The following is a 57,671-nucleotide window of genomic DNA, read 5'->3' on the forward strand; positions in this document are numbered from 1 at the left end:
TGCAGGTCGGCAGCGATGGCCTCAGCTTGCAGGCCACCGCTGCCGATGCCCCGGGCGCGGTGCGGGTGGACTTTGTCGAGGGCGCTCTGGCCCATCGTCGGCTATTTGGTGGCGGGGCAGGGCAGATGGTCGCCAAGGCGGTGGGGCTGCGTGGCGCGGTGCGGCCGACAGTGCTGGATGCCACCGCTGGCCTGGGGCGTGATGCCTTTGTGCTGGCCGCGTTGGGGTGTGAAGTGACGCTGATTGAACGCCAGCCGATCATTGCCGCGCTGCTCGAGGACGGCCTGCAGCGTGCCCGTCAGGCGGGAGGTGAGGTGGCTGAGATCGCCGCGCGCATGCAATTGCTGCAGGCTGACGCCATCGAGGCCATGGCTAACTGGTCAGCAGCAGTGCCCCAGGTCATTCACTTGGACCCGATGTTTCCGCACCGGGACAAGTCGGCATTGGTGAAAAAGGAGATGCGCCTGTTCCGCCCGCTGGCTGGCGACGACCTCGATGCCCCGGCACTACTGGCCGCTGCGCTGCAACTGGCCAGCCACCGCGTCGCCGTCAAACGCCCGCGCAAGGCACCGGCCATCGATGGCCCGCCCCCCAGTGCCCAATTGAGCGGCCAATCGAGCCGCTATGATATCTACGGCAAGAAGAAACTGGAGTAAGCGGTTTCTGTAGATGACGGTATGGGGCAGCGCACACGGGGGGCTACCCTGCGCTGCGGGCCACTTGGCGGATGGACAGGCGGATTTCGGCACTGAGGACGCGTTTGGCGGTGCTCTCGGCGATATCTTCCAGCTCCGGTTGGTAATGCAACCGACCTTCGTTGTCGGTGCTCAGTACCTCGAAGGTCTGCAACCGTTGGATGAATTGGCGGAACAGGGTCTTGTCGAAGAACTCCGGGGCGTTGAGTCCATGCAGGATCGACAGGCGCTGGGCCATGACGGTGCACAGCCCCTCCAGCTGCTCGGCGGTGAGGCTGCCGTTGGGGTTGTTCAGCAGCAGCGCCGCAGCCATGTAGAAGCGTTCCAGCATCTGGATGATGCTGCGAGCCAGCAGGGTGAGCAGCACGAACTCGCCGGAGGCGGTATCCGGACGGTGGATCTGCTCGTTCTCCTCGCGCAGCAGGCCACGCCCGACCAGGCCGTCCACGTAGCGGCTGATGATCTCCGGCAACTCCTCTTCACGCCAGTGCAGAAACAGCTCGCCTTGCAGATAGGGATAGAGCGCGCTGACCAGCCGCTCGATCTGCTCACGACTCATGCGTGCGTTGTTGAGGAACAGGCAGGCGATCAGCGCTGGTAACGCCACCAGGTGCAGAATGTTATTGCGATACCAGGTCATCAGCACCGCTTGGGGTTCGTCGAGAAACAGGATCTCACCCAGCGCATCGGACTGGCGACCTATCATGCCCATGGCTTCCACATGGCTGATCTGCTCGGCGCCAGCGAGCGTCGGCAAGGTGACATTGGCGCTGTAGGGCACATCACCCAGCAGGCCGGTGAAGGTGTCCAGAGTGCGGGACAGCGTCGCCTCATCCAATGCCAGACGCCGGGTCGAGAGCATGGCCAGCGCCACCAGGTTGACCGGGTTGGCATCCGCCGCCGCGTTGATCGCCCCGCCGAGGGTCCGTGCCAACTGGTTGGTCACATCCGGTAGCCAGTCTGGTTTGTATTCGGGGGCGTTGTGCTGATCACGCCAATCGGGCTGGCGCTGATCGAGAAAATCATTCAGCGCCACTGGGCTGCCGAAGTTGAGTGCCACTTCGCCGAAGCGCAGCTTGAGAGCGGACAGTACCCGGAACAGATCGAAGAAGGACTCCTTCTTCTTTTCCTTGCCGCGCAGCTCGCCCAGGTAGGTACGACCTTCCAGCACTCGCTCGTAACCGATGTACACCGGCATGAACACGATGGGCCGGCGGGATGAACGCAGGTAGCTGCGCAAGGTGATCGCCAGCATGCCGGTCTTGGGGTCGAGCAGGCGGCCGGTGCGCGAGCGCCCGCCCTCGATGAAGTACTCGACCGGGAACCCACGGCTGAACAGGGTATGCAGGTACTCATTGAATACCGCGGTGTACAGCTGGTTGCCGCGAAAGCTGCGACGCATGAAGAAGGCACCGCCACGGCGCAGAATGCTGCCGATCACCGGCATGTTGAGATTGATGCCGGCAGCGATGTGCGGCGGGGTCAGACTGCTGCGGACCAGCAGGTAGGACAGCAGCAGATAGTCGATATGGCTGCGATGACAGGGCACATAGATGATTTCATTGCCGCGGGCGATGTCCTGCACGTTTTCCAGATTGTTGACCTTGATGCCGTCATACAGCTTGTTCCAGAACCAGGACAGGACGATTTCCAGAAAGCGGATGATGCTGTAGGTGAAGTCCGAGGCGATCTCGTCGGCATAGCGGGCGGCACGCTGGCGGGCGCGCTCTTCGCTGATGTTCTGCTCGACCGCCTCGCGGGCGATGGCCGCGCGTACCAGTGGCCCGTGCATCAGTCCTTTCAGTAGCGTGCGACGGTGGGACAGGTCGGGGCCGACCACAGCGCCGCGCTGGTGCTTGAAGTGCACGCGCAACAGGCGGCTGACCTTGCGCAGGTTGCGGTTGTGGCCAAGGTTTTCATCGGCCAGTTCCCGCAGCGACAGCGGCTCGCCGAAGCTGACGCGGATCTTGCGGCCATGTACCAGGATCGCCAGTAATTTGCGCAGTTTGCCGCCCACCCCCCAGTTATGTGCGAACAGCAGCTTCAACGGCGATGATTCAGCATCCGGCGACAGGCCCCAGAATACGCTGACCGGGACTATCTTCACCTCGGGAGTGACCCGCAATTCCACCGCGGTGAGGGCGCGCAGCAACCGCGGCGAACGCTTGCGCGGGTCGGGGCGCCCGCTCCAGGCCAGTTCGCTGGTGAGATGGAAGTAGGCGGACTCTTCCTCCAGCGCACCGCTCGGCGGCATGACCGGCCGCGGCAGGCCGGCCCGTCGGCATTCCTGATCCAATACCAGCAGATCGGAATAGGATCGCCCGGGCAGCACATAGAGAATCGGCTCGCCACTGGCCGGAGCGATCTTCGCCAGCGGATTGCCGATGCTCTCCGAGCGGGCCCACAGGTACAACAGGCGGCGCATCAGGCCGAAACGCAGGCGGCTGAACAGGGAGGGTTGGGCTGATGGCATGGGCAATCTCTGAAATGACAGGCAACGAGCGGCGATTCTACCGTTTTTCAATACTTTGTTACATTCGCCGCTGTATAGCCGGGTCTTGAAACGCCGCAGGGATATGCCCATATCAGTAAACGGCAGGATAATTTGCTCGCCACAGGAACACCTATTGGCTCTGGTGATGGACCGGTATCTGCGGAACCAGTGCAGGCCTGAAATGTCCTTTTCCCGTGCGCTGGTAATCAATGTATCCTTGCGCTTTGCGGCACGCGCCTGATTGCGACGCGCCAGTATTCCGGGGGGAAATGGAAGAGGCCATGATAAAGATAAACAGCCTGACCAAACGCTTTGGCGACCACGTCGCCGTGGACAATCTGTCCTTTGAGGTAAAACCGGGGGAAGTCCTGGGCTTTCTCGGCCCGAACGGTGCCGGCAAGTCCACCACCATGAAGATGCTCACCGGCTTTCTCACGCCGGACGGTGGCAGTGCCTCCATCTGCGGGTTCGATATCCGTACCCAGATTCTTCAGGCCCAGCAGCAGATGGGCTATCTGCCCGAAGGCGCACCCTGTTATGGCGACATGCGGGTGAAAGGCTTTCTCGAATTCATTGCCGAGGTTCGCGGATTGCGCGGCGCTGACAAGCAGCGCCATGTCGCGCGCGCGGTCGAGCAGGTGGAATTGCAGGGGGTACTCGGGCAGAGCATCGATACTCTGTCCAAGGGTTTCAAGCGCCGGGTCGGTCTGGCCCAGGCGATTCTGCATGACCCAAAGGTGCTGATTCTCGATGAGCCCACCGACGGGCTCGACCCCAACCAGAAACACCAGGTGCGGCAACTGATCCAGCAACTGGCCAGCGACAGCAACAAGATCGTGGTGATCTCCACGCACATCCTCGAAGAAGTCAGTGCCGTATGCAGCCGCGCGGTGGTGATTGCCCGTGGCCGGTTGCTGGCCGACGGGACGCCCGACGAGCTGGAAGCCCGCTCGAATTACCATCAGGCGGTGACCGTGCTGTTGCAGCAGCCAGTGGACAGCCAGCCATTGCTGGCGCTGCCGGGGGTGAAAGAGGTCGAAGTCGAACATGGTGGGCACCAGCTGACAGTGATTGCCGAGCCGGATGCGGTGATTTTCCCGGCGGTGGGCGAATATGCGCGTCAGCAACAGTGGCAGGTCAAGGAACTGTCGGTGGAGCGGGGACGTCTGGACGATGTCTTCCGCCGCCTGACCGCGGAGGAGGCCGCATGAGTAGTCTTGGTGTGATTTTCAAGCGTGAGCTGGGTAGCTATTTCGCCACCCCGCTGGCCTATATCTTCATCGTCATCTTTCTGATGCTGTCGGCGGTCTTCACCTTCTATCTGGGTGGCTTCTACGAAGGCGGCCAGGCGGATCTGATCCCCTTCTTCAATTTCCATCCCTGGTTGTACCTGTTTCTGGTGCCGGCGGTGGCCATGCGGCTGTGGGCCGAGGAGCGCAAGTCCGGCACCATCGAATTGCTGATGACCTTGCCGGTATCGCGTACCGACATGGTGCTGGGCAAGTTCCTGGCCGCCTGGGTGTTCGTCGGTATCGCCCTGGTACTGACATTTCCGATCATCATCACGGTCAACTATCTGGGCTCGCCGGATAACGGCGCCATCTTCACCGGCTACCTGGGCAGCTGGCTGCTGGCTGGCGGCTACCTGGCCATCGGATCGTGCATGTCGGCATTGACCAAGAACCAGGTGATTGCCTTCATTCTCAGCGTGGTGGCCTGTTTCGTGTTCATCGTCAGCGGCTTTCCGCTGGTGCTGGATTTGTTCAGCGGCTGGGCTCCCCAGTGGCTGCTGGATGCCATTGCCTCACTCAGTTTCCTGATTCGCTTCGATGCCATCAGCAAGGGCGTGCTGGATCTGCGTGACCTGCTGTATTTCATATCGCTGATGGCGGCCTGGCTGCTGGCCACCGCGATCGTCATCGACCTGAAAAAGGCCGATTGAGGCAAGGGAGAATAACAATGAAACGACTGATGTATTCAGGTACCGGGCTGCTGGTACTGCTGCTGGCCTTCATCGCCTTCAACATGGCTACCGGGGTATTGCTGCCCGGGGCCCGACTCGATCTGACCGAACAGAAACTATTCACCATCTCCGATGGTACGCGGGAGATTCTGGAAGAGCTGGATGAGCCGATCACGCTGTACTTCTTCTTCTCCGACCGTGCCAGCAAGGACATGGTGGTGCTGCGCAACTATGCCCGCCGGGTCGAGGAAATGCTCCGCGAATACGAGCGTGTGGCTGGCGGTAAACTGAAACTGCAGATCATCGATCCGCAGCCCTTCTCCGAGGCCGAGGACCGTGCCGCCGAATTTGGCCTGCAGGCCGTGCCGCTGACCCAGAGTGGCGATCAGCTGTACTTTGGTCTGGCCGGCACCAACGAACTGGCCCAGCGGGAAATCATCCCGTTCTTCGCCCTGGAGCAGGAAGGACTGTTGGAATATGAACTGAGCCGGCTGATCAACAGCCTGGCGCAACCGGAAAAGCCGCAGATCGGGCTGATTTCCGGTTTGCCCATGGCCGGCGGCATGAATCCGATGAGCGGCCAGCCCGGCGCGCCCTGGGTCGCTTTCGAGCAGATGCAGCAGATGTTCAGCTTGCAGGAGCTGGAGGCCGACATCGATACCGTGCCGGAGGAGATCGAGGTCCTGTTGCTGGTGCATCCCAAGACCCTGAGCGAGGCGGCATTGTTGGCCGTCGATCAGTTCGTGCTGCGCGGCGGCAAACTGCTGGCCTTCATCGATCCGCTGGCCGAAGCGGACCAGAGCATGGAAGCCATGATGGATGGCATGGCCGACGGTAAATCATCTGATCTTGGCCCGCTGCTGAAGGCCTGGGGCGTGGGTTACAACCCGGAACAGGTGGTGCTCGATGCCCGCCTGGGCATGTCGGTCAGTCGCGGTCAGGGACAATTGCCGGCGCGGCATATTGGTTGGCTGGAGGTTGAGCCGCAGTTCATGAGCCGCGACGACACCGTCACCGCGCCGTTGCAACTGCTGACTATTGCTACCGCCGGCGCGCTGCAGCCGCTGGAAGGGGCGAGCACGCAGTTCCTGCCGCTGCTGTCGAGCAGTGCCAACAGTGCGCTGATACCCAGCAGCCGCTTCAGCCGCATGCAGGACCCGGAAGTGCTGCTTAACGGCTTCCAGGCGGATGATCAGGTCTATCATTTCGCGGCTCGGTTGCAGGGCCCGGCCAGCACGGCCTTTCCGGATGGCCTGGAAGGTCGTGACGTGGAACTGACCGAAGCGGACAACATCAACGTGCTGCTGATTGCCGACACCGACCTGCTCACCGACCGCATGTGGGTGCAGGTGCAGGACTTCTTCGGCCAGCGTGTTCCTCAGCCCTGGGCTGACAATGGCGGCCTGCTGATCAACGCGCTGGATAACCTGTCCGGTTCCGAGGCGCTGATCAGCGTGCGCTCGCGGGGCGATTTCAGCCGGCCGTTCACCGTGGTGGAGGATCTGCAGCGCAAGGCCGAGCGCCGCTACCGCGCCAGCGAGCAGCGCCTGCAACAGCAGCTGGAACAGACCGAGCAGCGCCTGCGTGAGCTGCAGCAGGGTCAAGACCCATCGCAGTTGACCGAGCTGAGTGCTGAACAGGAGCAGGCGATCCAGGGTTTTCTCGATGAGAAGCTGGCGATCCGCAAGCAGCTGCGCGACGTGCGCTATGAGTTGAACGCAGATATCGAACGCCTGGGCAATCAGCTCAAGATGATCAATGTCGCCTTGGTACCGGCTCTGCTGACTCTTGGTGTGCTGCTGTGGTGGCTGGTTGGCCGCGCGCGCCGTCGCGCGGTCTGAGGAGGATAGTCATGCGTAACAAACCTTTGATCTTCACGGTGGTACTCACAGCGATACTGGTGGCGCTGGCGTTGAATATGCGTGGTCAGGACCGGGTCGCCGACCTGTCCAGCCGCGATCTGCTATCGCCGATGCAGGAGAAGCAGTTGCCGGCGCTGGAGCGCATCAGCCTGACGCGGGGCGAAGGGCGGGTCGAGCTGGCACGGCATGATGGCACCTGGGGCGTCGTCAGCCACGCCGGCTTCCCGGTCCAGCAAGAACGCCTGGCGGCGTTGCTGCACGCCCTGCGTGGTGCCCGGGTAGTCGAGGAAAAGACCAGCAATCCCGAGCATCACGCGCGTCTGGGGCTGGAGGTGGCTGCGGACAGCGAAGCGCTGAAGGTCGACCTGCACACCCCGGAGCTGGATTTCGGGGTGATCTATGGCGACCGGGTGGGCAACGGGCAACTGGTGCGTTTCATTGACAATGATCAGGTGCTGCTGCTCAACCGGCCGCTGAGCATCTCGGTCAGCCCGCTCGATTGGCTGGCGCTGAAGGCCGTCGATATTCCCATGCAGCAGGTCGCGACGGCCCGCTGGACTCATGCCGACGGCGAAACCCTGGAGCTCGACAAGCGCGCTGAGGGGGATTACAACCTGCGCATGGTCGGCCTGGAAGCTGATCAGCAGAGCGGCAACGAGCGCTGGATCAACAGTATGGTATTGGCGCTGATCAACCTGACGGCGCAAAACGTGGCGCTGCGTGAAGATCTTGCCTTGGCCGAGCCCATGCTGCGGATGCAGGTAACCACCTGGGCCGGCGCCGAGCTGGCGGCTTCGCTGCATGACGTCGAGGGTCGCTACTGGCTGGTGATCGACAACTACGCTGCAGCCGAGGCCGAGGAAGACCCGTTGCAGGTTAATGCCGATTCGCGCTGGGCCTATCAGATCGGTATCGGTCAGGTGGAGAACCTCAACAAGCGGCAGGCCGATATCGTACGTTCCCCGTAGCACAATCTCCCTTGCAGGTCGGTCATGTTTGGCTAGAATCGAGTCACGGCCTCTATAAACAGTATTCCAAACTGGGGCGCGTCCGGTTGTACGGCGAGTCCCTTCATGGGAGCGACGCCGCGTCAGGTTCGCACCAGCTACCGAATCAAGGTTGAACGGAGTGTCGTTATCGCCACTCCGGACTTCCCGGGTGGTGGGTCATTGGTGATGTGGAGATTGTGGGAATGTCTGATCGGCAAACCGGTACGGTTAAATGGTTCAACGATGCCAAGGGTTTTGGCTTCATTCAGCGTGACTCGGGGCCGGATGTGTTTGTGCACTTCCGTGCCATTCGCGGCGAAGGGCACCGCACTCTGGTCGAAGGCCAGAAGGTGGAGTTCGATGTCACTCAGGGGCAGAAGGGCTTGCAGGCAGAGGATGTAGCCGCCCTTTGAACGTCGCCGAGGCGAGATCGTCCTGGTATTGCCTGGCGCTGGGCGACGGCCTGTTGGCTACTGTCCCGCTGAGCGATATCGAAGACGCCTTCCGGCAGCTGCATCCGGCCGAAGCTCCACCGGGTGCAGCTGTTTTCAGCCGTCACCGTCTCGATGGCCTGCAGTGTCAGGTCACAGTCTATTTTTCCCCGGCGCTGGCTGGGCTGGCGCGCAGCTTCAATGCCCATCCCTGTTGCGTGCCCGAAGGCCATGACCTGGAATTACTGGTGGGCTCAGCCCAGGCTCTCACTCGCTGATTCCGCGTAATCAGGCGCTTGGCAGATTGCCATCCAGCCAGCGCTGAAAATCCGACGGCGGCAGCGCGCCATTGAGGCGGGCCACTTCCTTGCCACGGTGCATGATCAGCAATGTCGGGATGCTGCGAATAGCGAAGCGTGCCGCCAGCTCCTGGGCAGCTTCGGTGTCGACCTTGGCCAGGCGGGCGCGGGGTTCGATATTGCCTGCGGCCTGGGCGAACACCGGTGCGAATTGCTGGCAGGGCCCACACCAACTGGCCCAGAAGTCCACTACCAGGGGCAGATCGGCATTGGCATGGGCATTGAAATTGGCGCCACCCAGATCTACCGGGGCGCCGCTGAACAGCGCTTCCTTGCAGGCTCCGCAGCGGGGCGCCTGATCAAGCCGTTCGGCAGGCAGACGGTTGCGGCGATGGCAATGTGGGCAGGCCAGGGTCATGGGTTCGCTCATGGGCGGGCTCCTCTGCAATTGATCTGGGCAGACGCTGCGCTCAGGGCTTGAGCGCCCAGGTGAATTCCTCTTCACCAGCGACGGTTACCTTGTACCAGCGGTCGGCATCCGCTTCGCCATGTTGCTCTTCCCAGCCGCCGATGGAGCAACGTACTTCCCGGTTGAGCCCGTGAGCTAAGGCGCGGGCGCACTCGAGGTCGGTGGCCCAGGGAGTGCGATCGCTCTCGAACCAGATGCTCGCCCATTTGCCGGCCGCCTTGCGCACTATCATCAGTGGAATCGCAGCGTCGCCATGCAGGGTGCCGCGGCGAGTGGTGCCGGACCAGGGGCCCAGGTCGAGGCGGCCGACCTGCTGCTCCAGCCAGGTGCCCAGCTCCTCCAGAAACTCTTCCTTCAGATAGATCTCGATATCCGGTTGGCGCACGCAAATTCCTCTCAGTGACGTTGCAACATGACCATGCGCATGGCGACTTCCAATCCGGCAACGCCACTGTCGCGCAATGCCTGCTGGCGATCAGGGCGGCTGCGAAAGCCGTGGGGCGTCATGCCGATCAGGTTATCCAGAGCGGTGGGGTCCAGATCCAGAGCATAGCGCAGGACCTGGTCATTGACGATCTCCAGCCCCTCGGGCAAGACCTTGATCAGCTCCGGAGTGGGGTGAATGCTGTCGTACAGCTTTTCGCGCAGGGCCAGCAGATGATCGGCATGGGGGCCGACCAACAACAGGTGGCCGCCGGGTCGTAGCACCCGCAGGCATTCATCCCAGGACCAGGGGCTGAATACACACAGGGCGGCATCCAGGCTGGCGTCGGCTACCGGCAGACGGGCGCTGGAGCCCACCAGCCACTGGATGTCGCGGTTGCGTCGACAGGCCTTGATCACCGCGTCCTTGCTGATATCCAGCCCGGCGCAGTCGGCCTGCGGCAGGGCGCGGGCCAGACGATCGGTGTAGTAACCTTCGCCGCAACCCATATCCAGCACGGCGGCAGGTGCCTGCTCACTGAACAGCCGGTTGATCTCGTCGCTGACCGGCTGGTAATGACCGCCGTCGAGGAAGGCCTGGCGGCAACCGAGCATGGCCGGGGTGTCACCGGGTTGGCGGCTGTTCTTGTGCTGCACCAGCAACAGGTTGAGATAACCCTGGCGGGCCTGGTCGTAACTGTGACCATTACCGCAGGCCCAGGTGCGATCCGTAACCTGCAGCGCCTCGTGGCAGTGGGGGCAGATGAGTTGCAGCATCAGCTGAGCAGCTCTTGCAGGGTGGCCTGGTAGATATCGGTAAGCGTTTCCAGATCAGCCGCGTTGATATGTTCGTTCAACTGGTGAATGGTCGCATTCACCGGCCCGAGTTCGACCACCTGGGTACCCATGGTGGCAATGAAGCGCCCATCGGACGTTCCGCCAGAGGTGGATGGCTGGGTTTCACGGCCCGTGACCTGGCGGATTGCCGCAGCCACGCCATCCAGCAATTCGCCGGGTTCGGTAAGAAAGGGCTGGCCGGACAGGGTCCATTCCAGCTCGTGGTCCAGGCCGTGGCGGTCGAGAATGTCGATGACCCGTTGCTGCAGCCCGGCTACCGTGGACTCGGTGGAGAAGCGGAAGTTGATCAGTGCTTCCAGTTCGCCCGGCACCACATTGGTGGCACCCGTGCCGGAGTGGATATTGGAAATCTGGAAACTGGTAGGCGGAAAGAAGGCATTGCCCTGATCCCAGGTCTCGGCTGCCAGCTCTGCCAAAGCCGGTGCGGCCAGGTGGATGGGGTTGCGTGCCAGATGTGGATAGGCGACATGGCCCTGTTTGCCCTTGATCAACAGGCGGGCGTTCAACGAGCCACGGCGGCCATTCTTGACCACGTCACCCACCTGCTCAGTGCTGGAAGGCTCGCCGACGATGCACCAGTCCACCTTCTCGTCCCGGTCGACCAGAGTCTGCACCACCTTGACGGTGCCCTCGGTCGCTGGGCCTTCTTCATCGCTGGTGATCAGGAAGGCAATCGAGCCGCGGTGGTCGGGGTGGGCGGCGACAAAGCGTTCCACAGCCACCACCATCGCCGCCAGGCTGCCTTTCATATCCGCTGCGCCACGCCCATACAGCATGCCATCGCGCATGATTGGCTCGAAAGGCGGATTATCCCATTGCTCCAGCGGGCCGCTGGGTACCACATCGGTATGGCCGGCGAAGCAGAGCACTGGCGATTGGGTGCCGCGGCGTGCCCAGAGATTGTCTACCTCACCGAAACGCAGGGACTCCAGGGTGAAACCACAGGCGGCCAGACGATCACCCATCAGTTGCTGGCAACCGGCATCGTCCGGGGTGGTGGAATCGCGGGCAATCAGCTCGCAGGCGAGGGCAAGGGTAGGGGAGAGCGTGGTGGTCATGGTCGCTGGCCGGGTCTGAAATCGGCCGTCATGATAGCAGAGTTGAGTAGCACCACGCTCTCGTGTCGGTCGCGGACCCGGGCTACGGCTTGGCCGGATGGGTTTCGTGGCCCATCGGTGTGCTGTCCGGCAAAGCGGTCTGGCTGCGGAAGTCCGGGCTGTGGGTTTCCGAATCCAGGGGCATGTGACTGTAGCGCTGGATATTGGCCGAATCGTGCTTGTTCTCGTCCAGTATGCGCTTGAGTTCGCAGTGGCCAGTGGCGCCACGGAAAATGGCCATACCGCCCAGGGCCATCTGCAGCACGCCAGTCAGGCCGCCGGTGCGCAAGCCATTGCCCAGCAGCGCGAGGCCACCGATGATCGAGGCCGCGCGCTCTGCGCCTTCTACATTCTTGGGTGTGGTCAGGTGAAGCATGGTAGGAGTCCTCTGGTTGAAGAGCAGGGCGGCTCGCGTCGGTCAATTACCGAACGCGGCCCCCGATGGATGTCAACGCGCGGGCACTTGTTGCGCGTCATGGGAAATGGTGACTTCAACCCGGCGGTTCATCGCCCGGGAAGCCGGCGTGTTGTTGTCCGATACCGGGTGAGCCTCACCCAGCCCCACGGTCTGGATACGGCTGGCATCGACGCCCTCCTGCACCAGTGCGCGGCGTACCGAGTCTGCTCTGGCCTGGGACAATGTCAGGTTGTAGGCATCGGGGCCGGTGCTGTCAGTGAAGCCTTCGATCAGCACCTTGCGTTGCTCGTTTTCCTGCAGGAATTGCGCGAGCTTGCGCACACTGGAGTTGGCTGCCGGTTTCAACTCGGACTTGTCCAGATCGAACAAGACGTTGCTGAAGGTCACCACCGAACCACGGTCGGTCTGTTTGGCGTTCAGCTCTTCCTGCAACTTGCGGATCTGCGCATCGCGCGCCTCCAAGCGGGTGCGGGCCCGTTTCTCGGATACTCCTTCGAGTTCTTGTTCGGCTGAACGCAACGCTATGGTCTGGCGTGCCAGCTCGACCCGCCGCTCGGTCAGGTAGGCCAGGTGGTCGATTTCGTGGGGCTCGGCACCTTCCTTCTGGGCGAGCTCGGCGCGGCCGAGTGCGTCGCGCGCATCTTCGGTTTCGACGGCGGCGAGCTGCCGTGACTGTGGATGATTCTGCAGCTCGGTCACGTCCAGTCTTGCCTGTTCCAGATTGGGGTTGAGTTCATTGGAAGCACAGGCCGTCAACAGCAGCCCCATAGCCAGGCAGGCAGGGATGGTCAGTTGAGTACGCATGGGATCTTCTCCTCGCAATTGGATAGGGTGGCCGCAATCACTGCAGGCCGCGCAGGGTTTCTTCGCGCAGTTCCTGGGTGCCCCGTTCGGCTTCTCCCACGACCTTCAACGCCTTCTCCGCGCGGGCCTTGCGTTCAGCAACGCGGGCATCCCATTCGGCTTGTTCGGCAAGATAGCGAGCGCGCTCATACTCTTCGGCCACATTGGCCTGTTCGGCCTGGAGCATCTTTTCCCGTGCCTTGCGCAACTCCACCGGGGCGTAGCGGGCGCTTTCCGCGGTATCGGCGGCATTGAGCGCCTGTTGCGCGGTGGCAAGCTGGCTGGTTGGCGGTGGGGTGCTGGCACAACCAACCAGCGCTGCTGCAGCGCCGATGGTCGCGATGGCAATCAGATGTTTGGGGACGTGTAACAGAGCGTGATTTGACATGGTTCCGACTCCAGATTGAATGCATTGCGTCAACAATGGTTGCGGAAAACGAACTGTGCTTTCTTACTGGCTGGACCGGTCCGGGCCATGAGCATTGCGCTGCCAATGCGCTGTAATCGACCAGTGTGAGGCTGTTGCAATCACAGTGTGTACAGAGATTCTGACCGCCGGGGGTGGGGGCTGTTCAACAAAAACGTGCGGCTTGGCTGCGGTGGAAAGCTCAGATGACGGTGCATTCAGCCCAGCGGGCTTTGCGCCAGGCGCGTCGCTGTTTCTTATCGAGGAAGGTCCAGGCGAGCAATCGGCTGTGTTTTTGCCCTTGCGCCATGGGGATGACGCGCACGTTCGTGGTAGGTAAAGCGGCGAGCTGCTGCTGCAGCGCCGGCAGGTTGGCAGCCTTGGAAACCAGGCTGGTGAACCAGAACACCTGGCCGGCCAGGGCGGCACTTTCATCAATCATGCGAGCCAGGAACCCGGCCTCGCCACCGTCGCACATCAGCTCGTTGGCCTGGCCGCCGAAATTCAGTGCCGGCTGCCTGCCGGAGCGGTCCTTGCCGAGGTTGCGCCATTTGCGTTGGCTACCGGCACTGGCCTCGGCCTGACTGGCATGGAAGGGCGGATTGCACAGGGTAAAGTCAAACTGCTCATCGGCGCCGACCAGCCCGGTGAATATCCGGGATGGCACGGTTTGGCGGCGCAACTGGATACCCGTCGCCAGCTCTGGATTGGCTGCCAGAATATGCGCCGCATTATCGAGTGCCTGGGGATCGATATCAGCGCCGACGAAGCGCCAGCGGTATTCCACCCGGCCGAGCAGTGGATAGATCAGATTGGCGCCGGTACCGATGTCCAGGCCCATGAGTCGCTCGCCTGTGGGTATGTTGCCGTCATGACTTTCACCCAGCAAGTCCGCCAGGGCGTGAATATAGTCGGCGCGGCCGGGCACGGGCGGGCAGAGATAGCCATCGGGAATAGTCCAGTCGCGAACGCCGTACTGATGCAGCAGCAAGGCGCTGTTCAATACCGTCACTGCTCGGGTATCGGCGAAGTCCACCGTGGATGAACCATCCGCAGCCCTGATGATATGGGGCTTCAGCGCCGGGCAGGTACGGACCAGCGCATCCAGATCGTAATGGCCCTGGTGGCGATTACGCGGATGCAGGCCGGTTTTCTGCGGGCGACGCTGGTTTGGTCTGGTTGACATGGCTGGGTCTCTCGGGCAAGCGGATGATTGTCCCACAGCGGCGCGGGAGGATCATCCAGCTTGTGCACAATTAGCGTGGATGAATCTGTGGATAACCCTGTGATAGAAGGAGCGAGGCCGCATTCACGATGGTCTTGCGGGAACTGGTGATTTATTGACCAGCTGCGGATATCCACTATGGCCATGCGTTATACTGCGCGGTCTCATTTGTGCGAGGTGTACATGGCGATTGATGATCCCCGTTTCGGCGGTATAGCACGGCTGTATGGTACCGAGGCGTTGGCTCGCCTGCAGGCCAGCCATGTGGCGGTGGTCGGCATCGGTGGTGTCGGCAGTTGGGCCGCCGAAGCGCTGGCGCGTACCGGGCTGGGCCGCATCACGCTGATCGATATGGATGACATCTGCGTCACCAACACCAATCGCCAGCTGCCCGCCATGAAAGGCAATATCGGCCGGTTGAAGGTCGAGGTGATGGCTGAGCGTTTGCAGGCCATCAATCCGGCCTGCGAGGTGCGCCCGATCATGGGCTTTGTGACGCCGGATACCCTTGCTGAATACATTACCGATGACATCGATTGCGTGGTGGATTGCATCGACAGCGTGGCGTCCAAGGTCGCGCTGATCGCCTGGTGCCGGCGGCGCAAGATCGGCATCGTTACCACCGGCGGCGCTGGTGGCCAGATCGACCCGACCATGATCAAGGTCGCGGACCTGTCGAAAACCGTGAATGATCCACTGGCAGCCAAGGCCCGCTCGCTGCTGCGGCGCGATCACTACTTCCCCCGGGCCGACAGCAAGCGCAGCTTCGGCGTGCCCTGCGTCTATTCCACCGAACAACTGCGCTACCCCAAGCCGGACGGCTCGGTATGCCAGCAGAAGACCTTTGTCGGGGAGGGCGTGAAGCTGGATTGTTCCGGCGGCTTCGGTTCCGTGACCATGGTCACCGCGACCTTTGGCATGGTGGCCGCCTCCAAGGCGGTGGAGCGGTTGCTGCGTTAGGCTGGCCTGAATATCCGGCCAGCCTGGTTTACCGCAGCCACCCCATAGCTGCGTAGCGCTGGTTCTTGACTGCGCGAAGAGATTTTCCGATAGCTTGCCAGTATTTTGCCAACTGACTCACAACCCTGTTTCCCAAGGGCGGCCTTGACGGCTGCGGTCTGATATAACGGCGACTTTGTTCGTCAGACAAGGGAATACAGGATGTTCGCCCCGGCCAATACCGCGCACTTCACCCTCACCATTCCGCGCCTGGAACACGACTTCAAGGTGCTGGCCTTCCAGGGCACCGAAGCCACCAGCCAGCCTTATTGCTTTGAACTGGACCTGGTCAGCGAACGGCCGGACCTGGATATCGAAGGGTTATTACATCAGCCGGCATTTCTCAGTTACGCCGGGCCGGACCAGGGCGTGCACGGCCTGATCCACAGCGTCGCCCAGGGCGAATCCGGCAAACGCCTGACCCGCTATCGCATCACCCTGGTCCCCCGGCTGGCCTATCTGCAGCACGCCACCAACCAGCGCATCTTCCAGCACCGCACTGTGCCGCAGATCATCACCGAGGTGCTCAAGGGCCACGGCATTTTCACTGATTCGTTCCGCTTCCAATTGCGCGAAGACGGGCCCGAGCGGATCTACTGCACCCAGTACAACGAAACCGACCTGCACTTCATCCAGCGTCTGTGCGAGGAAGAAGGGATTCACTATCACTTCCAGCACAGCCCGGAAGGCCACCAGTTGGTGTTCGGCGAAGACCAGACCGTCTTCCCCAAGCTGACCCCGACCCGCTTCAACCAGGGCAGCGGCATGGTCGCCGACGAGCCGGTCATCAAGCGCTTCAACCTGCGCCTGCAAACCCGCCCCAGCCAGGTCAGCCGCCGCGACTACAACTTCGAAAAGCCGCGCCTGCTGATGGAAAGCAAAGCGCAAAGCGAAGCCCTGCCCACCCTGGAAGACTACGACTACCCCGGCCGTTTCCAAGACCGCACCCGCGGCCAACACCTGGCCACCAGAACCCTCGAAGCCCACCGCAGCGACTACCGTGTGGCGCAAGGCGACAGCGACCAGCCAATCCTGATCAGCGGCCACTTTCTGGCCCTGACCGAGCACCCTCGCCAGGAATGGAATGATCTCTGGCTGCTGACATCGGTAACCCACGAAGGCAAACAGCCCCAAGTGTTGGAAGAGTCGGTGACCAGCGCCACCAACCCCGGGGATGACTTCACCCAAGGCTATCGCAACACCTTCACCGCCACCCCGTGGGACGTTATCCACCGCCCTCAGATAAGCCACCCCAAACACCCCATCAACGGCACCCAAACCGCCGTCGTCACCGGCCCCGAAACCGAAGAAATCCACTGCGACGAACACGGCCGCGTCAAAGTCCAGTTCCACTGGGACCGCCAAGGCCAGGCCAACGACAAAACCAGCTGCTGGCTCCGCGTCGCCAGCAACTGGGCCGGCGACCGCTACGGTGGCATCGCCATCCCAAGGGTAGGCATGGAAGTGCTGGTCACCTTCCTCGAAGGCGACCCCGACCAGCCGCTGATCACCGGCTGCTTGTACCACAAGACCCACCAGGTCCCGTACAGCCTGCCGGAGCACAAGACCCGCAGCGTCTTCAAAACCCTCAGCAGCCCCGGCGGCGACGGCTTCAACGAGCTGCGTATCGAAGACAAGGCCGGTGAAGAACAGATATTCATCCACGCCCAGCGCGACTGGGACCAGAACATCCAGCACGATCAGCACATCCGCGTTGGCAATGAGCGCCACGACCGTGTCGAAGCCAACAGCTACACCGAGCTGCTGGCCGAAGAACACTGCACCACCCATGCCGACCGCAAAACCGAGATCAAGGCCGACGACCACCTGACCGTCGCCAACAACCAGCATGTCAAACTCGGCACCGGCCAGTTCATCGAAGCCGGTCAGGAAATCCACCTGTCCAGCGGCATGAAAGTCGTCCTCGAGTCCGGCAGCGAGATCACCTTCAAGGCCGGCGGCAGCTTCGTCAAGATCGACCCCAGTGGGATATCGATGGTCGGACCGCAGGTGCGGATGAACTCGGGTGGGAGTGCGGGTAAGGGGAGTGGGGCGGCGCCGGTGCTACCCGGGGAGACCGCAGCAGCACCTGACGCTTTCTCCGGCAATCTATTGGTACCAGCGCAGCGGCAGGCACTGTCGTTGGCGCCCCCGTTGTGCGCTATCTGTACCCCAAATAATGGGGGCGACGCGTGAGCACACGGTATCTGTTACTGGATGGTGTGCGTTATGAGCAAGCGCTGGAGCGCCTATACCGGCGTGATGAAGAACTGCAAATAGAACCGCTCTACGCCGGCACGCCTTGGCAGGATCTGGCTGACCTGGGGCCCATCCTGCTCGGCCTGCATCAGGACTCAACACTATGGCAGGAGGTCGATGATGAGCCGGAATGGCACGCGGCTGCGGCTATATTGACCAGCCCTGCACCCATGACACAGATAGCCGACCATCTACGTCAGTTCAATGAGGTGGCCGATACCCAGGGTAACGCCTACCTGCTGCGCTATGCCGATCCACTGGTTGCCTGGTTCTGGCTGAACAGTTTCGGTAGTGACACCGCATTACACGTGCTTGGCCCAATCAGCCAATGGCATATCGTGCAACCGCAGGTAACCTGGCAGCCAGCCGACGCAGGTTGGCAGGTATTTGACGGCCCGGACCCCGGAGCCAGTGCATCGCCATGCAATCCATTTGGCGAGGCACAACAACAAGGGCTGGATCAGGCTTATCGTTGGCAATTGAAATCCCGCCTCTATGCATGTCTGCAAGCCAATCACCCCGTTGCATTACAGCGTCTGACACCAAGCGCTCTGGATAGCTGGCTGGATAACCGGCTACTCACCGCTGAGGCTTGGGGGCTGGCCAGTGAACGCAGCCAGGTTATCTGGTGCGCATTGAGCCTGACCCATGGCGATGACTTCGCCACCGTCACTGATGGGTGCTACCAGCATTGGCTAAGCCATCATCAAACTGCCGCATTCACCCCCGACCAACGCCTCCAACAGTATTACCGGACTATGGCTGAGCCAGAAGGACTACCGACATGACCAGCATGCGCACGCCCAGCGAGATCAGAGACAACCTTTTCGCCACGTTTGCTGACAAGCCCATGACCAGTATCGGGCAGTGCCCTTTGCAGCAGGTAGAAATAGCTATCTTCCCGGTGCGCTATGCACTCGATGAAGCCGCGCAAACCAGCGGTGAACCGGGCCCGCATCCGATACCCGCTACTTGGCAAGGCGCAGACTCCTTACCTGTTCTGCATACGCGTACTTATACCCAGCGCCAGCTACGTGATGGGTGGCTGTATGTCATCGACCAGACCGCCAACACGCTGGATGAATACCGTGTGCAAGGCGCGACCTTCAGCAAGCAGGCTGCAGCAGCTGTGGGTAGCGCGGAGCCCGCGCTGGGCCACCTGTTGTATCCACGAGGGCACCAGTTGCTACTGGCTTACTCCAGCGTGAAGTGGAGTGAGTACACTCACGAACGTATGGCTGACCCAGCAGAGCAAGCGCGCTGGATGCGCCCCCTCGATCTGGCCGGATATGCCCACACCATGCAGGCACCCCACTGTGCTGCACTGACTGAGATAGCAGAGCATGTCGCTGATATTGACCCCGGCACGGCGAAGGCGGACTTGCGTTTCGACAGCACCTTGGTGGCCACCCAGGCCCAGGATGCGGAGCAGGCCTGCAAACCGGCTCTGGGTAGTGACCGGGTGCTGGCCTGTGTGCCGGATCAAGACTCCGCCCTGTTCATTGCACTGGACGACCCGCTGGGCATACTTGAAGACCTGAGTATGCAAGCGGCTGGCCCCGCACTGGCCTTGGCTCAGTTTGAAGAACAGCATATGCACCGGCTGACAGTGGCTCAGTATGTGGAAATGTTGGCGGGAGCGGACTTTTCTGATCTGGAAACCACACTCAATGTGGATGACCAAGCCTTTCACACCTTCAAACGGAAAGCCCAGCGTTATCTGGATGCGAGGGTCATGCAGCAGTTCGATGCCGCCAATGGAGGAACCGTCGGGCTCCAGCAGGCCATCAAAGAGCGAGATTTGCTGAACGCCGAATATGGCGGAGACATCGTCGATCGCGTGGATATGCTGTTGGCCCAGTGGCGGGCCAGAGACTCCCTGCGCGGGCAGGTGCGCTTTGGCGAAGCTCAGCAATATGTACTGGAAAAGCGTGTAGAGCTCGACGGCCATCAGGCCTCACTGAATATCTGTCTTGAAGACCTGATCGTCTGGCTGAAGCGTTTGGGGACAGACCCCCTCTGTGTATTTCATGATCAGACCGAGGAGAGTCAATGCCTGAGCCTGATAGAACACGCGGATGCCTGGCTGGGTCTACTCACTCAACATGAAGCCGGTCGTGACTGGGTTATCAAGGACTACGCCGAACCAAACACCCTGATGGGCTTGGCACATTACAACTTCGACAAGGAGCTGGCGTCGAATATTGACAGATTGGCACAGGAGTTTACCGAGCAGGAAGGTATCAACCTGGCGGTAGCCGGTTCAGTTGCGAAGCGCTCACAGGAAATCACCGACGTACTCAGCAACGAAACCATCCGCAACAGCGCCCTGTTTCAGCGTATGAGCCAACCGGCCCAACGCGCCTATGACACACTATTGAAGGTCGCCAGCCAACATTTCGAAGACCTCTGGGAAGCCTTCGAGTACAAACTGCTGCCCGCCGTCAGCAGCCGGCTTGGCCCGCAATGGAAACCCGTTGCCTATCTGACCATCAGCGTGGCAGTGCAAAGCACAGTCGATGAAATCAGACCCTATCTCATCCTCGACCCAGAGTACCGACAGAAACACGCACGCTGGACGCGACAGGTCGTCATGGTCACCCGTAAACTCAATGCCCAGAGCCACGTAGCGCGCACCGGAGCACGCCATGATCGTCAAGCTGCCACCCGGGATGTGAGACAGCTCAAACAACAACTGGATAACCTGATGCTGGAAATGCCCGCCAAAATTCTTGCGCGTGGCGAGATCCACCAGCAAACGCAGCACACCGCCATTCAGCAGCGGACTTTCACCATCGAAACTCTCGGTCGAGCTGAGCTGGCCCAACAGCTGGAAGCCAAAGCCAAGGATTATGGCAGCTATATCAAACGAGCCAACGATTGGGTCAAGAGCAATATCAACAAGGGGCTGGCAGGATTGGTCACAGTACTGAACTTCTGGAACTTCCACACCGCCATGGCCGACGCCGGAGCCAGCGGCGAATGGACTACCAAGGACCAGCTATCAGTCAGCACAGCCGCGGCCACCATGCTCAGTGGTTTGACTGCGCTGGCGATAATGCCGGTTTGGGCGAGGATGGCGCAGCTGCAAGGTGTGGTCCAAACCAGCAAGAGCAACAGGCAGATGATGTTGCTGACAAAGGCCGCATCGAATAAATGGGTGACGGGGCATGAGCACAAGGCCCTGTTCAAGGCACTTGCCAAGCGAGCCTTTGCCATGTCGGGATTGGCGGTGATCGCATCGGTGGCCGAGACCTTTCAGATAAAAGAAGAAATCGACAATGCGCACTCTGAAGCTGAAAAGCTGGCACTCCAATCCAAACGTGTTCTGACTATTGGGATGGGAGGGATAGGCACATTTCAGCTGTTTCGTTCTCTAGGAGTGTTCTTTGGAAACCGCGCAGCAGGGCTTGTTTTCGCCCCATGGATAGTTGTCGCGTTTGCAATTGTGGGCGCCGCCTATCTAATTGTTTCATTGGTGGCTGATAGCCTCAAGCTGGAAGGCCTGAAGCTCTGGTTATACCGTAGCAGTTGGAGTAATTCAAAAGCAGATTACTGGCCAGATACGGAGGAGGGAAACAAAGATGAGTTGCGGGCCTTGCAGGAGGTGCTGTTGCGTCCGACCATCGTAGCGCAAACCTTAAAAGGGAAAATAAGCGAGCTCAATAACCCCAACCGAAATGGCGTCTGGCTGAAGCTGGTACTCCCGCCTGATGTGGCAGATCATAACATCCGCATCTATCCGATCATGGTGACAGAAGGAGGCTGGTTCAGTATAGACAGGCAGACCGGGTACCGAGCCAACCTATATGCTGACTACTTTGCTGAAGGCAATTGGATCGATATTGAGCAACTTGGCGATTGGGAGCTGCTGGACGTAAGCAAATATAGAGACCATCTGCCCGCACAGTACGCTCCAGAAGATTGGCGAATCTGGCTTGTTCATCTTCCCCATCGTTGGGGAATGGATAGGCTGGAAGTTGAGATTCATTATCCGCCAGATATATTGGGCCGTCCCGATACCCTTGGTTATCGTTTCAATATCGATCTTGACGGCATGAAAGCAGGCAGCCTGTACGAAAATCCCTATGTTCATGGACAGGTCGCCGAGCCAGATAATGGCAGCAAGCCGTTAGTGATTGATAGCATTCCGGCTGATACACGAAATATTCTTACCTTGGGGGTGCTGTGATGCGACGTACCGGGTGGCATCGGACTTCAGATCTATCCGACCAGATGGAATGGAGATATAACGCCGAGCCCCAGGTATTAACCTGGACGGTGAAGGCTATCGATAAAAATATCCTCGGTGACGGGCTTCCGGCCATAATTCCGGGATTTTTGATGTTTGTCGGCGGGGTGTATGGGCTTTTAAAGAACGATATGGAAGTGTTTCTTATGTTTTTTTTGCCCATGCTTCTTATGGTTTTCTTATTCGTTAAGATTGGTATGGAAAAAACCGTCTTCGTCTACCGCGCCACCGAAGAGCGCCTGGAAATCTGCCAATGGCAGGATATCCCCGATCTGGTGTTTACCTTCCTCAAGATTTTCCCCTTTATCATCGTCGGCATCATCCTGATGGCTCTGATCAGTAACCCTGCGCTATCCATTGCCGCACTGGCAGGCCCTGCGTTGGTGGGCATTCTGTTGGCGTCGGTGGGGGGAGATTCAAATTACAAGGCTATGTACAAAAGATTGGAGCGCTCGGAGTGCCGGTGGGATGAGGTGCTTGAGGCTACGCTGGATACGCATCATGGCCTTATCGCATTGACTTGGCCATGGGAGATACCGCAGGAATGGCTAGTGCAAATGAAAGACCCGGAAGAGAACCACACTCAGGGAGCTAACCTGTACTTCAGAAAGGATCAGCAGAGCCAGGTTGTAGAGCTGATAAGAAAGAAGCTGCCGCCAAACGTTAAAATGAAGGAAGAGCGTATAAAATATGAATTTTCTGGTTGAGTGCGTGCAGGGGTTGGATATTTGATGCGACGTTCTGGGTGGCGGAAAACACTAGAATTATCTGATCAGATGGAATGGCAATATGCTGCTGAGCCAGATGTTATGACATGGACAGTGAAGGCGATTGATCGAAGTATTCTGATCTGGATTTGCTTGGCTGGAGTGATTGTTATTCCGATGATGATAGCCTCTCTTGTGTTTTACACTAAAGGCGACAGTTTGATGGCCAGCGGATTCCTTTTTTCAATAACAATAATAATTTTTCTTACTTATAAGAATGGTATGGAAAAAACCGTTTTCGTCTACCGCGCCACCGAAGAGCGCTTGGAAATCTGCCAATGGCAGGATATTCCCGATTTGGTGTTTACCTTCCTCAAGGTCTTTCCCTTTATTGTGGTCGGCATCATTTTGATGGCTCTGATCAGTAATCCCGTGCTATCCATTGCCGCACTCGCAGGCCCGGCGTTGGTGGGGATTTTGCTGGCGTCGGTGGGGGGAGATTCAAATTACAAGGCTATGTACAAAAGATTGGAGCGCTCGGAGTGTCGGTGGGATGAGGTGATTGAGGCTACTCTGGATACGCATCATGGCCTTATCGCATTGACCTGGCCATGGGAGATACCGCAGGAATGGCTAGCGCAAATGAAAGACCCGGAAGAGAACCACACCCAGGGAGCTAACCTGTACTTCAGAAAGGATCAGCAGAGCCAGGTTATAGAGCTGATAAGAAAGAAACTGCCGCCAAACGTTAAAATTAAGGAAGAGCGCATAAAATATGATTTCTCTGGTTGAGTGCGTGCAGGGGTTGGGTATCTGATGCGTCGTACTGGGGGACATCGGACTTCAGATCTGTCTGACCTGATGGAATGGGAATATAGCACCGAGCCCCAGGTATTAACCTGGACGGTGAAGGCTATCGATAAAAGTATTCTCGGCGGCGGGCTTCCGGCCATAATTCCGGGGTTTTTAATGTTTGTCGGTGGGATGTATGGGCTTTTTAAAAACGATATGGAAATATTCCTTATGTTTTTTTTGCCCATGCTTTTTATGGTTTTCTTGTTCGTTAAAATTGGTATGGAAAAAACTGTATTCGTCTACCGCGCCACCGAAGAGCGTCTGGAAATCTGCCAATGGCAGGGTATTCCCGATTTGGTGTTTACCTTCCTCAAGGTATTCCCCTTTATCATCGTCGGCATCATCCTGATGGCGCTGATCAGCAATCCCGCGCTATCCATTGCCGCACTGGCAGGCCCGGCGTTGGTGGGCATTCTGCTGGCATCCGTGGGTGGCGACTCAAACTACAAGGCAATCTACAAACGGTTTCGCCAGCATGACTTTACCTGGGACAACCTGGACCGGGCCTTGCTGGATCCACAAAAAGGACTGCTGGGTTTGAGCGTCTCCAGCCCTAACAATGTGATTCATGATGATCAGATAAATTTCGACAACCCCGACGATCACCGCTATCTGAAGCGTATCTATTTTCGCAAGGATCAGGAGGCCGCTGTTCTTGAGTTGTTCCGGAACAAGATGCCCGCTGGGGCAACGCTAGTGGAAAGAAACTACAAATATGATTTTGCTGGTTGAGTGAGTGGACTATATCCATTGACGATACTGACTTGAGTCTCAGCATCGTCATCTGCACCTGATCCATACACCGAAGCAAGAGCTGCACCCCAAGTGGGCGGCGAAGGCGGCGGTAACCTGCACATCCAGGACAAGATACCAGGCGGGTCTCGGCAATCAGAGGTGCCTGGTAAAACTCTCCTAATCTTCTGTTCTATAAACATTAATGGTTCGGATAAGCAGTCAGCTCGGCTGGCTTGCGGTCCGTTGCTGCGCGTCATTTACAGCCATGGCATGGCAATTGCTGTTCCCAGTGTGTCCTGATAAGGAGCGCAATCTGTGCACACTGATAAAGCAACTCGCCTGCAACTTCTTGATCTGAGCCTGATTCAGACCCGGGTGTTCCACCTGACCTGGATGGCCTTCTTCGTCTGTTTCTTCGCGTGGTTCGCCTGTGCCCCGCTGATGCCGGTGATCCGGGGCGAGTTTGATCTGACCACCAAGCAGATTGCCAACATCAATATTGCTGCGGTGGCGATTACCATTCTGGTTCGTCTGATCATCGGCCCGCTTTGTGATCGGTTCGGCCCGCGAAAAACCTACACCGGTCTGCTGTTGCTGGGAGCCATTCCGGTGTTCGGCGTAGCCTCAGCGCAGAGTTACGAGAGCTTTCTGTTCTTCCGCCTGTTGATCGGTGCCGTGGGCGCCAGCTTCGTGATCACCCAATACCACACGTCGGTGATGTATGCAGCCAATGTGGTGGGTACGGCCAATGCAACGGCGGCAGGTTGGGGGAATGCCGGCGGCGGCGCCGCCCAGGCGATCATGCCCCTGGTATTGGGTGCGGTAATCATGCTCGGCGCCGGAGAGGCGCTGGGCTGGCGCGTGGCCTTGCTGGTACCCGGTGTGTTGATGCTGGTCATGGCGTTTCTTTATTGGCGCTACACCCAGGACTGCATGGCGGGCAACTTCAGCGAGTTGCATGCTGCCGGGGCATTACCCGGTATGGATAAGAAAGGCGGCTGGAAGAGCTTCAAGCGGGCTGCCGGCAACTACCGCGTGTGGTTGCTGTTCATCACTTATGGTGCCTGTTTTGGTGTGGAAATCTTCATGCATAACGTGGTGGCCATCTATTTTCTCGACAACTTCGATATGTCACTGAAGGCCGCTGGGCTGGTGGCTGGCAGCTTCGGCCTGCTGGCGCTGTTTGCCCGTGCGCTCGGTGGCTGGGTTTCCGACCAGGTGGCGCGCCGTGGCGGTCTGGATGCGCGCACCAAGGTGCTGTTTGTGCTGATGGTGGGTGAGGGGCTTGGATTGCTGGTGTTCTCGGTGATGGACAGCTTCCATCTGGCGGTGCTGGCGATGCTCGCTTTCGGACTGTTCACCCATATGGCTTGCGGCGCCACCTATGCACTGGTGCCGTTCATTGATCGCGAAGCCCTCGGCGGTGTGGCCGGTATTGTCGGTGCTGGTGGCAACGTGGGGGCGGTGGCGGCGGGTTTCGTGCTGCTGTGGGTCGGAGAGGTGCAGCAAACCCTGTTCATTCTTGGCTCGGTGGTATTGATCAGTGCCTTGTGCGCCATCGCCGTGCGCTTTTCCGCAGCTCATAAAGTACGAGAAGAGGCATTGCTTCAGGATGCCCTGGCGCAACGATCTGCCTTGGCGGCGGACAACAGCGCTGAGTATCAGGCCTGAGGGAGACAGTGATGAAGCAGCAACGGCTGGTGGTGGTTGGCAATGGCATGGTCGGCCAGAAATACCTCGAACACCTGGTGGCCGGCGGGTTGCACCAACACTATCAGGTGACGGTGCTATGTGCAGAACCCCGCCCGGCCTACGATCGCGTACATCTATCGGCGTTTTTCACCGGGCGCAGCAGCGAGGACCTATGTCTGGTGCCAGCGGGCTTCTTTGAGCGCCATGGTATCGAGCTGCGTGTGGGAGAAGGTGCCGAGCACATCGACCTGAACAGCAAGACGGTCCTGACCAGCAAGGGCGCGATGCTCGGCTACGACAAGCTGGTGCTCGCCACCGGCTCCTATCCCTTTGTACCGCCGCTACCGGGACGGGAACGCCCCGGCTGCCTGACTTACCGCACCATCGAGGATTTGCAGGCAATCATGGCCGCCGGTCGCGATGCTGAAGTGGGCGTGGTGATCGGCGGTGGCCTGCTCGGTCTGGAAGCGGCCAAGTCGCTACACGACATCGGCTTGCAGACCCATGTGCTCGAATTTGCGCCGCGCTTGATGGCCGTGCAGGTGGATGACGGCGGCGGCAGGTTGTTGCGTCGCAAGATCGAGCAGCTTGGCGTGTCGGTGCATACCGGCATGAGCACCACGGAAATCGTCGACGGTGAGTTCTACCGTCATCGGCTCAACTTTGCCGACGGCCAACACCTGGAAGCGGATCTGGTGGTGTTCTCCGCGGGTATTCGTCCCCAGGACAGTCTGGCCCGCGACGCAGGCCTGGCAGTAGGCGAGCGGGGCGGCATCATTATTGATGATCATTGTCGTACTTCCGATCCCGCCGTATATGCCATTGGTGAATGCGCGCTCTGGGGTGGACGCATTTATGGCCTGGTGGCGCCGGGTTACGAGATGGCGCGCGTGGCGGTTGATCATCTGCGACACGCGCGCGATGGCACGCCGACGCGGCAGTTCACCGGCGCTGATATGTCCACCAAGCTGAAACTGATGGGCGTGGATGTCGCCTCCTTCGGTGATGCCCATGCCAGCACGCCGGGTGCCTGTTGCTACCGCTATGAGGATGAGCGCAAGCAGATTTACAAGAAACTGGTGGTAAGCGAGGACGGGCGCCAGCTACTGGGCGGTGTGCTGGTAGGGGAGGCCCGGGAATACAATACGTTGTTGCAGCTGATGCTCAATGCCATGCCGCTGCCTGAGACGCCGGAACAGCTGATCCTGCCTGCCCTGGGCGCGCCCCTGAATCTCGACGTCACGCAGTTGCCGGATAGCGCCATCCTCTGCCAGTGCCAGAACGTGAGCAAAGGGGCGCTATGTCAGGCCATCGCCGACGGGTGCTGCGACCTGGCCGCCATCAAGACCTGTACCGGCGCCGCCACCGGCTGTGGCAGTTGCGAGCCGCTGGTGCGGACGCTGCTGGAGGCGTCCGAGACTCTGGCCGGTGCGCTGGCGGAGATGGACGCATGACCTGTACTACCTGTCCCTATTGCGGCGTGGGTTGTGGGGTGATCGCTACGGTGGGTAAAGCAGGCGAGCCGAGCCGGTTGCACATCCAGGGCGATCCGGAGCATCCCGCCAACTACGGTCGTCTCTGCGTGAAAGGTTCCGCGCTGGCAGATACCCTGGGACTGGAAGGGCGCTGCCTGCAACCGTTGCTGCGTGATGGCGAGGGGCGGACGCTGGCCGCCTCCTGGGACCAGGCGTTGGATCGGGTGGCCACCGGCATGCGGCGTATCATCGACCAGCACGGCCCGGAGGCGGTGGCCTTCTATGTTTCCGGCCAGTTGCTGACCGAAGACTATTACGTGGTCAACAAGCTGGTGAAAGGGTGGCTGGGTACCGCCAACATCGATACCAATTCCCGCTTGTGCATGTCCTCTGCCGTTGCCGGCCATAAAAGGGCCTTCGGCGAGGATCTGGTGGGTGGTAATTATCGGGATCTGGAGGAGGCGGATCTGGTAGTGCTGGTGGGCTCCAATACCGCCTGGTGCCATCCCATCGTCTATCAGCGATTGATGCAAAGCCGGCGCGAGCGCCCGGAGAAACGTATCGTGGTGGTCGATCCGCGCCGGACCGCCACCTGCGAGCAGGCGGATCTGCATCTGTCGGTGAAGGCGGGCTCGGATGTGTGGCTGTTCAACGGGCTGCTTACCTATCTGGAAGAGCACGGTGTAGTGGACACCGAGTTTGTCGCCAAGCACACCGGCGGTGCCGCCGAAGCTTTGGCTGCTGCCCGCGCCAGCGCTGGCCGCTTGGAAGTAGTGGCCAAGGCCTGCGGCGTCCCCGTGGCGATGCTGCAGACGTTCTACGCGATGTTCGCCAGTACCCGGAAAGTGGTAACGGTGTTTTCCCAGGGTGTGAACCAGTCCTCCAGTGGCACCGACAAGGTCAACAGCATCATCAATTGCCACTTGCTCACCGGGCGACTTGGCGAGCCCGGCATGGGACCGTTTTCCATCACCGGTCAGCCTAACGCCATGGGCGGACGGGAGGTCGGTGGCCTGGCCAATACTCTGGCTGCCCACCTGGAACTGAACGACGCACAGCATCGGCAACTGGTGCAGGATTTCTGGCAGAGCCCGGTCATTGCCCGCGAGCCGGGGTTGAAAGCCGTGGATTTATTCGAGGCGGCGCATGATGGCCGCATCAAGGCGTTATGGGTGATGGCTACCAATCCGGTAGTCAGTCTGCCGGACGCTGATCGGGTACGAGAAGCACTGGGCCGCTGCGAACTGCTGGTGGTCTCCGATCTGTTCGCAGATACCGATACCGCCGCTGCAGCGCAGGTGGTATTGCCGGCGCTGGGTTGGGGCGAAAAAGACGGTACGGTAACCAATTCGGAACGCTGCCTGTCCCGGCAAAAAGCCTTTCTGCCGCCGCCGGGAGCGGCAAAGCCCGACTGGTGGGCGGTATGTGAAGTGGCTCGCCGGCTCGGGTTCGAGGGATTCGACTATCAGAGCCCGCACCAGATATTCGATGAGCACGCACGCCTGTCCGCCTGGCGCAACGATCAGCACGGTGTACAACGGGCTTTTCATATTGGTGGTCTGGCGGGTCTCGATACCGACGCTTACGACCGCCTGCGCCCATGCCAATGGCCAGTCTTGCGAAGAGGTGACAGCACCGCGCGGTTGTTCCATGATCGACGGTTCTTTCATGCGGATGCCCGGGCGCGGCTGGTGCCGACCCCGCCCCGCGCCCCGGCCAACGCGCCGGATGACGAATTTCCGCTGGTACTCAACACCGGTCGTATCCGTGATCAATGGCACACCATGACTCGGACCGGTAGAGCATCGCGTCTGGCCAATCACTTGCCGGAGCCCTTCGTGGAAATGCACCCTTATGAAGCCATGCTCTGCGGGGTGCAAGACGGTACTCTGGTGCGCGTGGCCAGTCGCTGGGGGGCGATGGTTGCGCGGTTGCGCTGCACTGCCGATCAACCTCGCCGTACGCTGTTCGTGCCCATCCACTGGAATGATCTTAATGCGTCGGATGCGCGCGTGGGTGCGCTGGTCAATCCGGTGGTCGATCCGCTGTCCGGTGAGCCGGAGTTCAAGCACACGCCGGCGTTGGTGTCGCCTTTCCCGGTGGATTGGCATGCGGTGGTCTTCAGTCGTTCGCCCCTGCAATTCACGAAGGCAGACGCGCCGGCTTACTGGGTACGGATTCAGGGCGATGGCTTTCTCCGTTATGAATTGGCCGGACGGGGTCTGATCGAGGACCCGCAACAGTGGAGCCGAGCGCTGTTGGGCGTCGGGCAGCCCTCGACCTGGCTGGATGTTCACCAGGACGGCACCCAGGACTATTGCGCCGCGGCGCTCGATGCTGATTGTTTGCTGGCCTGCGTTTATCTGTCACCCCGCGCCGACTTGCCTTCACGCAGCTGGTTGGGGCGCCTGTTCGAGAAGCAGGCGTTGTCCGAGGCGGATGTGGTCGGGCTCAAGCTGGGCCGCTCCGTGGACCCGGCGGACGATGCCGGTGCGACGGTATGCTCATGCTTCTCGGTAGGCCGCAATACCATTCTCGACGCTATTCGCGATAACGGCCTGACCTCAGTGGAAGAGGTCGGGCGTTGTGTGAGAGCGGGCACCAATTGTGGATCCTGCCAGCCTGAAATTCGCGCGCTGATCGCGAATGCGCGATTGGCGGAAAACGCGTGAAGGGCGTGACGGTAGCGATTCTCGCCGGCGGGCAGGGGCGGCGGCTTCACGGCCTGGACAAGGGGTTGATACCGATTCTCGGCAGCAGCCTGGTCGAGCGGATACTGCAAACCCTGCCAGAGGGAATACCCAAGCTCATCATCGCCAACCGCAATCTATGCGCCTACCGCGCTCTGGGCGTCCCGGTGGTGAATGACCCCTGGCCGGACTTTCGCGGCCCGCTGGCGGGTGTTCTGGCTGCGCTGCGTACGGCCACCACACCATGGGTACATATCATTCCCTGCGACGCGGTGATATTGCCCGATGATCTACTGTCTCGCTTAACCACCCGCGCCGGTCATGAGTTGAGGGCGGTATATGCCGCGTCAGGTGGGCAGGGACATTACCTGTGCTGCCTGTTGCATCGCAGCCTGGAAGCGGATCTCGCCGCCGCCCTGGACAACGGCGAGCGTGCGCCGCGCCGTTGGTTGGCCAGTATCGGCGCTCAGCCGGTGGACTTCTCCGACGTGCAGCCGGAGCCGCTATGGAGTGTGAATATCCCCGCAGACATGGCCCACGCCTGCGCCCGTTTGAGTCGAGGAAGCTGACCATGGACATGGCCACCAGCCCGCTGCTGCAGGATCGTTTCGGGCGCTCCAAACGCAAGCTGCGTTTATCTCTCACCGACCGCTGCAATTTCCGCTGCCGGTACTGCATGCCGGAGCACCCGCAATGGCTGCCCGGCCGCGAGCTGATGGACCGGCAGGAGCTGGTACGGCTGGCGACCCTGTTTGTCGATGCCGGTATCGAGGAGATTCGCCTGACCGGCGGTGAACCCCTGTTGCGCAAGGACGTGGTGGCCTGCGTGGCGGCATTGTCGCGCCTGCGCGAACGCGGCTTGAAGCGACTGTCGATGACCACCAATGGCACCCGTTTGCCTATGCTGCTCGACGATCTGATCGAGGCTGGCCTGGATGATCTGAACATCAGTCTGGATGCGGTGGATGAGGTGCGCTTTCAGGCGCTCACCCGTAGCCCGCTGGCGCCGGTGCTGGCGGGCATCGAGCGGGCCCGCGACCGTGGCATTGCGGTCAAGCTGAACGCGGTACTGATACAGGACTACAACCACGATCAGATCCTGCCACTGGTGGCGTGGGCGCGATCACGGCAGCTGCCGCTGCGGTTTATCGAGTACATGCCGCTGGATGAGCCGGGGCGCTGGCAGGCAGGCCAGGTGGTGTCCGAAGCACAGATCCTTGGCGTCCTTGAGCAGCTCCATCATGTGCAGGCGCTGCCGCGCAGCTCGAACCCAGCTACCCAATATCGGCTCGATGGTGATTACACGGTAGGCGTGATCTCGACCGTGACGCGTCCGTTCTGCGCCTCCTGCGATCGACTCCGACTGACCGCCAACGGCCATCTGTACACCTGCCTGTTTTCTCGCCAGGGGCACGACCTGCTGACGCCGCTACGCAGCGGCGAGGATGACCGCGCGCTGCGCCAGCGCATTACGCAACGGGTCTGGCACAAGGACGCTGGCTATGCGGCGACGCCCGGCCCGGTGGCACGATTGATAACCATGCATGGAATGGGGGGCTGATGAATCTGTCTTTTGAATTTTATGGTGAGCTGATTCCGTTGTTGGCAGGCAATGAGCGGTTCACGCTCAATGCGTCTCCGCCGCCAGCGACGGTGGCCGATGCCTTGGTGCTGCTGGCGGATCACTGGCCAGCTTTGCAGCCACGGCTGGACCAGTGTGCGGTGGTCTGTGGCAGCGAGGTGCTACTGCGCTCCGACCCGGTGCCGGCGAGTGGCCAACTGGCTCTGCTGCCACCCGTGGCCGGAGGCTGAGCATGCTGCACCTGACCCATGAACCTATCGATATCCAGGCCTTGCTGGCGCTGGATCGCTATCCGGAGTGCGGAGGGCTGGCGCTGTTTGTCGGTACCGTACGCAACCATCATCAGGGCATGTCAGTGGAAAGCCTGAGCTATACCGCCTATGCGCCGCTGGCGACAAAGCGCATCGCCGATATTGAAAACGATGCCTGCCGCCGTTTCGGCCTCAGCTATTGCCGGGTGGTGCATCGGCTTGGCTCGCTGCGCATCGGTGATGTGGCGATCGCCTGCGTGGTCCGGTCGGGCCATCGTGCGGAAGCTTTCGAGGCTTGTCGTCATGTGGTCGATGAAGTGAAACACCAGGCACCGATCTGGAAGGAAGAGCATTACACCGATGGCAGCAGCGCTTATGTGCAGGGCTGCTGCATTCGCCCCGACGCCCACCGCGACACCTGTGATGGAGACCACCCTTGAAAGATGTCAGCAACAAACCAGACTCGTTCCGCAGCGCCCGGGCCCAATGCCGACTGCGGGCGCCGCAGGACTGTATCGAGCGACTGCGGCGCGGCGACACAGACAAGGGCGATGCGCTGCAGGCTGCCCGCATTGCCGGAATACTGGCCGCCAAGCGCACCGACGAACTGCTGCCAATGTGCCATTCCTTGCCGATCCACCGGGCTGAGGTGATCTTCGAACTGGGCGAAGAACAGGTGACCATCTTCGCCGAGGTGCAGACCATCGGCCCCACCGGCGTCGAGATGGAAGCGCTGACCGCGGCGCAGGTGGCGGCGCTGACCCTGTATGACATGCTCAAGCCGCATACCAGCCCGGATCGCCTGGAGATCACCGATGGTCGGCTGTTGGAGAAAACCGGGGGCAAGTCGCAATTTCGCCGGTATCTGCGAGCACCCCTGAGCGCAGCGGTGATCGTGCTGTCGGACAGCGTGGCGGCTGGCCGGAAGCCGGACACCGCCGGGCGTTCGGTGCAAGTAGGCCTGTCCGCGGCCGGCTTTGAGCCGGTGCATTACCAGGTGCTGCCCGATGAGCCCACTCAGCTGCGCGACGCAGTACAGACTCAACTGGCGCAGGGTGTAGCGCTGGTGATTACCGTAGGCGGCACGGGTGTCGGGCCCAGGGATTGCACCGTGGAGACCGTACAGCCGCTATTGACCACCGAACTGCCGGGGATGATGGAAGCGGCCCGGGACTTCGGTCAGCGCCGAACACCCTACGCGATGATGTCGCGGGGCGTGGCCGGCCTGGCCGGCGATACCCTGCTGATCACCTTCCCCGGTAGCCGTCGCGGGGCTGAAGAAACGCTGGCGGCGCTGTTGTCTGGTCTGGTGCATTTGCTGGAGGTATGTAGGGCCGGCCAGCCGCATCCGGGTGGTTACAACTGATGGCATGCGGAACAACGCAGGGCTTGCTGTCCGTGGCGGACGCTCTGGCGACTTACCGACGGGTGCTGGCGCCGCTGTCGGAGCAGGAGCTGCCCATCGAAGCGGCACTGGGGCAGGTGCTGGCGGAAACGGTGCGGGCGGCAGTGGATCTGCCATTGTTCGATCAAAGCGCAGTCGATGGGTATGCCGTGCGCAGTGAGGACCTGCAGTGTGCCTCGCCGCAGCGGCCGGTAACGCTGACGCTGAGCGGGGAGATTCCCGCCGGCCAGAGCACGGCCCGGGCAGTGGCACCGGGGTGCGCCATGCGCATTCTGACCGGAGCACCGGTGCCGGCGGGGGCCGATACCATAGTGCGCCAGGAATGGGTGGTGCGTGAGGGTGGTGTGGTCAGGGTCGAGCGCGCACTGGCGCCAGTGACCGATCTGCGTCTGCGTGGTGAGGAATTACGATGCGGAGCTGTCCTGGCTGACCCTGGCCTGCGGTTGGATGCGGGCCGCCTGGCGGCGCTTGCCATGGCCGGTGTATCGCAGGTCAAGGTGCATCCCCGGGCGCGGGTAACGGTACTGGTGACCGGTGATGAGGTGAAACCGGTGGGAGAGCTGCTGGCGCCTGGGCAAATCTTTGATGCCAACGGGCCGCTGGTACGCGGCTGGCTGGCGCAGCGTGGCCAGCCCCTGGTGCGCTGCTGTGTGGTGGCGGATCGTTTTGAAAATATGTGCGAGGCGCTGGCACAGGCGCTGGAGGAGTCGGATGCGATTATCACCACCGGTGGTGTGTCGGTCGGCGACCGGGACCACGTGCCGGACGCAGCAGAGCGCCTTGGGCTGACACGGCATTTCTGGAAATTGGCGCAAAAGCCCGGCAAGCCGCTGTGGTTCGGCACAGGTGCTCAGGCCGGGCGTAGCATTCCACTGATTGGCTTGCCGGGCAATCCGGCAGCGGTACTCGTGGGGCTGGCTGTGCATGTGGCAGCGGTGATTCGCGCCCTGGAAGGTGAGGACGCTGAGCCGGAGTGGGGCTATGCCGCCTTACAGGAGGATGCCATGCCGGCCGACCAGCGTGATCAGTGGCTACGCATGCAGCTAAGGACAGATCCACTCAGTGGCACTGCAACCCTGGCGCCGTTACCGCGCCAGGCGTCGCATATGCTGTCGAACATGATGGCTGCGGATGTGCTGGCCTGGGTGCCGGCCAGTGAAGAGGCCTGGCGTGCTGGTTCGGTGGTGCGCTGGTTGGCGTTGCGATAAACCGGGGATAAAGAAAAGCCCGGCGAGCCGGGCTTTTCCTTCACTCAATCACTCAATTGTGCGCATGCAAGATGCTATTCAACTGAATAGCGCTCTTGTTGGTCTTGCACTCGATTGAGCCGGTCTGTGAGTTGCGGCGGAACAGCAGGTCAGGCTGATTGGCCAGGTCGCGGGCCTTGATGATTTCCACCAGGTTGTCGGCGTCGTCCAGCAGCGCGACCTTGAGGCCCGCGGTGATGTACAGGCCGGCTTCGACGGTGCAGCGATCACCCAGCGGGATGCCGATACCGGCGTTGGCGCCGATCAGACAGCCTTCACCCACCGAGATGACGATATTGCCGCCGCCGGAGAGCGTACCCATGGTCGAGCTGCCGCCACCCAGATCCGAGCCCTTGCCGACGAATACGCCAGCGGAGATGCGGCCTTCCACCATGCTGGTACCGGCGGTACCCGCATTGAAGTTGATGAAGCCTTCATGCATGACGGTGGTGCCTTCGCCGACATAGGCGCCCAGGCGGACCCGGGCGGTGTCGGCGATGCGTACACCGCTGGGTACGACGTAGTTGGTCATCAGCGGGAATTTGTCGACGCTGTGCACCTGCAGATCGCGGCCCTCAAGGCGGGCTGCCAGCTGGCGCTGGGGCAGCTCGCTCAGGTCGATGGCGCCTTCGTTGGTCCAGGCGACATTGGGCAGCAGCGGGAACAGGCCAGCCAGCACCACTTCATGGGGCTTGACCAGACGATGCGACAGCAAGTGCAGCTTGAGATAGGCACCGGGGGTGGTGATGGGCGCGTCATCGGTTTCCAGGATGGTGGCGACCAGCGGACGGGTGCTGTGCTCCAACTGGTTGGCCAATGCGCCGAGCTCGGCAAAGCCTGCATCGATAAGGGCTTTGCCCAGTGCGGCGCACTGACTGGCGTTAAAGTTGATGGCCTGGTTGCCACCGTCGTAGCCGAGCTGTTCGGCGAAAACGGCAACGATACGGCGATCGGGTTTCAGGAGTGGTTGGGGATAGTACACTTCCAACCAGTCACCGGCATTGTTCTGGGTGCCGATACCCAGGGCCAGGCTGAAATGGTCACTCATCAGGGGTGGTTCCTTTGTGCATGTAGTCAGAAGGCAGCGGCGTAGAGATCGGGCTTGAAGCCGACCAGACGCTGTGAGCCGGTATCGAGTACCGGTCTTTTTATCATTGAGGGGTTGGCCTGCATGAGAGCGACGGCCTTGTTCTGGTCGATGTCCTGCTTGTCTGCGTCATCGAGCTTGCGGAAGGTCGTGCCCTGGCGGTTGAGAATTTTCTCCCAGCCATGTTCGGTGCACCAGGTGTGCAGCCGGTTAGCATCAATGCCTTCCTTCTTGTAGTCGTGAAACTGGTATTCGACGCCATGTTCGTCCAGCCAGGTGCGGGCTTTTTTCATGGTGTCACAGGCCTTGATGCCGTAGAGGGTGATCATGGTCAGAGGCTCCTGATAAAGGTACGAATGCGTTGCGCTGCTTCGATGCAGTCGCCGAGCGGTGCAACCAGCGCCAGGCGCACACGACCGGCGCCGGGGTTATGGCCCTCGACATCGCGTGACAGGTAGCGTCCCGGTACCACGGCCACGTTCTGATCGGCCAGCAGGCGGCGGGTGAAGGTTTCGTCATCGATGGGCGTGACGGGCCACAGATAGAAGCCGGCATCCGGACGCTGGACGTCCATGACATCACCGAGGATGTCCAGTACGGCATCGAACTTGGCCTGGTACAGGCTGCGGTTGGTCTGTACATGCGCTTCGTCTTGCCAGGCGGCGAGGCTGGCCAGTTGAGTCTGGACCGGCATGGCGCAGCCGTGATACGTGCGATAGGTCAGATAGGGTTCCAGCAGACGGGCGTCGCCGGCAATGAAGCCGGAGCGCAGACCGGGCAGGTTGGAGCGCTTGGACAGACTGTGAAACACCACGCAGCGGGAAAAGTCCGTGCGTCCCAGACTGGCACAGGCCTGCAGCAGGCCTACCGGAGCCGGTTGGGCCGGTGAGTAGATTTCGCTGTAGCACTCATCCGAGGCGATGACGAAGTCGTACTCGTCCGCCAGCGCGATGAGTTTCTGCAGGGTGTGCAGTGAGGTGACTGCGCCAGTGGGGTTGCCGGGGGAGCAGATGAACAGCAACTGGCAGCGCCGCCAGATATCTGCCGGCACCTTGTCGAAATCGGGGATGAACCCATTGCTGGCATCGCAAGCCAGATAATGTGGCTGTACGCCGGCCAGCAGCGCTGCGCCCTCGTAGATCTGATAGAAGGGGTTGGGGCTGACCACCAGACCTTGCGGGTCCCGCTGCACCACGGCCTGGGTAAAGGAGAACAGCGCCTCGCGGGTACCGGTGACCGGCAATACGTTCCGGTCGGCGTCGAGCATGCCGGTGGGCAGCTGGAAACGCTGGCTCAGCCAGTCAGCGATACCCTGGCGCAGCGCCGGCAGGCCTGCGGTCGAGGGGTAGATGGCCGCCTTGTCCAGGTGTGCCGCCATGGCGTCCAGCACGAAGGCCGGCGAAGCATGCTTGGGTTCGCCGATCGACAGGGATATCGGTGACAGCGCCGGGTTGGGGGTGATATCGGCGACCAGTGCCCGCAACTTTTCAAAGGGGTAGGGTTGCAGTTGCTGCAGGTCCTGGTTCATCCGGGGTCGATCCTCAAAACACGATTGAATGGGGTATGCCGTTATCCGACTGCTGGGTGTGGGGGCCGAGTGTACGGATGATGGTGCTCTGCAATCGCTCGCACAATTGCGGATCGGACAGTGGTTGATTGTCCGCATCGGTGATCACGAATACGTCGTCCACACGCTCACCCAGCGTGACGATGCGCGCATTTTGCACGCTGATGTCGAAATCGAGAAATATTTTTCCCATTCTGGCCAATAGGCCTGGTCTATCGGGCGCGCTCAATTCCAGCGTGGTGTGCTGTCCACTATGGTCAGTGAAGATGGTGACCTCGGGCTCGAAGGCGAAGTGCTTGAGCTGTCGCGGCACCCGGCGCTGGATGATGGCGGGGTAGGCGTCGGGGTCGGAAAGTGCCTCAAGCAGCCCGGCCTTGATCTCGCGGATGCGTTCGGGATGATCGCCGATCGGGCCGCCATCGGCGTCCAGCACAATATAGGTATCCAGGCTGAAGCGGTTGGTGGTGGTGATCACTCGGGCGTCCTGAATGCTCAGGTTGAGCTGGTCCATGGCCGCGGCAGTCACGGCGAATAGGTCGTGTTGCTCGGGCGTGTAGAGGAAAATCTGGGTGGCGCCCTCGAATTCGCGCTGGGCGGTTTCCTTGATCAGTACCAGCGGGCCGCGGTGCTCGGGATGTTGCACGATGGCTTCGGTATGCCAGGCGATATCGCTGGCGGTGTGGCGCAGGAAGTAATCGTCACCCAGTTGTGCCCAGAGCGCTTCGGCGTCCTCCTCGTCGATGCCGGTGCGTACCAGGATATCCATGGCGGCATGTTGAGTGTCGGCGATCAATTGCGCGCGGTTGGGTGGATTGTCCAGCCCGCGGCGCAGGGCGCGCTTGGTCTCGGTATACAACTGGCGCAGCAGCGAGGCCCGCCAGGAGTTCCACATATTGGGGTTGGTGGCGTTGATATCGGCGATGGTCAGCACATACAGGTAGTCCAGGCGCACCTGGTTGCCCAGCTGGACGGCGAAGTCGTGGATCACCTGGGGGTCGGAGATATCCTTGCGCTGGGCGGTGGTGGACATCAGCAGATGATGCTCCACCAGCCAACTGACCAGATGGGTATCCCAGGCGGGCAATTGATGACGCTGGCAGAACAGCGTAGCGTCGATCGAGCCCAGCTCGGAATGATCGCCGCCACGGCCCTTGGCGATGTCGTGGTACAACCCGGCCATGTACAGCAGGTCCGGCTTGGGCAGGCGGCAGAAGATCTTCCAGGCCAGCGGATACTTTTCCTGGTAATCGGGGCGGCCCAGCTTGCGCAGGTGCTTGATCAGGTTGAGCGTGTGGGCGTCTACGGTATAGATGTGGAACAGGTCATGCTGCATCTGCCCGACGATACGGCCGAATTCCGGCAGATAACGCCCGAGAATGCCGTAGCGATTCATGCGCCGCAGGTTGCGGTGCACGCCTTCGCGGCAGCGCAGCAGTTCGACGAACAGGCTGGTGTTGCGGATGTCGCTGCGAAAGTTGTCATCGATCAGATGGCGATGGTCACGCAGCAGGCGGATGCTGTCGGCGCGCACACCACGGATCTCCGGATGCTGGGCCATCAGCACGAAGATTTCCAGCAGCGCGAAGGGCGTGCGCTTGAATACCTGCGGATGCGTCACCTCGATGTAGTGATTGCGCACCTGGAAGCGGGAATTGAGCGGCTGGATTTCTGCCGACTCGGCATCGCGCAGCAGGATCTCCTCGAAATGCTGCATCAACAGGTCGTTGAGTTCCGACAGCGACATGACGATGCGGTAGTACTTCTGCATGAAGCGCTCGACCGCAAGCTTGGCGTCGTTGTCTTCAAAGCCGAACAGACGGGCGATGGCGCGCTGGTGATCAAACAGCAACCGGTCCTCGGCGCGGCCGGCCAGGGCATGCAGGGCAAAGCGTACCTGCCAGAGAAAGGTGCGACCGCCAGCGAGGATGTTGTACTCGGGCTCGTTCAGGAAGCCCTGCTCGACCAGTTCGCGCAGGTCGCTGGTGCCGAAGTGGCGCAGGGCGACCCAGCCGATGGTCTGGATATCACGCAGCCCGCCGGGTGAACTCTTGACGTTGGGTTCGAGGTTGTACTCGGTGTCATTGAACTTGGCGTGACGGGCATGTTGCTCGGCGCGCTTGGCACGGAAGAATTCGGCGCTGGTCCACATGTGCTGCGGCCCGACAGCGTCGAGCATGGCCTGGCGCAAGGCTTCGTCACCAACCAGTGTCCGTGATTCCATGAGGTTGGTGATCACGGTGACATCGGCGCGCGCCTCGTCCTGGCATTCGCTGATGGTCCGCACGCTCTGGCCAACTTCCAGGCCGATGTCCCAGAGTAGCGTGAGAAAGTGGCTGATAGCCTCGTTGTAGCGATCGCCGGTGCCATCGCGTAGCAGGATCAGCAGGTCGATGTCCGAATGGGGGTGTAATTCCCCGCGCCCGTAGCCGCCGCCGGCCAGCAAGGCGATATCGGCTTCGTCGGGGCAGCCGAGGGTAGTCCACGCCTGGCGCAGGATCTGATCGACCAGCCAGGCCCGATCGTGAATCAGCTTGTGAATGTCCCGGCCGCCCTCAAAACGTGCCTGCAGTACCTCGCGGGCATGGCGCAGGGCTTTCTTGAAAGCCGGAATCGGACTGCGCTTGAGGGCCAGGTCCGCCTGGAATTGGCCAGGGTCAAACAGTTCGTGATCCACAATGATTCCTCGGCAGAGTTGGCCTTTAGCGGAAGTCTTCTTCCTTGCGCAGAGTCAGCACCTCATAGCCATCGGCAGTGACCAGGATAGTGTGCTCCCACTGGGCAGAGAGTTTGCGATCCTTGGTGATGGCGGTCCAGCCATCGCCCAGCAGCCGAGTTTCGGCACGCCCCTGATTGAGCATGGGCTCGATGGTGAAGATCATGCCTTCCTTCAGCTCCAGTCCGGTGCCGGCCTTGCCGTAGTGCAGCACCTGGGGCTCTTCATGGAAGACCTTGCCGATGCCGTGGCCGCAATAGTCGCGCACCACGCTGTAACGGTTGGCATGGGCATGGTCCTGGATGATCTGGCCGATATCACCGAGGTGGGCGCCGGGGCGAACCACGGAGATACCCTTGTACAGGCACTCCTGGGTAACGCGGGACAGTCTGGTGACCCAGTCGGGCACCTCGCCAACATGGAACATCTTGCTGGTGTCACCGTGGTAGCCATCCTTGATCACAGTGATATCGATATTCATCGCGTCGCCATTCTTCAGCGGCTTGTCGTTGGGAATACCATGGCAGACCACGTGATTGAGCGAGGTGCAGATGGACTTGGGGAAGGGGATGCGACCGTGCCCGCCGCCGTAGTTCAGCGGCGCGGGAATGGCTTTCTGTTCATTGATGATGAAGTCGTGACAACGCTGGTTCAGCTCATCGGTGGTCACGCCCGGCTTGACGTATTCCCCGATCATTTCCAGCACTTCGGCGGCCAGTCGGCCGGCGACGCGCATGCCGGCGATGTCTTCGGGGGTCTTGATGGATACGCTCATGATTGGGGGAATTCTCTCGTCTTGCCACGCCGACTGGCGTGCGGAATGGATTGATTGGGCGTGAGTTTATCAGATAGAAAGGCTGCCCGGGGCAGGCGCCGTTCGGCACGCCAGCCTTTATTCGGCCCCCCACTCTATGGTATAAAGCGCCGCGCCTGAGAGAACCGCAGATTTTTACCTCAGGTATTTACTGAAACCGCACACGTATCGACACGTTGTCCTGGGTGCCCTTCGGGGTTGGATAGCGGGATGCGTGGAGGCCCAACCCGATCTATATATGGAGTTATCATGACCCAAGTTTCCATGCGTGACATGCTGAAGGCCGGTGCGCACTTTGGCCACCAGACCCGTTACTGGAACCCGAAAATGGGCAAGTTCATTTTCGGCGCTCGCAACAAGATTCACATCATCAACCTGGAAAAGACCATGCCGATGTTCCATGAAGCCCTGAGCTTCGTGGAGAAACTGGCCAGTGGCAAGAACAAGCTGCTGTTCGTCGGTACCAAGCGCGCTGCCAGCAAGATCATTGCTGAAGAAGCCACCCGCGCTGGCATGCCCTACGTTGATCATCGCTGGCTCGGCGGCATGCTGACCAACTACAAGACCATCCGTCAGTCCATCAAGCGTCTGCGTGACCTGGAAGTTCAGTCCCAGGACGGGACTTTCACCAAGCTGACCAAGAAAGAAGCCCTGATGCGCACCCGCGACCTGGAAAAGCTGGATCGCGGCCTGGGTGGTATCAAGGATATGGGCGGCCTGCCTGACGCTCTCTTCGTCATCGACGTCGAGCACGAGCGCATTGCTATCACCGAAGCCAACAAGCTGGGCATCCCGGTCATCGGCATCGTCGATACCAACAGCAGCCCCGAAGGCATCGACTACGTGATCCCCGGTAACGATGACGCCATCCGCGCCATCAAGCTGTACGCCGGCGCCATGGCTGATGCAGTACTGCGCGGCAAGAACAGCGGCGGTGTCGACGAGTTCGTCGAAGAAGCTGCTGCGGCTCCCGAGGCATCCGAAGGCTGAGCAGGAACCGGCGTGGTCTCAATGCCGTAACCAAGAAGGGGGCCTTGCCCCCTTTTTGCACTATGTTGAAATATCTTGAAAGCAACATGATGAGGCTACCCTGTGGTCCGGGTGGCTCCCAATCAAGCAAGCCAGAGGAATAATTCATGTCACAGATTACTGCAGCCATGGTCAAGGAACTGCGTGAGCGTACCGGCCAGGGCATGATGGATTGCAAAAAGGCGCTTGCCGCAGCGGATGGCGACATCGAGAAAGCCATCGACGATATGCGTGCTGCCGGTGCGATCAAGGCCGCCAAGAAAGCTGGCAACATTGCCGCTGAAGGCTCCATTGCTGTCAAGGTGGCGGACGACAACAAGTCAGCCATTATCATCGAAGTCAACTCCCAGACCGACTTCCTGGCGCTGCAAGACGACTTCAAGGGCTTCGTCAACGATAGCCTGGAGAAGGGTTTCGCTGCCGGTTACACCGACGCTGCTCCGCTGATCGCCGATCAGGAAACCGCCCGTGAGGCGCTGGTTGCCAAGTGTGGTGAGAACGTCAACATCCGTCGTCTGACCCGTGTTGAAGGCGACGTGGTGGGTGCCTACCTGCACGGTCATCGTATCGGTGTACTGGTTGTCCTGAAAGGCGGCGACGCCGAGCTGGCCCGTGACATCGCCATGCACGTGGCTGCCAGCAACCCGCAGCTGCTTGATCCTTCCCAGGTATCTCCTGAAGTGATCGAGAAGGAAAAGGAAATCTTCCTGAGCCTGAATGCTGACAAGATCGCCGGCAAGCCGGAGAACATTGTTGAGAATATGGTCAAAGGCCGGATCAACAAGTTCCTCGCCGAAGCCAGCCTGGTTGAGCAGGCCTTCGTCAAGGATCCGGAAATCAAGGTCGGCGAGCTGGCCAAGAAAGCCGGTGCTGAAATCGTTTCCTTCACCCGCTTTGAAGTGGGCGAGGGCATCGAGCGTGCCGAGGTTGACTTCGCTGCCGAAGTAGCTGCCCAGATTGCTGCCTCCAAGCAGTAATTGCGCGGCGTGACCAGCGCTCTGCAGACTCCCTGCGCGGAGTCTGCAACCAGAGTAGTATCGGAAGGCTTCCCGCGCAGGCGTGAAGCCTTCTTTTTAAGAAATACTGAACAAGTCGCCATCCTGATGGTCTGGGTGTGACTTGTTGAGTGTTTCACCAGCCACAGCAGGAGAGTGATGAATGGCCCAGGTACCTAGCAGCCGTCAGCCCAAGTACAAGCGAATCCTTCTCAAACTCAGCGGAGAGGCCCTGATGGGTACCGAAGACTTCGGTATCGATCCCAAGGTGCTGGACCGCATGGCGCTGGAAATCGGCCAACTGATTGGCATTGGTGTACAGGTGGGACTGGTGATCGGTGGCGGCAATCTGTTCCGCGGCGCCGCTCTCAGTGCCGCCGGCATGGACCGGGTTACCGGTGACCACATGGGCATGCTGGCCACCGTAATGAACGGTCTGGCCATGCGCGACTCCCTGGAGCGCTCCAATATCCAGACCCGGGTGATGTCAGCTATCACCATGGAAGGCGTCACCGAGCATTATGATCGACGCAAGGCCATGCGCTATCTGGCTGGTGGCGACGTGGTAATATTTTCCGCTGGTACCGGTAACCCCTTCTTCACCACCGACACTGCCGCCTGCCTGCGCGGTATCGAGGTGGATGCGGATGTGGTATTGAAGGCAACCAAGGTGGACGGCGTCTATAACCGCGATCCGATGAAGGATCCGAATGCCGAACGTTTCGACAAGCTCAGCTATGACCAGGTGCTGGACCTCAAGCTGGGTGTAATGGATCTGACAGCCATCTGTCTGATCCGCGATCACCAGATGCCCTTGCGGGTATTCAACATGAACAAGCCTGGCGCGCTGCTCAATGCAGTGGTAGGAAGCGCCGAGGGAACATTGATCGAGGGCTGAGTAATGATCAACGAAATCAAGCAAGAAGCGCAGGAACGTATGAAGAAGTCGGCCGAGTCGCTGGACGTCGCCTTCGCGAAGATCCGCACTGGTCGGGCACATCCGAGCATTCTCGACAGCGTTATGGTGTCCTACTACGGGTCCGACACGCCGCTGCGTCAGGTGGCCAACGTCACCGTCGAAGACTCGCGTACGCTGGCCCTGAGCGTATTCGACAAGAGCATGATCCAGGCCGTGGAAAAGGCCATCATGACTTCCGACCTGGGTCTGAACCCGGCTACTGCCGGCACCACCATCCGTGTGCCGATGCCTGCACTGACCGAGGAAACCCGCAAGGGTTATACCAAGCAGGCGCGCAGCGAAGCGGAGAACGCGCGGGTGGCGGTACGCAATATCCGTCGTGATGCGCTGGGTCAGCTGAAGGACCTGCAGAAGGAAAAGGAAATCAGCGAAGACGACGAGCGTCGTGCCGCAGATGAGGTGCAGAAACTCACCGACAAGTACATTGCCGAGATCGACAAGGCGCTGGAAGCCAAAGAAACGGACCTGATGGCCATCTGAGGCAGATCCCGCCCTGGCGGGTGCTGCCCAAGGGCGCGCCTGATCGGGGCAGGGGCACCAGGAGATGAATTTGTTCAGCACACCAGCAGACCCTGATCATGACTGATAATAAAGCTGCAACCGGGTCCGTCCCTCGCCATGTCGCCATCATCATGGATGGCAACAACCGCTGGGCACGCAAACGTTTCCTGCCCGGTGTGGCAGGGCACAAAGCGGGCGTGGATGCCGTCCGTGCGGTCATCGAGGTGTGCGCCCGGGAAGGGGTGGAAGTACTCACGCTGTTCGCCTTCTCCAGTGAGAACTGGGCCCGGCCGCAGGCTGAGGTCGGCGCCTTGATGGAGCTGTTCCTGCTGGCGCTGCACCGGGAAGTGCGCAAGCTGCGGGATAACGACATCCGTCTGAGCATCATTGGTGAGCGCAGCCGCTTTACGCCAAAGTTGCAGCAGGCGATGGCGGATGCCGAGGCCTACACTGCTGAATGTCGTGGTCTGCGACTGCTGGTGGCAGCCAATTACGGCGGGCAATGGGATATCACCCAGGCGGCCCGTTCGCTGGCGCGCGATGCCGCAGCGGGCATTCTGGACGCTGATACCATCGAAGCGGATGATCTTGCAGCCCGGCTCAGTACTGCCGGTCTGCCGCTGCCCGATCTGTGTATTCGCACCGGCGGCGAGCGGCGTATCAGCAACTTCGTGCTGTGGCAGATGGCCTATGCCGAACTCTATTTTTCCGATCTCTTCTGGCCTGATTTCAAACACGATGCCATGCGCGAGGCACTGGCGGATTTTGCTCGCCGGCAGCGGCGCTTTGGCAAGACCAGCGAACAAGTGGCAGCGGAGTCCTGATGCTCAAGCAACGCATTCTCACCGGCGTGATTCTAGCGCCCCTGGTCATCGCCGGCTTTGTGCTGCTCGACCATCTCTGGTTTGCCGTGATGATCGGCTTCATTGTTACTCTGGGAGCCTGGGAGTGGGCCCGGCTTGCCGGTGAGGTCTCGCAGAAAGGGCGGGTAATCTATGCTCTGGCGGTGGCGCTGATGCTGGTCGGCCTGTATCGCGATGCCTGGGCACCGCATTTTCTGCTGGCGCCGGCACTGGGCTGGTGGCTGCTGGCGACCAGTATGATCATACGCTACCCCAACGGTCGCGGACTCTGGACCGGCTCACTGATTGCGCAGCTGTTCGGTTTGCTGATATTGCTGCCGGCGTGGTACGGACTGGTCTGGCTGCGTGCGCTGGACGGCGGGCTGTGGCTGATACTGGCTGTGGTGGTGATGGTCTGGGCGGCGGATATCGGCGCTTATTTTGCCGGCAAGACCTTCGGCCGCAACAAGCTGCTGCCGCGGGTCAGCCCCGGCAAGACTATCGAGGGTCTGCTCGGTGGTGTGCTGTTGACCCAGCTGCTCGCCGTGGCGGCGATGCTCTATCTCGGCTGGTCCATGCAATCTATCCTGATCGGTATGGTCGGTACCCTGGTAGTCGTCCTGTTTTCGGTCGTGGGTGATCTGACCGAAAGCCTGTTCAAGCGCGAGCAGGGGCTGAAAGACAGCAGCAACCTGTTGCCCGGGCATGGAGGTGTGATGGACCGCATCGACAGCCTGACGGCGGCGGTACCGGTTTTCTCCCTGGGCTGGTATTTGTTCGGGAGTCTGCTGGGTTGAGTCACGAATGGATTACAGTGTTGGGTGCGACCGGCTCGATCGGCGTCAGCACTCTGGATGTGCTGGCCCGGCACGTTGACCGCTACAGTGTTTTTGCTCTGACCGGGCACAGCCGCATGGCTGTGCTGGAGGCGCAGTGTCAACAGCACCGGCCGGTGTTCGCTGTGGTGGCGGACGCGGCCCAGGCAGCTGAACTGCAGCCGCGTCTGGCGGCGGCCGGTGTGCCGACCCGGGTGCTGCATGGGTCCGAGGCGCTGGCCGACGTGGCAGCCGATCAGCGTGTCCAGGTGGTCATGGCGGCCATTGTGGGCGCGGCCGGACTGGCCCCGACGCTGGCGGCGGTACGTGCCGGCAAGCGCGTATTGCTGGCCAATAAGGAAGCACTGGTCATGTCTGGCGCCCTGTTCATGCAGGCGGTGAGCCAGTCCGGCGCGCAGCTGCTGCCGATCGACAGCGAGCACAACGCCATCTTTCAGTGCATGCCGCAGAACTACGGCGCCGGCCTCGGCAAGGTAGGCGTGCGGCGTATTCTGCTCACCGCTTCTGGCGGACCCTTCCGCGATTATGCGCTGGAAGACCTGGCCGGGGTAACACCAGCACAGGCCTGCGCGCACCCCAACTGGTCGATGGGACAGAAAATCTCTGTGGACTCGGCCAGCATGATGAACAAGGGCCTGGAGTTGATCGAGGCCTGCTGGCTGTTCGATGCGCGACCCGAGCAGGTCGAGGTGGTGGTGCACCCACAGAGCGTGGTGCATTCGCTGGTCGATTACGTCGATGGGTCGGTGCTGGCGCAGCTGGGCAATCCCGATATGCGTACCCCCATCGCCCACGCACTGGCGTGGCCGGAGCGGATCGATTCCGGGGTCAGTGCGCTCGACCTGCTGCGGACCGCGCGGTTGGACTTCCAGGCCCCTGATCCGCTGCGTTTCCCCTGTCTGTCCTTGGCTCGGCAGGCTTTTGACGCTGGCGGCACCGCCTGCGCCATCCTCAACGCCGCCAACGAGGTGGCCGTGCAGGCCTTTCTCGGTGGACGCATTGGTTTCACCGACATCCCTGTTATTATCGAGCACACATTGAACTGCCTTCCGCCCGAGCGGGTCGAAGAGCTGCCACAGGTCATGCTGGCTGATCAGCAGGCCCGTGAACAGGCGGAAACATGGCTGGTCAAGCGGGTCTGAGTATGAGACTCAGACCGGTCCCCGAATGAGGCGCTGAATGGATCTTTTGTTTACTCTGCTGGCCACCATCGTGGCATTGGGGCTGCTGGTCACCATTCACGAATACGGCCATTTCTGGGTCGCGCGTCGGTGCGGCGTCAAAGTGCTGCGCTTTTCCATCGGCTTCGGGCCAGCTTTGTATAGCTGGCATGATCGCCAAGGCACCGAGTATGTGATTGCCGGCATCCCGTTGGGCGGCTACGTCAAGATGCTCGATGAGCGCGAGAGTCCGGTGCCGGAGCAGGAACTGGATCAAGCGTTCAACCGCAAGAGCGTCAAGCAGCGCATTGCCATCGTCGCTGCCGGCCCGTTGGCCAACTTCCTGCTGGCTATCCTGGCATTCTGGATCATTGCGGTGCTGGGTATCACCACGGTCGCGCCGGTAACCGGCCCGGTCGAGCCCGGCAGTATCGCCGAGCGCGCCGGTATGCGCGAAGGGCTGGAGATCCTCGAGATTGACGGTACCGCGACGCCCACCTGGCATGAAGTCAATCTGCAGCTGATCCGCCGCCTTGGCGAAACGGGACAGCTGCAGCTGCTGGCGCGGGAAGGTGAGGGCGGCGCGCCGCAGAGTTATACCCTGCAGTTGCAGAGCTGGCTGCGCGGGGCCGAACAGCCGGACCCGGTAGCGGCGCTGGGTCTGACCAGCTGGAAGCCGGCGGTGCCACCGCTGATCGGGCAGATCAGTCCGGATGGCGCGGCCGCGGCGGCTGGACTGCAAGCGGGCGATCTGATCGTGGCGATCGATGGCGAGCCGGTCAGCGACTGGCTGGTGGACGTGGTGCCGGCTATTCAGGCCAGCGCCGGTCAGACACTGGAATTGACCGTGGAGCGTGAGGGAGGCATCCGCACGTTGGCCCTGACTCCCGCGGCCCGTGAGCAGGATGGCCGGCTGATCGGTTTCATCGGTGCCGGTATCGAAGCCTTCGAATGGCCCGAGCACATGATGCGCAGCATCAGCCACAATCCGCTGACGGCGATCCCGGTGGCAGTGATGAAAACCTGGGACATGACCGCGCTGACCCTCGATTCGCTGAAAAAGATGGTCACCGGGCTGGTCTCGGCAAAAAACTTGAGCGGCCCGATAACCATTGCTAAAGTGGCGGGCGCCTCGGCCAAGTCTGGAGTCGAAAGCTTTCTCGGTTTCATTGCCTATCTGAGCATCAGTCTGGGGGTGTTGAATCTGCTGCCCATTCCGGTGCTCGACGGTGGTCATCTGGTGTATTACGTGGCCGAGTGGATTAGAGGAAAGCCCCTTTCCGAGCGTATCCAGGGGTGGGGATTGCAGATAGGATTGACCATGATTGTCGGCGTGATGTTATTCGCCATCTACAACGATATAAGCCGGTTGGGCAGCTGAGCGGCATAGAGATACGGAAGCGGGAATGTCCTGGTGACACCCGCTCCAATACCCGAGCTGTCGCATGCGGCAGATAAGAATTAACCAGTCAGCCAGAACGGATTTCATGAAACGTTACCTATTGCCTGCGCTATTGCTGATACTCCTGGCGCCGGGAGTTTATGCCGATGCCTTCCAGATCTCCGACATACGCGTCAATGGATTGCAACGTGTTTCCGCTGGCAGTGTGTTCAGTGCCTTGCCTCTCAACATCGGCGACGATGTGGATGATCAGTCGCTGGTCGATGCTACCCGTTCCCTGTTTCGTACCGGCTTCTTCCAGGATATCCAGCTGGGTCGAGAAGGTGATGTGCTGGTCATCAATGTAGTTGAGCGGCCATCCATTGCTTCCATCGAACTGGAAGGTAACAAGGCGATCAAGTCCGAGGACCTGCTCGACGGCCTGCGCATGGCCGGCCTGGCTGAGGGGGAGATCTTCCAGCAGGCGACGCTGGAAGGCGTACGCAACGAATTGCTGCGCCAGTATGTAGCCCAGGGCCGCTATTCCGCCGATATCGATGCCCAGGTGATTACCGAGCCGCGCAACCGGGTGGCGCTGAAAATCGTCGTGGATGAAGGCTCGGTCGCCTCCATCAAGCACGTCAATGTGGTCGGCAACTCGGTGTTTTCCGACGAAGAGCTGATTCCGCTGTTCGAACTCAAGACCACCGGCTGGCTGTCCTTCATCCGTAACGATGACAAGTATTCCCGTGAAAAACTGTCCGGCGACCTGGAGCGGCTGCGCTCCTGGTACCTGGACCGCGGCTATATCAATATGGATATCACCTCCACCCAAGTATCCATCACCCCGGACAAGAAGCACGTCTATGTCACCGTCAACGTCAACGAAGGCGAGCTGTATACCGTCAATGACGTGAAGCTGTCGGGCGACCTGGTGGTGCCCGAGGCGGACGTTCGCCGCCTGCTGCTGGTCGAGCCGGGCCAGGTGTTCTCGCGCCAGGTAATGACAGCGACCTCGGACCTGATCGGTCGCCGCCTGGGTAACGAGGGTTACACCTTCGCCAACGTCAACGGTATTCCCCAGGTCAACGAGGAAGATCGCACCGTCGATGTAACCTTCGTTGTCGATCCTGGACAGCGTGCCTATGTCAACCGCATCAACTTCCGTGGCAACACCAAGACCGATGACGAAGTGCTGCGTCGCGAGATGCGCCAGATGGAAGGTGGTTGGGCATCAACCTACCTGATCGACCAATCCAAGGTGCGTCTCGAGCGCCTGGGCTTCTTCAAGGAAGTGAACGTTGAAACCGTGCCGGTTCCCGGCGCTGACGACCTGATTGACGTCAACTACACCGTGGAAGAGCAGCCCTCCGGCTCGGTGACCGCCAGCCTCGGTTTTGCCCAGGGCACCGGCCTGATTCTCGGTGGCTCGATCAGCCAGAACAACTTCTTCGGTACCGGTAACCGCGTTAGCTTCAGCGCCAACCGCTCGGCCTACCAGACCGCGCTGTCGTTCGGTTTCCTCAACCCCTATTTCACCGCCGATGGTGTCAGCCTGGGCTACAATGCCTTCTACCGCACTACCGATTACGATGAGCTGGATGTGGATATCTCCAGCTACTCGGTCGACTCCTATGGTGCCGGCTTCAATATCGGTTATCCGATCAGCGATACTTCGCGTCTGTCCTTCGGTCTGTCATTGCAAGAAGACAAGATCAAGGAAGGGGTCTACACCGTGCAGGAGATCGGTGAGTTCCTCGATGCCGAAGGCGACAACTTCTTCAGCGTCAAGGCCAATATCGGCTGGTCGCAATCCACGCTCAACCGGGGTGTGTTCCCGGATCGCGGTTACTCGCAGAGTCTGGGGCTGGAAACCACCATGCCGGGCAGCGACCTGTATTTCTACAAGATTGGCTACCGCGGCCAGCGGTTCTTCCCGATCACCCAGGATTGGACCCTGCGTCTGCATACTGACAGCGGTTTCGCCCGGCGTTTCGGTTCGACCAAGCAGGTGCCGTTCTACGAGCACTACTTTGCCGGCGGTATCGGCTCGGTGCGCGGGTTCGAAGACAGTACCCTGGGTCCCAAGAGCACCCCCCACCCGGATGACCCGGATCGCGACGAGTTACCCTTCGGTGGTAACGTCAAGATCACCGGTGGTGCCGAGCTGATTTTCCCCGCGCCCTTCGTCCAGGACCAACGCTCGCTGCGCACAGTGCTGTTCCTTGATGCCGGTAACGTCTTCAACACCTATTGCAGCAGTTGCCCTGATGTGGCCGCTAGCGAAATCCGTTACAGTGTCGGCGTTGGCTTGTCGTGGTTGACTGCCCTGGGTCCGCTGGGCTTCAGCCTTGGTGTGCCGCTGAACGACGAGTCTGACGATGATCGGCAGGTCTTCCAGTTCACCCTGGGTCAGACGTTCTGAAACCGGGTACCCCATTTTTCATCAGGAGTGTCACAGAGTGCGCAAGTTTATTTCCGTAGCAATATTGTCCGTGTTTGCGCTGGCCAGTTTCCCGGCTGCCGCGCAGATGAAAATCGCTGTGCTGGACTATCAGATGGCCTTGCTTGAGTCGGACGCAGCCAAGCGCTATTCCGTGGACGCAGAAAAGAAGTTCGGTAGCCAGTTGCAGCGTCTGAAGAACCTCGAATCTGAAGCCAAGCGTCTGCAGGATCGCATGCAGCGTGACGGTGAGAAGCTGGGGCAGACCGAGGTGGAGAAAATCGAACTGGAGTTTCGCCAGAAGGCCCGTGAGTTCCAGGTCCAGTCCAAGGAGCTGAACGATGCCAAGGCCCAGTCCGACCGCGAGATGCTGGAGCAGCTCAAGCCGAAGCTGGACAAGGCAGTGGAAAGTGTCCTGCAGGCCGGTGCCTATGATCTGGTCATTGATCGCAGCGCAGTAGTGGACGTGAAACCGGAATTCGATATTACCCGTCAGGTCATCGAGCGCCTGAATAGCGCGCGCTGATCGGGATGGCGGATTCAATCAGTTTCACCCTGGCGCAGCTGGCTGACGGCCTGGGTGCGCGACTGGTCGGTGATGGCAGCAAGGTAGTTAGTGGTCTGTCTACCTTGCAGGACGCCAGCGCGGATCAGCTGAGCTTCCTCGCCAATCGTCAATACCGCAAGTTGCTGGCCACCACCCAGGCTGGTGCCCTGCTGTTGACCGAGGCGGATGCCGCTGACTTTGCCGGTAACGCCTTGATTGTCGACGATCCCTACCTGGCCTATGCCCGGTTATCGCATCGCTTCGACCCCAAGCCGCGTCCGCAGCCGGGGATTCACCCGACGGCGGTGATCGCGGAGTCGGCCCAGATCGATGGCACGGCCTCCATCGGCGCCGGTGCGGTGATCGAGGCGGACGCGGTTATCGGTGCCAACGTCACTCTGGGCGCGCAATGCTTCGTCGGCGCGCGCAGCCGTGTCGGTGCCGACAGCTGGCTGGCACCGCGCGTCACCCTGTACCACGACGTGCGCATGGGTGAGCGGGTGGTCATTCAGTCCGGTGCAGTGATCGGTGGCGAAGGCTTCGGCTTTGCCAACGACCGCGGCAGTTGGCAGAAGATCGCCCAGATCGGCGGTGTGCTGATCGGTGATGACGTGGAGATCGGTGCCAATACCACCATCGATCGCGGCGCTATCAGCGATACCGTCATCGGCAACGGCGTCAAGCTGGATAACCAGATCCAGATCGCCCATAACGTCCAGATCGGTGAACACACGGCCATGGCGGCCTGCGTCGGTATTTCCGGCAGCACCCGCATCGGTCGCCATTGCACCATCGCCGGCGGTGTGGGCATGGTTGGCCATATCGAGATTTGCGACAACGTATTTGTCAGCGGCATGACCATGGTCACGCGCTCCATTACCGAACCGGGAGCCTATTCCTCCGGTACCGCAATGCAGCCTGCCGCTGAATGGAAGAAAAGTGCCGCACGCTTCCGCCAGCTCGATGGGCTGGCCAAGCGTGTGCAACAACTGGAGAAGCAGTTGCCCGCGGTGACTCAGGCGACGCAGGGCTCATCTGAGTCCTGAGCTGTGCGTATTGCGCATCCAACCCTTCACTGCAAGGCCTCAAGACATAATGGATATCAACGAAATCAAAGAATACCTGCCCCACCGCTATCCTTTCCTGCTGGTGGATCGGGTAGTCGAGCTGGACCTCGAGGGCAAGCGTATTCGCGCCTACAAGAATGTGTCGGTCAACGAACCTTTCTTCAATGGTCACTTTCCGGGTCACCCGATCATGCCGGGCGTGCTGATCATCGAGGCCATGGCCCAGGCAGCCGGTCTGCTGGGGTTCAAGATGATGAACACCAAGGCCGAAGATGGCACCCTGTATTATTTCGTCGGCTCCGACAAGCTGCGTTTCCGTCAGCCCGTAGTACCCGGCGATCAGCTGCAGCTGGAAGCAGCCTACCTGAGTAACAAGCGCGGCATCTGGAAGTTCGCCTGCCGTGCTCTGGTGGATGGCAAGGAAGCCTGTTCCGGTGAAATCATCTGTGCGGAACACAAGGTATGAGTCGAATTCACCCTCAGGCGATCGTTGATCCAGCCGCACGGCTGGCTGATGACGTCGAGGTCGGTCCCTGGACCCTGATCGGGCCGGATGTCGAGATTGGTGCGGGAACGGTCATTGGACCTCACGTGGTGGTCCGCGGGCCGACGACCATCGGCCAGGGCAACCGGATTTTCCAGTTCGCCTCCGTCGGCGAGGATTGCCAGGACAAGAAATACCATGGTGAGCCGACCCGGCTGGTCATCGGCGACAACAATGTCATTCGCGAAGGCTGCACCCTGCATCGGGGCACCGTGCAGGACCGTGGCGTGACCACCATCGGCAGCAACAACCTGCTGATGGCCTATGTGCATATCGCCCATGATTGCATCGTCGGTGACAACATCATCATGGCCAACAACGCGACCATCGCCGGCCATGTGCATGTGGGGGATGGCGTCATTCTCGGCGGCTACACCACCGTTCATCAGTTCTGCCACATCGGCGCCTGGTCCATGAGTGCGGCCAACAGCGCGGTGTTCAAGGATATCCCGGCTTTCGTCATGGTCGGCGGCAATCCGGCCAGTGCCCATGGCATGAATTTCGAGGGCATGCGCCGTCGGGGTTACAGCCAGGAGCTGATCGCCGCGCTGCGCCGGGCCTACAAGGTGGTCTACCGCCAGGGCAAGACGCTGCAGGAAGCGTTGCAGCTGCTTGATGACGAGGCCAGCCAATATCCCGAAGTGGCCTTGTATCGTGATTCGATTCTGGCTTCGACCCGCGGCATCACGCGCTGAGCCATGAATACCTCTGCGGTGCCATCCCCACGTCCCCTGTGTATCGCCCTGGTTGCCGGTGAAGCATCCGGCGATACCCTGGGCGCAGGGTTGATCCGGGCGCTGAAGGAAAGACATCCAGACGCCGAGTTCATCGGTATCGGCGGGCCGCGCATGCAGGCCGAAGGGCTGATTACCCAGGTGCCGATGGAGCGGCTGGCGGTGATGGGGCTGGTCGAAGTGCTGGGACGTTTGCGCGAGCTGCTGCGCATACGCCGAGAGCTGGTGAGCTTTCTCCAGCAACGCCACCCCGATGTCTTCATTGGTATCGATGCGCCGGACTTTACCCTCGGTGTCGAGCGGCGGCTGCGTGAAGTGGGCATCCCGACCGTGCATTATGTCAGCCCCTCGGTCTGGGCCTGGCGGAAGAAACGCGTGCTGGGCATCCGCCAATCCACCGACCTGATGCTGACGTTGTTTCCATTCGAAGAACAAGTCTATCGCGAGCATGACGTGGCGGTACGCTGCGTCGGGCATACTCTGGCTGATCGCATTCCACTGCGGCCGGACCGCAGCGGTGCCCGACAGACGCTGGGCCTGAGCGAGAGCGCAACCGTTGTGGCGCTGCTGCCCGGTAGCCGCAACGGTGAGCTGCGCAAGCTTGGCCTGCTGTTCCTGCAGACTGCGCACTGGTGTCTGCAGCGCAACCCCGATCTGCAGTTCGTCCTGCCTTGCGCCAATCCCGAGCGGCGCCAGCAGATGGAGGCGATACTGGCCGAGAGCGACCTGCAACTGCCGCTGACGCTGCTCGACGGTCAGGCCCATGAAGCCCTGGCCGCTTGCGATGCCGTGCTGATTGCCTCGGGTACGGCGACCTTGGAGGCGATGCTGTTCAAACGGCCCATGGTGGTCGCCTACCGCATGGCGCCGCTGACCTTCAGGATCCTCAAGCGTCTGGTCAAGGTTGGCCATGTGGCGCTGCCGAACCTGCTGGCCGGACGCGAAGTCGCTCCCGAGTTTCTACAGGACGATGCTACGCCCGAGGCTATGGGCCAGGCATTGCTGGCGCGTCTGGGACCCACGCCCGAGCGGGAGCAGACCGAGGCAGTCTTCCTGGAGCTGCACCAGATGTTGCGCCGCGACGCCGATCACACGGCAGCGGCGGCGATCCTCGAACTGCTGCAACGCAAGGGCCGGCTAGCATGACCCAGATGCTCATGGACTGGACTCTGCCCGAGGGTGATGAACTGGTCGCCGGTGTTGATGAAGTGGGCCGTGGTCCGCTCTGTGGCGCAGTGGTGACCGCCGCGGTGATCCTTGATCCGCTGCGGCCCATTGAGGGATTGAACGACTCGAAGAAACTGAACGAGGCGCGCCGCGAAGAGCTGTTTCCATTGATCCAGGAGCGCGCGCTGGCATGGTTTATCGCCCGTGCCGAGGTCGAGGAAATCGATCAGCTGAACATCCTGCACGCTACCATGCTGGCCATGCAGCGCGCGGTGCTGGGTTTGTCCATTCGCCCGGACCGGGTGCTGGTGGACGGCAATCGGTGCCCGGTATTGCCGATGCCGAGCGAGCCGGTGATCCAGGGCGACGGCCGGGTGCCAGCCATCGCTGCTGCGTCGATTCTGGCCAAGGTCGCCCGTGATCGAGAGATGCAAGAGCTGGAGCTGCTCTATCCCGGCTACGGTATCGGCAAGCACAAGGGTTATCCGACGCCCGAACACCTGTCTTCTCTCAAAGTGCTCGGCGCGACGCCGATTCATCGCCGCTCCTTCGCGCCGGTGCGTGAGGCGTTGGCGGCAGGGCCGGTTACGACGGTGATGGAAGAAGTAACGACTGGCGGCTCGGGAGTGGTGGTGATTCCCTGATTTTTTGTAGGAGCGGTCTTGGCCGCGAAGCTTTTCTGCCAGACTGGCCCCCAGCTCCCCCCACCGTTACAATCACCCGGCTAATTCCCCAGCCTCCGAATCAGGACAGACATGAGCGTTTCCTTCATCCATTTGCGTGTCCACAGCGAGTATTCATTGGTCGATGGCCTGGTCAGGATCAAGCCGTTGATCAAGGCGGTGGGCGGGGCAGGGATGCCGGCGGTCGCAGTGACCGATCAGAACAACATGTGCAGCCTGGTCAAGTTCTACAAGACCGCCATGGGGGCTGGTATCAAGCCGATTTCCGGGGTGGATATCTGGCTGACCGGCGAGGAAGACGAGAACCACCTCAGCCGCATGACCCTGCTGGCCATGGATCGTCAGGGCTACCGCAATCTCACCGAGCTGATCTCGCGCGGCTACACGCATGGCCAGCGTAATGGTCTGGTCACTATCCGCCGCGAATGGGTAGCCGAGGCCAGCGAAGGCGTGATTGCCCTGTCCGGTGCGAAGGAGGGAGAGATCGGCCAGACCCTGCTATCCAGTGATCCGGCCCATGCCGACAGCCTGCTGCGGTACTGGATGGAAGTCTTCCCCGGCCGTTTCTATATTGAACTGCAGCGCACCAAACGGCCCAATGATGAAGAGCACCTGCACGCCGCGGTCGCCCTGGCCGCGCGGCATGATTGTCCGGTGGTGGCCACCAACGATGTGCGTTTCATCTACCGGGAAGATTACGAAGCCCACGAAACCCGCGTCTGCATTGGCGAAGGCCGGGCGCTGGATGATCCGCGCCGGGTACGCCAGTACAGCGAAGAGCAGTATCTGAAGTCACCCGAGGAAATGGCCGAGCTGTTCTCGGACATTCCTGAAGCGCTGGCCAACAGCGTGGAAATCGCCAAGCGCTGCAATATCGACGTGCAACTGGGTACCTACTATCTGCCGGACTTCCCGGTGCCCGACGGCCTGACCATGGACGACTATTTCCGCCAGGTCTCGCTGGAAGGGTTGGAAGAGCGCTTCAAGAAAGTATTGCCGCCCGAGTCGGAAAACTACGAAGCACGCCGCCAGGTCTACCTCGATCGCTTGAAGTTCGAGCTGGATATCATCATCGAGATGGGCTTTCCCGGTTACTTCCTGGTGGTCATGGACTTCATCAAGTGGGCCAAGAACAACGGCGTGCCGGTCGGCCCCGGCCGGGGTTCCGGAGCGGGTTCGCTGGTCGCCTATGCGTTGTTGATCACTGACCTGGATCCGCTGGAATACGACTTGCTGTTCGAGCGCTTTCTAAACCCGGAACGGGTTTCCATGCCTGACTTCGATATCGACTTCTGCATGGAGGGTCGCGATCGGGTGATCGAGTATGTGGCCGACACCTACGGCCGCGATGCGGTATCGCAGATCATCACCTTCGGGACCATGGCGGCCAAGGCGGTGGTACGTGACGTGGCGCGGGTTCAAGGCAAGTCCTACGGTCTGGCCGACAAGCTATCGAAGATGATTCCCTTCGAGGTCGGCATGACGCTGGCCAAGGCCCATGAGCAGGAAGAAATCCTGCGCGATTTCCTGCAGGTTGATGAGGAAGCCCAGGAAATCTGGGACATGGCGCTGAAGCTGGAGGGCATCACCCGTAACGTCGGTAAGCACGCCGGGGGCGTGGTAATTGCGCCGACCAAGCTGACTGACTTTGCGCCGCTGTATTGCGATGAGGCCGGTGAGGGCCTGGTAACCCAGTTCGACAAGGACGATGTCGAGGCTGCCGGTCTGGTGAAGTTCGACTTCCTGGGCCTGCGTACCCTGACCATCATCGATTGGGCAATGGAGACCATCAACCGTGAACAGGCGCGCAAAGGCCTGGAGCCGGTAGACATCGACCGCATCCCACTGGATGATCCGCCCACCTACGCGATGCTGCAGAAGGCCGAGACCACCGCGGTATTCCAGCTGGAATCGCGCGGGATGAAGGAGCTGATCAAGAAGCTCAAGCCTGACTGCCTGGA

General features: G+C 60.7%; 53 protein-coding genes (2 of these 53 running past the window's edge). 39 read left to right on the forward strand and 14 right to left on the reverse strand.

Annotated elements, in window-relative coordinates:
- Positions 1 to 656, forward strand: the 3' portion of a protein-coding gene (locus tag BM267_RS13360) for a class I SAM-dependent methyltransferase (protein WP_036990933.1). The gene continues 130 nt to the left of window position 1, outside the view; the window shows 656 of its 786 coding nt (coding positions 131-786); its start codon lies beyond the left edge, outside the window; it ends in the stop codon at positions 654 to 656.
- 43 nt (positions 657 to 699) lie between these two features.
- Here the strand turns inward: BM267_RS13360 and plsB are convergent, their stop codons facing one another.
- The gene (gene plsB / locus BM267_RS13365) at positions 700 to 3,168 is read right to left on the reverse strand and encodes a glycerol-3-phosphate 1-O-acyltransferase PlsB (RefSeq protein WP_036990931.1); all 2,469 of its coding nucleotides are present in this window, start codon (positions 3,166 to 3,168) and stop codon (positions 700 to 702) included.
- Between the two features lie 302 nt (positions 3,169 to 3,470).
- Here plsB and BM267_RS13370 point away from each other — a divergent pair, with 302 nt between their 5' ends.
- The 6 genes from BM267_RS13370 to BM267_RS13395 all read left to right on the forward strand — a co-directional run bounded on the left by BM267_RS13370 (position 3,471) and on the right by BM267_RS13395 (position 8,712).
- Positions 3,471 to 4,400: an ABC transporter ATP-binding protein gene (locus BM267_RS13370; RefSeq protein WP_074780944.1), complete on the forward strand. Its 930-nt coding sequence runs from the start codon at positions 3,471 to 3,473 to the stop codon at positions 4,398 to 4,400.
- Positions 4,397 to 5,131 (forward strand): ABC transporter permease subunit, encoded by a 735-nt coding sequence (locus BM267_RS13375; RefSeq protein ID WP_074780941.1) that lies wholly within the window; start codon positions 4,397 to 4,399, stop codon positions 5,129 to 5,131. Before BM267_RS13370 ends, BM267_RS13375 begins: the two co-directional genes overlap by 4 nt.
- A 17-nt stretch (positions 5,132 to 5,148) precedes the next feature.
- Positions 5,149 to 6,993: a GldG family protein gene (locus BM267_RS13380; RefSeq protein ID WP_074780938.1), complete on the forward strand. Its 1,845-nt coding sequence runs from the start codon at positions 5,149 to 5,151 to the stop codon at positions 6,991 to 6,993.
- An 11-nt stretch (positions 6,994 to 7,004) separates the two neighbouring features.
- On the forward strand, positions 7,005 to 7,982 hold the full coding sequence (locus BM267_RS13385) for a DUF4340 domain-containing protein (RefSeq protein ID WP_074780936.1): 978 nt from the start codon (positions 7,005 to 7,007) through the stop codon (positions 7,980 to 7,982).
- A gap of 224 nt (positions 7,983 to 8,206) precedes the next feature.
- The gene (locus BM267_RS13390) at positions 8,207 to 8,416 is read left to right on the forward strand and encodes a cold-shock protein (protein WP_036990917.1); all 210 of its coding nucleotides are present in this window, start codon (positions 8,207 to 8,209) and stop codon (positions 8,414 to 8,416) included.
- On the forward strand, positions 8,413 to 8,712 hold the full coding sequence (locus BM267_RS13395) for a hypothetical protein (RefSeq protein WP_074780933.1): 300 nt from the start codon (positions 8,413 to 8,415) through the stop codon (positions 8,710 to 8,712). Before BM267_RS13390 ends, BM267_RS13395 begins: the two co-directional genes overlap by 4 nt.
- Positions 8,713 to 8,722: 10 nt before the next feature.
- Here the strand turns inward: BM267_RS13395 and trxC are convergent, their stop codons facing one another.
- From trxC to rlmF, 8 genes are all read right to left on the reverse strand, one after another.
- A complete protein-coding gene (gene trxC, locus BM267_RS13400) occupies positions 8,723 to 9,163 on the reverse strand; it encodes a thioredoxin TrxC (protein ID WP_177173407.1) in 441 nt (146 codons plus the stop codon).
- A gap of 40 nt (positions 9,164 to 9,203) precedes the next feature.
- The gene (locus BM267_RS13405) at positions 9,204 to 9,587 is read right to left on the reverse strand and encodes a hypothetical protein (RefSeq protein ID WP_074780930.1); all 384 of its coding nucleotides are present in this window, start codon (positions 9,585 to 9,587) and stop codon (positions 9,204 to 9,206) included.
- Between the two features lie 11 nt (positions 9,588 to 9,598).
- Complete coding sequence (locus BM267_RS13410) at positions 9,599 to 10,402, reverse strand: putative RNA methyltransferase (RefSeq protein ID WP_051611084.1); 804 nt, start codon at positions 10,400 to 10,402, stop codon at positions 9,599 to 9,601.
- Positions 10,402 to 11,541 (reverse strand): succinyl-diaminopimelate desuccinylase, encoded by a 1,140-nt coding sequence (gene dapE / locus BM267_RS13415; protein WP_074780927.1) that lies wholly within the window; start codon positions 11,539 to 11,541, stop codon positions 10,402 to 10,404. The genes BM267_RS13410 and dapE overlap by 1 nt, the downstream gene beginning before the upstream one ends.
- A gap of 82 nt (positions 11,542 to 11,623) precedes the next feature.
- Positions 11,624 to 11,956: a YgaP-like transmembrane domain gene (locus BM267_RS13420; protein ID WP_074780924.1), complete on the reverse strand. Its 333-nt coding sequence runs from the start codon at positions 11,954 to 11,956 to the stop codon at positions 11,624 to 11,626.
- 72 nt (positions 11,957 to 12,028) lie between these two features.
- Entirely contained in the window at positions 12,029 to 12,802 is a 774-nt protein-coding gene (locus BM267_RS13425) for an OmpA family protein (protein WP_036990911.1), read from the reverse strand.
- 37 nt (positions 12,803 to 12,839) lie between these two features.
- On the reverse strand, positions 12,840 to 13,229 hold the full coding sequence (locus tag BM267_RS13430) for a DUF4398 domain-containing protein (protein ID WP_051611082.1): 390 nt from the start codon (positions 13,227 to 13,229) through the stop codon (positions 12,840 to 12,842).
- Between the two features lie 220 nt (positions 13,230 to 13,449).
- On the reverse strand, positions 13,450 to 14,433 hold the full coding sequence (rlmF, locus tag BM267_RS13435) for a 23S rRNA (adenine(1618)-N(6))-methyltransferase RlmF (RefSeq protein ID WP_074780922.1): 984 nt from the start codon (positions 14,431 to 14,433) through the stop codon (positions 13,450 to 13,452).
- Between the two features lie 222 nt (positions 14,434 to 14,655).
- Between rlmF and tcdA the strand changes: the two genes are divergently transcribed.
- From tcdA to BM267_RS13515, 16 genes are all read left to right on the forward strand, one after another.
- Positions 14,656 to 15,432: a tRNA cyclic N6-threonylcarbamoyladenosine(37) synthase TcdA gene (gene tcdA / locus BM267_RS13440; protein WP_074781124.1), complete on the forward strand. Its 777-nt coding sequence runs from the start codon at positions 14,656 to 14,658 to the stop codon at positions 15,430 to 15,432.
- A 201-nt stretch (positions 15,433 to 15,633) separates the two neighbouring features.
- Positions 15,634 to 17,667, forward strand: coding sequence for a type VI secretion system Vgr family protein (locus BM267_RS13445; RefSeq protein WP_074992215.1), 2,034 nt, complete (start codon positions 15,634 to 15,636; stop codon positions 17,665 to 17,667).
- Complete coding sequence (locus BM267_RS13450; protein ID WP_074780916.1) at positions 17,664 to 18,518, forward strand: DUF4123 domain-containing protein; 855 nt, start codon at positions 17,664 to 17,666, stop codon at positions 18,516 to 18,518. Before BM267_RS13445 ends, BM267_RS13450 begins: the two co-directional genes overlap by 4 nt.
- Positions 18,515 to 21,922 (forward strand): T6SS effector BTH_I2691 family protein, encoded by a 3,408-nt coding sequence (locus tag BM267_RS13455; RefSeq protein WP_074780913.1) that lies wholly within the window; start codon positions 18,515 to 18,517, stop codon positions 21,920 to 21,922. Before BM267_RS13450 ends, BM267_RS13455 begins: the two co-directional genes overlap by 4 nt.
- Positions 21,923 to 22,011: 89 nt before the next feature.
- Positions 22,012 to 22,689: a hypothetical protein gene (locus BM267_RS13460; RefSeq protein ID WP_143063079.1), complete on the forward strand. Its 678-nt coding sequence runs from the start codon at positions 22,012 to 22,014 to the stop codon at positions 22,687 to 22,689.
- Between the two features lie 69 nt (positions 22,690 to 22,758).
- Positions 22,759 to 23,481: a hypothetical protein gene (locus tag BM267_RS13465; RefSeq protein WP_143063078.1), complete on the forward strand. Its 723-nt coding sequence runs from the start codon at positions 22,759 to 22,761 to the stop codon at positions 23,479 to 23,481.
- A 24-nt stretch (positions 23,482 to 23,505) separates the two neighbouring features.
- On the forward strand, positions 23,506 to 24,276 hold the full coding sequence (locus BM267_RS13470; protein WP_143063077.1) for a hypothetical protein: 771 nt from the start codon (positions 23,506 to 23,508) through the stop codon (positions 24,274 to 24,276).
- 318 nt (positions 24,277 to 24,594) lie between these two features.
- Entirely contained in the window at positions 24,595 to 25,950 is a 1,356-nt protein-coding gene (locus BM267_RS13475; RefSeq protein WP_074780902.1) for an MFS transporter, read from the forward strand.
- An 11-nt stretch (positions 25,951 to 25,961) separates the two neighbouring features.
- Positions 25,962 to 27,425 (forward strand): nitrite reductase large subunit NirB, encoded by a 1,464-nt coding sequence (gene nirB, locus BM267_RS13480; RefSeq protein ID WP_074780899.1) that lies wholly within the window; start codon positions 25,962 to 25,964, stop codon positions 27,423 to 27,425.
- Positions 27,422 to 30,118, forward strand: coding sequence for a nitrate reductase (locus BM267_RS13485; RefSeq protein WP_074780896.1), 2,697 nt, complete (start codon positions 27,422 to 27,424; stop codon positions 30,116 to 30,118). Before nirB ends, BM267_RS13485 begins: the two co-directional genes overlap by 4 nt.
- Positions 30,115 to 30,705, forward strand: coding sequence for a molybdenum cofactor guanylyltransferase MobA (mobA, locus tag BM267_RS13490; protein ID WP_036990897.1), 591 nt, complete (start codon positions 30,115 to 30,117; stop codon positions 30,703 to 30,705). The genes BM267_RS13485 and mobA overlap by 4 nt, the downstream gene beginning before the upstream one ends.
- A 2-nt stretch (positions 30,706 to 30,707) precedes the next feature.
- Positions 30,708 to 31,697 (forward strand): GTP 3',8-cyclase MoaA, encoded by a 990-nt coding sequence (gene moaA, locus BM267_RS13495; protein ID WP_074780892.1) that lies wholly within the window; start codon positions 30,708 to 30,710, stop codon positions 31,695 to 31,697.
- Positions 31,697 to 31,948: a MoaD/ThiS family protein gene (locus BM267_RS13500; protein ID WP_074780889.1), complete on the forward strand. Its 252-nt coding sequence runs from the start codon at positions 31,697 to 31,699 to the stop codon at positions 31,946 to 31,948. The genes moaA and BM267_RS13500 overlap by 1 nt, the downstream gene beginning before the upstream one ends.
- A gap of 2 nt (positions 31,949 to 31,950) precedes the next feature.
- Positions 31,951 to 32,409, forward strand: a complete 459-nt coding sequence (locus tag BM267_RS13505) for a molybdenum cofactor biosynthesis protein MoaE (RefSeq protein ID WP_218144726.1) — start codon at positions 31,951 to 31,953, stop codon at positions 32,407 to 32,409.
- Positions 32,406 to 33,335 carry a bifunctional molybdenum cofactor biosynthesis protein MoaC/MoaB gene (moaCB, locus tag BM267_RS13510; protein WP_074780886.1) on the forward strand — a complete coding sequence of 310 codons (930 nt, stop codon included), beginning with the start codon at positions 32,406 to 32,408 and terminating at the stop codon, positions 33,333 to 33,335. Before BM267_RS13505 ends, moaCB begins: the two co-directional genes overlap by 4 nt.
- Entirely contained in the window at positions 33,335 to 34,582 is a 1,248-nt protein-coding gene (locus BM267_RS13515) for a molybdopterin molybdotransferase MoeA (RefSeq protein ID WP_074780884.1), read from the forward strand. The genes moaCB and BM267_RS13515 overlap by 1 nt, the downstream gene beginning before the upstream one ends.
- Positions 34,583 to 34,634: 52 nt before the next feature.
- Here the strand turns inward: BM267_RS13515 and dapD are convergent, their stop codons facing one another.
- Genes dapD through map form a run of 5 tightly spaced genes read right to left on the reverse strand, consistent with a single transcriptional unit; the run spans position 34,635 to position 40,763 of the window.
- On the reverse strand, positions 34,635 to 35,672 hold the full coding sequence (dapD, locus tag BM267_RS13520) for a 2,3,4,5-tetrahydropyridine-2,6-dicarboxylate N-succinyltransferase (RefSeq protein WP_218144730.1): 1,038 nt from the start codon (positions 35,670 to 35,672) through the stop codon (positions 34,635 to 34,637).
- Positions 35,673 to 35,695: 23 nt separating this feature from the next.
- Positions 35,696 to 36,037 (reverse strand): ArsC family reductase, encoded by a 342-nt coding sequence (locus BM267_RS13525; RefSeq protein ID WP_074780878.1) that lies wholly within the window; start codon positions 36,035 to 36,037, stop codon positions 35,696 to 35,698.
- Between the two features lie 2 nt (positions 36,038 to 36,039).
- On the reverse strand, positions 36,040 to 37,236 hold the full coding sequence (gene dapC / locus BM267_RS13530; RefSeq protein ID WP_074780875.1) for a succinyldiaminopimelate transaminase: 1,197 nt from the start codon (positions 37,234 to 37,236) through the stop codon (positions 36,040 to 36,042).
- A 13-nt stretch (positions 37,237 to 37,249) separates the two neighbouring features.
- The gene (locus tag BM267_RS13535) at positions 37,250 to 39,949 is read right to left on the reverse strand and encodes a [protein-PII] uridylyltransferase (RefSeq protein WP_235818284.1); all 2,700 of its coding nucleotides are present in this window, start codon (positions 39,947 to 39,949) and stop codon (positions 37,250 to 37,252) included.
- A gap of 25 nt (positions 39,950 to 39,974) precedes the next feature.
- Positions 39,975 to 40,763 (reverse strand): type I methionyl aminopeptidase, encoded by a 789-nt coding sequence (map, locus tag BM267_RS13540; protein WP_074780869.1) that lies wholly within the window; start codon positions 40,761 to 40,763, stop codon positions 39,975 to 39,977.
- A gap of 288 nt (positions 40,764 to 41,051) precedes the next feature.
- Here map and rpsB point away from each other — a divergent pair, with 288 nt between their 5' ends.
- The 16 genes from rpsB to dnaE form a co-directional block, all read left to right on the forward strand.
- Positions 41,052 to 41,792, forward strand: coding sequence for a 30S ribosomal protein S2 (gene rpsB / locus BM267_RS13545; RefSeq protein WP_074780867.1), 741 nt, complete (start codon positions 41,052 to 41,054; stop codon positions 41,790 to 41,792).
- A 146-nt stretch (positions 41,793 to 41,938) separates the two neighbouring features.
- Complete coding sequence (gene tsf / locus BM267_RS13550) at positions 41,939 to 42,808, forward strand: translation elongation factor Ts (RefSeq protein ID WP_036990882.1); 870 nt, start codon at positions 41,939 to 41,941, stop codon at positions 42,806 to 42,808.
- Between the two features lie 181 nt (positions 42,809 to 42,989).
- A complete protein-coding gene (pyrH, locus tag BM267_RS13555; protein WP_036990880.1) occupies positions 42,990 to 43,724 on the forward strand; it encodes a UMP kinase in 735 nt (244 codons plus the stop codon).
- A gap of 3 nt (positions 43,725 to 43,727) precedes the next feature.
- A complete protein-coding gene (frr, locus tag BM267_RS13560; RefSeq protein WP_036990877.1) occupies positions 43,728 to 44,285 on the forward strand; it encodes a ribosome recycling factor in 558 nt (185 codons plus the stop codon).
- A 98-nt stretch (positions 44,286 to 44,383) separates the two neighbouring features.
- Positions 44,384 to 45,130: a polyprenyl diphosphate synthase gene (uppS, locus tag BM267_RS13565; RefSeq protein ID WP_074780863.1), complete on the forward strand. Its 747-nt coding sequence runs from the start codon at positions 44,384 to 44,386 to the stop codon at positions 45,128 to 45,130.
- Positions 45,130 to 45,945: a phosphatidate cytidylyltransferase gene (locus BM267_RS13570; protein ID WP_074780860.1), complete on the forward strand. Its 816-nt coding sequence runs from the start codon at positions 45,130 to 45,132 to the stop codon at positions 45,943 to 45,945. The genes uppS and BM267_RS13570 overlap by 1 nt, the downstream gene beginning before the upstream one ends.
- Positions 45,942 to 47,126, forward strand: coding sequence for a 1-deoxy-D-xylulose-5-phosphate reductoisomerase (ispC, locus tag BM267_RS13575; RefSeq protein ID WP_036990870.1), 1,185 nt, complete (start codon positions 45,942 to 45,944; stop codon positions 47,124 to 47,126). The genes BM267_RS13570 and ispC overlap by 4 nt, the downstream gene beginning before the upstream one ends.
- 37 nt (positions 47,127 to 47,163) lie before the next feature.
- Positions 47,164 to 48,525 carry a sigma E protease regulator RseP gene (gene rseP / locus BM267_RS13580; protein ID WP_036990867.1) on the forward strand — a complete coding sequence of 454 codons (1,362 nt, stop codon included), beginning with the start codon at positions 47,164 to 47,166 and terminating at the stop codon, positions 48,523 to 48,525.
- A 106-nt stretch (positions 48,526 to 48,631) separates the two neighbouring features.
- A complete protein-coding gene (bamA, locus tag BM267_RS13585; RefSeq protein WP_074780858.1) occupies positions 48,632 to 50,950 on the forward strand; it encodes an outer membrane protein assembly factor BamA in 2,319 nt (772 codons plus the stop codon).
- Between the two features lie 37 nt (positions 50,951 to 50,987).
- On the forward strand, positions 50,988 to 51,494 hold the full coding sequence (locus BM267_RS13590) for an OmpH/Skp family outer membrane protein (RefSeq protein WP_074780855.1): 507 nt from the start codon (positions 50,988 to 50,990) through the stop codon (positions 51,492 to 51,494).
- 5 nt (positions 51,495 to 51,499) lie between these two features.
- The gene (lpxD, locus tag BM267_RS13595) at positions 51,500 to 52,561 is read left to right on the forward strand and encodes a UDP-3-O-(3-hydroxymyristoyl)glucosamine N-acyltransferase (protein WP_074780851.1); all 1,062 of its coding nucleotides are present in this window, start codon (positions 51,500 to 51,502) and stop codon (positions 52,559 to 52,561) included.
- Between the two features lie 46 nt (positions 52,562 to 52,607).
- Positions 52,608 to 53,048, forward strand: a complete 441-nt coding sequence (gene fabZ, locus BM267_RS13600; RefSeq protein ID WP_036991225.1) for a 3-hydroxyacyl-ACP dehydratase FabZ — start codon at positions 52,608 to 52,610, stop codon at positions 53,046 to 53,048.
- Positions 53,045 to 53,821: an acyl-ACP--UDP-N-acetylglucosamine O-acyltransferase gene (gene lpxA / locus BM267_RS13605; protein WP_036990858.1), complete on the forward strand. Its 777-nt coding sequence runs from the start codon at positions 53,045 to 53,047 to the stop codon at positions 53,819 to 53,821. The genes fabZ and lpxA overlap by 4 nt, the downstream gene beginning before the upstream one ends.
- A gap of 3 nt (positions 53,822 to 53,824) precedes the next feature.
- A complete protein-coding gene (gene lpxB, locus BM267_RS13610) occupies positions 53,825 to 55,006 on the forward strand; it encodes a lipid-A-disaccharide synthase (RefSeq protein ID WP_074780848.1) in 1,182 nt (393 codons plus the stop codon).
- 5 nt (positions 55,007 to 55,011) lie between these two features.
- The gene (gene rnhB, locus BM267_RS13615; RefSeq protein WP_407920284.1) at positions 55,012 to 55,671 is read left to right on the forward strand and encodes a ribonuclease HII; all 660 of its coding nucleotides are present in this window, start codon (positions 55,012 to 55,014) and stop codon (positions 55,669 to 55,671) included.
- A gap of 111 nt (positions 55,672 to 55,782) precedes the next feature.
- Positions 55,783 to 57,671, forward strand: the 5' portion of a protein-coding gene (gene dnaE, locus BM267_RS13620) for a DNA polymerase III subunit alpha (RefSeq protein WP_036990856.1). 1,636 nt of this gene lie beyond the right edge of the window; 1,889 of the gene's 3,525 nt are visible here — the first part of the coding sequence; the start codon lies at positions 55,783 to 55,785; the stop codon falls past the right edge of the window.

The sequence above is a fragment of the Halopseudomonas bauzanensis genome (genome assembly GCF_900114735.1).
In the GTDB taxonomy this organism is placed as follows: domain Bacteria; phylum Pseudomonadota; class Gammaproteobacteria; order Pseudomonadales; family Pseudomonadaceae; genus Halopseudomonas; species Halopseudomonas bauzanensis.

Excerpts from the sequence above, each read along its gene's own strand:
- BM267_RS13370 (WP_074780944.1), top strand. The coding sequence starts at position 3,471 with ATGATAAAGATAAACAGCCTGACCAAACGCTTTGGCGACCACGTCGCC.
- BM267_RS13525 (WP_074780878.1), bottom strand. The coding sequence starts at position 36,037 with ATGATCACCCTCTACGGCATCAAGGCCTGTGACACCATGAAAAAAGCC.
- BM267_RS13375 (WP_074780941.1), top strand. The coding sequence starts at position 4,397 with ATGAGTAGTCTTGGTGTGATTTTCAAGCGTGAGCTGGGTAGCTATTTC.
- moaA (WP_074780892.1), top strand. The coding sequence starts at position 30,708 with ATGGACATGGCCACCAGCCCGCTGCTGCAGGATCGTTTCGGGCGCTCC.
- lpxB (WP_074780848.1), top strand. The coding sequence starts at position 53,825 with ATGAATACCTCTGCGGTGCCATCCCCACGTCCCCTGTGTATCGCCCTG.
- pyrH (WP_036990880.1), top strand. The coding sequence starts at position 42,990 with ATGGCCCAGGTACCTAGCAGCCGTCAGCCCAAGTACAAGCGAATCCTT.
- BM267_RS13445 (WP_074992215.1), top strand. The coding sequence starts at position 15,634 with ATGTTCGCCCCGGCCAATACCGCGCACTTCACCCTCACCATTCCGCGC.
- tsf (WP_036990882.1), top strand. The coding sequence starts at position 41,939 with ATGTCACAGATTACTGCAGCCATGGTCAAGGAACTGCGTGAGCGTACC.
- BM267_RS13465 (WP_143063078.1), top strand. The coding sequence starts at position 22,759 with ATGGAATGGCAATATGCTGCTGAGCCAGATGTTATGACATGGACAGTG.
- BM267_RS13380 (WP_074780938.1), top strand. The coding sequence starts at position 5,149 with ATGAAACGACTGATGTATTCAGGTACCGGGCTGCTGGTACTGCTGCTG.
- map (WP_074780869.1), bottom strand. The coding sequence starts at position 40,763 with ATGAGCGTATCCATCAAGACCCCCGAAGACATCGCCGGCATGCGCGTC.
- BM267_RS13515 (WP_074780884.1), top strand. The coding sequence starts at position 33,335 with ATGGCATGCGGAACAACGCAGGGCTTGCTGTCCGTGGCGGACGCTCTG.
- BM267_RS13505 (WP_218144726.1), top strand. The coding sequence starts at position 31,951 with ATGCTGCACCTGACCCATGAACCTATCGATATCCAGGCCTTGCTGGCG.
- lpxD (WP_074780851.1), top strand. The coding sequence starts at position 51,500 with ATGGCGGATTCAATCAGTTTCACCCTGGCGCAGCTGGCTGACGGCCTG.
- lpxA (WP_036990858.1), top strand. The coding sequence starts at position 53,045 with ATGAGTCGAATTCACCCTCAGGCGATCGTTGATCCAGCCGCACGGCTG.
- dapC (WP_074780875.1), bottom strand. The coding sequence starts at position 37,236 with ATGAACCAGGACCTGCAGCAACTGCAACCCTACCCCTTTGAAAAGTTG.
- BM267_RS13425 (WP_036990911.1), bottom strand. The coding sequence starts at position 12,802 with ATGCGTACTCAACTGACCATCCCTGCCTGCCTGGCTATGGGGCTGCTG.
- BM267_RS13500 (WP_074780889.1), top strand. The coding sequence starts at position 31,697 with ATGAATCTGTCTTTTGAATTTTATGGTGAGCTGATTCCGTTGTTGGCA.
- frr (WP_036990877.1), top strand. The coding sequence starts at position 43,728 with ATGATCAACGAAATCAAGCAAGAAGCGCAGGAACGTATGAAGAAGTCG.
- BM267_RS13570 (WP_074780860.1), top strand. The coding sequence starts at position 45,130 with ATGCTCAAGCAACGCATTCTCACCGGCGTGATTCTAGCGCCCCTGGTC.
- plsB (WP_036990931.1), bottom strand. The coding sequence starts at position 3,168 with ATGCCATCAGCCCAACCCTCCCTGTTCAGCCGCCTGCGTTTCGGCCTG.
- nirB (WP_074780899.1), top strand. The coding sequence starts at position 25,962 with ATGAAGCAGCAACGGCTGGTGGTGGTTGGCAATGGCATGGTCGGCCAG.
- BM267_RS13390 (WP_036990917.1), top strand. The coding sequence starts at position 8,207 with ATGTCTGATCGGCAAACCGGTACGGTTAAATGGTTCAACGATGCCAAG.
- uppS (WP_074780863.1), top strand. The coding sequence starts at position 44,384 with ATGACTGATAATAAAGCTGCAACCGGGTCCGTCCCTCGCCATGTCGCC.
- BM267_RS13410 (WP_051611084.1), bottom strand. The coding sequence starts at position 10,402 with ATGCTGCAACTCATCTGCCCCCACTGCCACGAGGCGCTGCAGGTTACG.
- rlmF (WP_074780922.1), bottom strand. The coding sequence starts at position 14,433 with ATGTCAACCAGACCAAACCAGCGTCGCCCGCAGAAAACCGGCCTGCAT.
- BM267_RS13385 (WP_074780936.1), top strand. The coding sequence starts at position 7,005 with ATGCGTAACAAACCTTTGATCTTCACGGTGGTACTCACAGCGATACTG.
- BM267_RS13485 (WP_074780896.1), top strand. The coding sequence starts at position 27,422 with ATGACCTGTACTACCTGTCCCTATTGCGGCGTGGGTTGTGGGGTGATC.
- trxC (WP_177173407.1), bottom strand. The coding sequence starts at position 9,163 with ATGAGCGAACCCATGACCCTGGCCTGCCCACATTGCCATCGCCGCAAC.
- BM267_RS13430 (WP_051611082.1), bottom strand. The coding sequence starts at position 13,229 with ATGTCAAATCACGCTCTGTTACACGTCCCCAAACATCTGATTGCCATC.
- bamA (WP_074780858.1), top strand. The coding sequence starts at position 48,632 with ATGAAACGTTACCTATTGCCTGCGCTATTGCTGATACTCCTGGCGCCG.
- rnhB (WP_407920284.1), top strand. The coding sequence starts at position 55,012 with ATGCTCATGGACTGGACTCTGCCCGAGGGTGATGAACTGGTCGCCGGT.
- BM267_RS13455 (WP_074780913.1), top strand. The coding sequence starts at position 18,515 with ATGACCAGCATGCGCACGCCCAGCGAGATCAGAGACAACCTTTTCGCC.
- BM267_RS13420 (WP_074780924.1), bottom strand. The coding sequence starts at position 11,956 with ATGCTTCACCTGACCACACCCAAGAATGTAGAAGGCGCAGAGCGCGCG.
- tcdA (WP_074781124.1), top strand. The coding sequence starts at position 14,656 with ATGGCGATTGATGATCCCCGTTTCGGCGGTATAGCACGGCTGTATGGT.
- dapE (WP_074780927.1), bottom strand. The coding sequence starts at position 11,541 with ATGACCACCACGCTCTCCCCTACCCTTGCCCTCGCCTGCGAGCTGATT.
- rpsB (WP_074780867.1), top strand. The coding sequence starts at position 41,052 with ATGACCCAAGTTTCCATGCGTGACATGCTGAAGGCCGGTGCGCACTTT.
- rseP (WP_036990867.1), top strand. The coding sequence starts at position 47,164 with ATGGATCTTTTGTTTACTCTGCTGGCCACCATCGTGGCATTGGGGCTG.
- BM267_RS13470 (WP_143063077.1), top strand. The coding sequence starts at position 23,506 with ATGCGTCGTACTGGGGGACATCGGACTTCAGATCTGTCTGACCTGATG.